Raw genomic sequence first — 53298 nt, 5'->3', positions numbered from 1 at the left:
CCTGCGGGACCACGGCAAGGTCTATGTGGCCGACCTGCCACGCCTCTCCGACGGCCAGCTCACCCATATCCATAAGGAGGCTCAGGACGTCCTCGACAGCCTCAACCGCCGTCTTCAGGAACTGGAGGCCCAGACCTTCCTGAGCGAGGCCGACCAGGACACCCGGATCCGGGCGACCACCAAGCGCGACATCACCCAGCGGTTTCTCAATTCGATCGCCCAGGAGCAGGAACTGCGGCGTTCCAACCCAGCCCTGAGGGCAGCGGCGGGCGAATCCCTGGCTCGCGCCTTCCTCGAACTGGCCCGCCATCGGCTGCCCGGCTCCACCTTCGACTCCCTGCTGCAGGAGGCCCTCAGCGCCTGCGGCCCCGGCGAGGACGGCGCCCTCAGCGGCGAAACGGCTGATCCCCAGGTGGTCCGGCTGCTACAGCGGGCCGACGCCCCCCAGCCGCGGCCAGCGGCCCTGCCGGTGGTGCTGAGTCCCGACCCGGCCGACGCGCTCAGCGCCTGAGGGCCTCAGGCACTCTGGAACGGATTGGCCGGCATGCGCGCCTCGCCGCGCAGCGCCACCCGGTCCAGATCCTGCCGCTCCTCCTCCGCAAGGCACCAGGCGGCGGCGGCCGCCGCCGCTTCGGCCTGATCGGGCCGGCGCATCCCCACCAGGGGGAGGGCTCCATGGGCCCGGCACCAGTTGATCGCCACGGCCGCCATCGGGGCCTCGTGGGCACGGGCGATCCGCTCCATGGTCTGCAGCAGGGGCTGGATGCGGGGCCCCAGTCTTCGGAACAGCAGGCCCCGCGGTCCCGCCGGAAGCGCAGCCCGGGATTCCCCTGGAGGCTGGGCCAGCAACCCCAGGGCGAGAGGGCTGTAGGCGAGGAGCTCGATGCCGAGCTCCCGGCAGACCGATGCCACGCCGTGCGCCCCGATGGCGTCGGGGGCCAGCAGGGACAGCTGCACCTGCAGGCTGGCGAGACGCAGGCCGCGGCGGGCCAGCTGGTCGTGCACCCGGCGCAGGCGGCGCGGGCCCAGGTTGGAGATCCCCAGGCTGCCCACCCGGCCCTCGGCCACCAGATCCGCCAGTCCCTCCAGCAGAGGGCCCTCCTGCCAGGGGGCGTAGCGGGCCGTGCTCCAGTGCAGCTGCACCCTGTCCAGATGGCCCCTCAGGCGCCCAAGGGACGCCTCGAAGGCCGCGTCGAACCCTCGGCGACCCAGGCGCCAGGGGAACGGGGCCAGCTTGGTGGCCACCGTCAGCCGCTGCCGCCGGGCCGGTGGCAGGGCCGCGACGAAATCGCCCAGGAGCGACTCGCTGCGTCCCCCGTAGCGGCCGGTGCCGTAGGAATCGGCCGTATCGAAGAACGTCAGACCCAGGTCCACCGCGCGGTGGAAGCAGGCGGCCAGGGTGTCGTCCTGGGCGGGGTCGTACCCCCAGAGGAACTGGTTGCCCCAGGCCCAGGTGCCGACCCCGACCCCGGGGACGACCGACGGCGGCGGATCGGGCAGGATGGCGGCAGGGTCAGCCATGGCGATCACGAAGGTGCCGGTCCGTTGCCATGATCGACCCGACTCTCCTCCCGGGGACCCGCGATGACCATTCCTCCGGGCGTCGGGCCGGGATCCGCCCCGAGCCAGTCCCCATCCGTGCCGCCTGCCGCCGCGGCCAGGACCCCAGACCCCGCCGCCGATCCGGTGCTCTGCCAGCACTGCGGCCGGACCGCCGGCAACGGAATCAGCTGCCAGGGCATCTGCGTCGCCGACTCGGGCTATTGAAGCTCCGGCCAGGCCCGTCGTCCCTGGCGGGGCTGATCCTGCTGCTGGCCCTGGGCGTGCGCTGGGCGCCCCTGGGGGCCCAGGAACGGCCCGGCGACGATTTCGGCCGCTGGGAAAGGACCCTGCGCCGCTGCAGTGTCGTCACCCCCTCGGGCGCGGGGCCGGTGCCGCCACCGGCCAGCTGCCGCCTGCTGCGGCTGGACCAGCAGATGGAGGGCCTGCTCAGTGTGCGATTCCTGCAGCCCGGTGGGGACAGCTCCTTCCTCGATCGCCAGCTCGTTTTCGCCGGGGTGCTGGCCGAAGGCTCCCCAGCCATGGCCTGTGAGCGGAGCCGCTGCGAGCCGCGCTGGCCGGTGCAGCTGCGGATCAGCGCCGTGGGGCAGGCGGGATTCGGTGACGGGGAGGCCGCGCTCGGACTGACCAGAGCTGAGCTGGCCAGCGGACAGTGCCTGCTTGACGATCGCGCCTTTCGCTGCGAAGCCACCGGCCCGGACGGGCGGCAGTGGCGGGTGGACGCCGCCCCCTGAGCGGGCCGGGAGCGGGAGGGCGAGGGGCGACGGGGAAGCGCGGATGACGATCGGCAACGAAGGCCACAGACAGGACCACCACTCTTCAGATTCTCTTTATGATTGATCCGTTCGGCAGATGGTCATGCCCCCATCCACGTCCCTGCTGGCCCTGGTGGGCGTTGTGGGCTTCGCCATCATCTCGTTGCTCATGGGCGTTCTCCCCTGAGCAGGAACGACGGACCGATCGAATGCCGCCGCTAGGGTGCCGACGATCCGCCCGCCGGCATGTCGACCAAGGACGCCTTCACCCGCATCTACCAACGTGACACCTGGGGGGGAGGGTCGGGACAGGGATCCAGACCGGAGTTCAACGGCGAATACATCGCCACCCTGCAGCGCTTCCTGCAACTCAACGACATCAGCAGCGTCGTTGATTTCGGATGTGGCGACTGGCAGTTCTCCCGCCTGATCCACTGGGGGGACATCACCTACACAGGGGTCGACATCGTCGATTCGGTGGTGGCCGCCAACCATGAGCGCCATGCCAGCGACACGGTTCACTTCCAGCTGTTCGACGACCTCGACAGCCTCCCCCCGGCCGATCTGATCCTGGTCAAGGACGTGCTGCAGCATCTCCCCAACCAACTGGTGCGCGACTATCTGGACCATTTCAAGAGCAAGTACCGCTGGCTGATCGTCACCAACGATGATCTGCCCCAGTCCAGGCTCAACCAGGAGATCGATGCCGGGGCGTGGCGTCCCCTGCGCCTGGATCTTCCGCCCTTCAGCGAACACTGTTCCACCCTGGCCCAATGGGTGGTACTGACGGAGTCCTCCATGAGTCTGCACAGGAAGCGAACCGATCTCATCCTCGGGGAGGGGCCGCGCCGGCCACTCAGCCGGGAGGAAGATCAGACGGGTTGAAGACAGCGGCGGGCCCCGGATGGCAGCGGCCCGTTCACCAGGACGCGTTCACCAGTTGCCGACCCGCTTGAGCGCGGTGTAGTACTCGATGACGGCATCCTCAAGAATGGCCCTGGGTGTGGAAGGAAGCTGAATTCTTTCGCGATAGGCCTGGATCTTTTCAATCATCTCCAGACATTCCTCGCTGAGCAGCGCCACGAACGGATCCGGCTCTTCCGGGGAGTTGGCTGCCACCGCAGTCCTCTTCGGCATGTCCGGTGCAGTCTGCCACCGATGGGCGGTCACCGTGCCGAAGCCCCCGCTGTACAGGGGAGCGGCCGAGAGACCCCCGGTTGTTGCAGAGGCGGCACCCAGATTCGAACTGGGGATAAAGGATTTGCAATCCTCTGCCTTACCACTTGGCCATGCCGCCTGCCGGGGAGCAAACTCCCCGCAGCGGATCGTATCAGCCATGGCATGTCCTCCCCCCGTCTGCTGGTTCTGAGCAACGGCCATGGGGAGGATCTGATCGCCCTGCGGCTGATCGAGGCCCTCAGGCGGCAGGCCCCCGGCCTGGAGGTGGCGGTGCTGCCGCTGGTGGGGGTCGGCCAGGCCTACGCCGGCGCCGAGGCGGCCGGCGAGCTGCGGCGGGTCGGCCCGCGGCAGCCGCTGCCCAGCGGCGGCTTCAGCAACCAGAGCCTGACGGGACTTCTGAGGGACCTGGCGGCCGGGCTGCCGCTGCTCAGCTGGCAGCAGTGGCGGATCGTGCGCCGCTGGGGCCGGCAAGGTCTGCCGATCCTGGCGGTGGGCGACCTGCTGCCCCTGCTGCTGGCCTGGGCCGGGGGCGGCCCCTACGGCTTCCTCGGCACCCCGAAGAGCGACCACGCCTGGGCCTCGCCGGCTCCGGCCGGCTGGGGCCGCTCCCCCCTGGCCGATGGCTACCACCGGGCCAAGGGCAGCGAATGGGATCCCTGGGAGTGGGCCCTGATGGGCCACCGCCGCTGCCATCTGGTGGCGGTGCGCGATCGCCTCACCGCCCGGGGGCTGCGGCGCCATGGAGTGCGGGCCGTCGCCGCGGGCAATCCGATGATGGATGGCTTCGCCCCCGCCCCGCCGTTTCCCGACTGGCTGCAGGGTCGGCGCCGCCTGCTGCTGCTCCCCGGCAGCCGGCTGCCTGAAGCCACCGGCAACCTGCGCGCCCTGCTGGCGGCCCTGCCGCCGGCCGAAGGGTCCCCAGCGATCAGCGTGCTGCTGGCCACCGGCTCCCGTCCCGATGCCGCCGAACTGGCCGCCCCCCTGACGGCGGCGGGCTTCATCCCCGGCAGGCCGCCGGAGGGCTCGGGGGCTGCGGCCCTCTGGCGGCGTGGCCCCCTGGAGCTGCTGGTGGGTCCGGGCCGGTTCGCGGCCTGGGCGCCGCTGGCGGAACTGGGACTGGCCACCGCCGGCACCGCCACCGAACAGCTGGTGGGGCTGGGGGTGCCGGCCCTGTCGCTGCCCGGGCCGGGGCCCCAGTTCAAAGCCGGCTTCGCCCGCCGCCAGAGCCGCCTGCTGGGGGGAGCGGTGCAGCCGTGCCACGGGCCAGCCGAGCTGCGGGTCCGGCTGCTCGCCCTGCTCGACGACGACGGCGAGCGGGAGCGGCTGGGCCGGATCGGCCGCCGTCGCATGGGAGGGGCCGGTGGCAGTGCCCGGCTGGCGGCCCTGATCCAGGAGCGCCTGCTGCCGGGGTAGGGGGATGATGGGGCCGACTGCCCCCTTGTCCCCCGCCCCGATGCCCGGCATCCCCGACCGCAGCTTCAACGCCGCCTGCGGTCATCTGGCCACGAAGCTGGGCATCAGCCTGGCGGCAGCCCGCCGGCGGGTGGAGATCCTGGCGGCCAAGGAAGGGCTCCGGGACACGGCCGCCAAGCTTGCCCTGGCGCAGCGGCTGCTGGAGGAAACCAGGGCCAGCGGCCTCGACCGGGGTCAGCTTTTCGACGGCCAGCTGCGCTCGGTCGGGGAGGACGACCTGTTCATGATCGAGGACTGAGCGCCACCACAGACGGGCCGCCCAGCGCGTCCGGGCTCAGTGCTCGAACACCTGGTTGAACCGCTGCCGGTCGAGGGCGGAGAAGACGGGCACGCAGGCGAAGCAGCGGCGGGCCAGCTCCCAGCGCTCCTCTCGCCGCAGCATCACCTCCAGCCGGTCCCGGGCGGCCAGCAGCCAGCGCACGTCACCGGCGGCATAGGCCAGCTGGGTGTCGCTGAGCTCCTCCACCCGGCCCCAGTCGGAACTCTGGGCCTGCTTGTCGAGCTCCACCCCCACCAGCTCGTTGACCACGTCCTTGAGGCCATGGCGCGGGGCGTAGGTGCGGGCCAGGCGGCTGGCCACCTTGGTGCAGAAGACGGGGTCCACAGCGATGCCGAGGTTCTCCGCCAGAGCCGCCACGTCGAAGCGGGCGAAGTGGAACACCTTCTCGATGGCCGGGTTCTCGCACAGGGCCTTCAGCCGCGGCGCCTCCGTCTGCCCCCGGGCCACCCGGATGCAGCAGACGTTGTCATGGTCGTCGCAGATCTGCACCAGGCAGAGGCGGTCACGCCCATGGATCAGCCCCATGGCCTCGGTGTCGATCGCCAGGGCCCGGGCCTGGCCGAACAGCTCCCCCCAGGCGGCGTCGAGGTCGTGGTCGAAGACGGCGAAACGGGCCGGCGGACCGGGGCTGGCACTGCCGCTGGAAGGGGTCTGGGCCATGGGGGAGCAGGGGGTTGGCGGCCATCGTCGCCCACGGCGGCCGCTGAGCGGGCCACTCAGGCCAGAATGCGAGCCCGAAAGGCCGCGCCGCCATGCCCACCCTGGGTTCCACCCTCCTGCTCACCCTGCTGATGGCCATCGGCCTGGTCTTCTTTCTGAGGGCCGCCAGCAAGGACCGCACCACGGTGGTGGACGTGCACTCCCCGCAGCCGCCCGTGCAGGTGCTCGAGGGCCTCTCCGACTGGCTCACCGCCCGGGGCTGGCGGACCGAGGCCGGCGATCCCGAGCGCCAGCTGCTGCGCTTCCGCGGCCAGGTGCGCTCCAGCCTGCCCCTCGCCCTGCTGCTCTCGCTGCTGGGCAGCGTCGGGGCCGCCTGCCTGGGCCTGGTGCTGCGCCAGGTGCTGCCCTCCCTCGGCTGGTGGCCCCTGCTGCTGGCCCTGGTGGGGCCCCTGGCCGGGGTGATCTACCGACGCCGGGCCGCCCGGCCCGAAAGCCTGGAGCTGCGGCTGATCAGCGGCGACAGCGACGGCGGCAGCACCCTGCGCCTGCGGGCCCACCGGGACGAACTGATCGCCATCGAGCGGGAACTCGGCCCCGGGCTCCAGCTGGCCAGCGACGGCTCCCTGCTCTCCTCGCCGATCTGAACCCATGGGTTCCCCTCTCCCGACCTGGCTGCTGGGGCCCGCCCTGCTGGTCGGCAGCCTCGGCCAGCTCGCACCGCTCGCCCATGCCGCCGACGCGGCCCTGCCGGCCAGCCGGATCCAGGCGCCGGCACTGGCCGGCTTCGATCCGATCACCGGTCCCCGCAGCCGCCTGGGCCGGGACTGGATCGGCATCCGCCCCGTCGATCCGGACACCCCCATCCTGGTGCTGGCGGGCCATGCCGATTCCCAGGGGATGAACGGCGCCGGTACCAGCGGCGCCGCCGTGGCTGCGGGGGCGCCGCCGATGTTTCCCGGCATCAGCGACGAGCTCTACTGGAACATGGTCGTCGCCGAGGCGGTGGTGACCCTGGGCCGGCAGCGGGGGCTGCGCATCAGCTCCTACCGCCCCCCCTTCCGCACGATCCCTGATGGCAACCACCCCAGCACCAACTGGAGCGTGGGCCGTCAGCACGCCGCCAGCGGCGGCTACGCCCTGGAGATCCACTTCGACGCCTGGGGCCCCGACGGCATCGGATCGGGGTTGATCCCACCCCTGCACCGCCCCTTCAGCTCCCTCGACGAAAGCCTGGCCGCGGCCTTCGGCGGGTTCCCCATGGCCTTCCGCGGCGGCCTCGGTGGGCCCAGGCGCGGCATCGCCCTGTTGGAGGTGGGCAAGCTGGAGGGCCAGCTGGAGCGGTCGCTCCGCAACCCAGCCACCCGTTCCGACACGGTGCTGGCCATCGCCGAGCGGATCGTGACCGCCCTCGAGGTGGGGCTGGGCCGCAGCCCGGCCACCGCCATGCCGCTCAGCCCACCGCCTGGTGGGGTCGGCAGCGCTCCTCCAGGGAAGGGTCTTCAAGCCAGTTCTGCGGACGAGTGAACAGGTCGGTCAGCAGGGCCTCGCGGCTGCCTTCAGCGGCCGTGTACCCGTACTCCCAACGCACCAGGGGCGGCAGTGACATCAGGATCGATTCGGTGCGGCCGTTGGTCTGCAGGCCGAAGATCGTGCCCCGGTCGAAGACCAGGTTGAACTCCACGTAGCGGCCGCGGCGGTAGAGCTGGAACTGGCGCTCCCCATCGCCCCAGGGCAAGCCCTGGCGTCGCTCCACGATCGGCACGTAGCTCGGCAGGAAGGCGTGGCCGCAGGCCGAAGCCAGGGCGAAGAGCTGCTCCCAGTTCTGGTGGAGCGGCCCGACGGCCGCGCTGGCCGCCGCCGCCGGCCCCTCGGGGTCACCCCCCTTGTAGAGCACCCCGCCGGGGTCCTGGTAGTCGTAGAAGATGCCACCCACGCCGCGGGTCTCGCCCCGGTGCTTCAGGAAGAAGTACTCGTCGCACCAGGGCTTGAACACCGTGTAGTAAGCCGGATCCACCCCGTCGCAGGCTCCCTTGAGGGTGCGGTGGAAATGCCGGGCGTCCTCCAGGAACGGGTAATAGGGAGTGAGGTCGGCGCCGCCGCCGAACCACCACACCGGCCCCGCCTCGAAATAGCGGTAGTTGAGATGCACCGTGGGCACGTAGGGGTTGCGGGGGTGCAGCACCATCGAGGTGCCGGTGGCGAACCAACGGTGGCCCTCCGCCTCGGGGCGCTGGGACAGGATCGAGGGCGGCAGCCGCTCGCCCTCCACCTCGGAGAAGTTGACGCCGCCCTGCTCGAACACGCGGCCGTCCTTCATCACCCGTGAGCGGCCGCCGCCGCCCTCGGGTCGCTCCCAGCTCTGCTCCTCGAAGTCAGCCCCTCCATCGAGGCTGGCGAGACCCGCGCAGATCGAATCCTGCAGGCCCGTCAGCAGGGCCTTGGCGCGGCTGCGGGAATCGGCAGGTGGCATCTCCATGGAACGGCAGCGCGGCGGACGCGGAACATCCGCACACCTTTTCAGCCCGTCGGGGGGTCCCACAAGGGTTCGAGAGCGTCTGTCACGGGCTGGGCAAGGGGCCGCCCCTAGGATCGCCCCCAATCCGACCCTGCCGCCGCCGCATGGCCAGCGCCGACACCCTCCTCGAGGCCCTGCAGCCGCTCCGCGACGCCGGCAGTGGCCGCAGCCTGCTGGAGCTGGGCTGGATCAGCGACCTGAGGCAGCAGGGCGGCCGGGCGGTGTTCCGCCTCGCCCTGCCCGGATTCGCCAACAGCCAGCGGGAGCGCATCGCCGCCGAGGCCCGCAGCGCCCTGCTGGCCGTGGAGGGCATCAACGACGTGCAGATCGAACTGGCCCAGCCCGCCGCCGCCCCGTCATCAGGCCCGATCGGCGCCGCCGGCCACGGCCCCGGCGGGGCCCAGCTGCCGGAACGGCAGGGCATCCCCGGCGTGCGTCAGGTGATCGCCGTCAGCAGCGGCAAGGGGGGCGTGGGCAAGAGCACCGTGGCGGTGAACCTGGCCTGTGCCCTGGCGGCCTCCGGCCTGCGGGTGGGCCTGCTCGATGCCGACATCTACGGGCCCAATGCCCCCACCATGCTGGGCGTGGCCGACCGCAGCCCCCAGGTATCGGGCAGCGGCAACGACCAGGTGCTGGAGCCGATCGAGACCTGCGGCATCGTGATGGTGTCGATGGGCCTGCTGATCCAGGAGAACCAGCCGGTGGTCTGGCGCGGGCCGATGTTGAACGGAATCATCCGCCAGTTCCTCTATCAGGTGAACTGGGGCGAACGGGACGTGCTGGTGGTGGATCTCCCCCCCGGCACCGGCGACGCCCAGCTCACCCTGGCCCAGGCCGTGCCGATGGCCGGTGCGGTGATCGTCACCACCCCCCAGCTGGTGTCGCTCCAGGATGCCCGCCGCGGCCTGGCGATGTTCCTGCAGATGGGCGTGCCGGTGCTCGGGGTGGTGGAGAACATGACCGCCTTCATCCCTCCGGATCTGCCCGATCGCCGCTACGCCCTGTTCGGCAGCGGCGGCGGCCAGCGGCTGGCCGACGAGGCCGGCGTGCCCCTGCTGGCCCAGCTGCCCATGGAGATGCCCGTGCTCGAGGGCGGGGAGCGGGGCTTGCCGGTGGTGCTGTCGGCACCGGACTCGGCCAGCGCCCGCGCCTTCACCGAGCTGGCCGAGCGCCTGAGCGCCAGCTGCGCCCTCAGCCCGGCGCTCGCCTGAAGCGATGGCGGTTCTCAGCCCCCGGCGCGGTGGGTTCGCCGCCAAGGGGGCCAAGCGGCGCGGCCCCGGCTTCGATCCCCTCCTCTGGGGTATCCCCATCGCCCTGACGCTGCTGGCGGGCGTCCTGATCGCCAGCACCCAGCGCCAGCAGGCCACCACCGACTGGTACCAGCACTGGATCACCGCGGCGGTGGGCCTGGTGATGGCCCTGCTGCTGGCCCGGGTGCCTCTGGAGCGCATCGCCCGCTTCCAGTGGCCGATCTACATCCTGATGGTGGCGAGCCTGGTCGCGGTGCGGATCATCGGGGTCAGCGCCCTCGGGGCCCAGAGCTGGATCAACATCGGCGGCTTCTACGTGCAGCCGTCGGAGTTCGCCAAGGTGGCGGCGATCCTGCTGCTGGCGGGGGTGCTCTCCAAGTACCCGGTGGAGCGACCGATCGATCTGCTGCGGCCCGTGGCCATGATCAGCGTGCCGTGGCTGCTGGTGTTCGTGCAGCCCGATCTCGGCACGTCGCTGGTCTTCGGGGCGGTGCTGCTGGTGATGCTGTTCTGGTCGGGCATGCCCGCCACCTGGCTGCTGCTGCTGCTCTCGCCCCTGTTCACGGCGATCATGGCCGGCACCATGCCCTGGCTGCTGCTGGGCTGGATCCCCCTGATGGGCTGGGTCGCGTGGCGCTCCCTGCCCTGGAAGGCGGTGGGACTCTCCCTGGTGCTGGCCGTCCAGGGGCTGTTCGCCGTGGGGACACCCTGGCTCTGGGAGCACGGGCTGCGCCCGCACCAGCGGGCCCGGCTCACCCTGTTCCTCGATCCGGCCCAGGATCCCCTGGGGGGCGGCTACCACCTGCTGCAGAGCACCGTGGGCATCGGTTCCGGCCAGCTCTGGGGCACCGGCCTGATGAACGGCTCCCTCACCAAGCTGCGGTTCATCCCCGAGCAGCACACCGATTTCATCTTCAGCGCCCTGGGCGAGGAGACCGGCTTCATCGGCTCGATGCTGGTGGTGGTGGGCTTCGTGGTGCTGATCTGGCGCCTGCTGCAGATCGCGAGCCGGGCCGGCAGTGACTACGAATCGCTCGTGGTGGTGGGCATCGGCGCCATGCTGATGTTCCAGGTGGTGGTGAACGTCAACATGACCATCGGACTGGGACCGATCACCGGCATTCCGCTGCCGTTCCTGAGCTACGGCCGTTCGGCCATGCTCGTCAACTGCATCAGCCTCGGACTCTGCGCCTCCGTGGCCCGTCGCAGCCGCAGCCAGCGACGGTGGTGGTGAGCCTGGGGGACCTGCGCAGCCTGCTGGCCGCCGGTGTCCCGGCCGGGCGAGGGGATGAGGACAGCGTGCGGCGCCAATGGTGGGCCGCCCTGGCCACGGTGCAGGCGGACCTGCTCGGGGCCGCCCCTCCCCAGCCGGGGGTGTGGCTGGCGGCCCCCCTGCCGGCCCTGTACGAACCCTCCCTGCTGGAGTGGCTGGACGGCTGGGTCTGGACCCCCGCCGAGGTGGGCAACCTGATGCCCCCGGGGCTGCCGCTGCTGCCGGGGATGGCACCCCTGACAGACCCCCACGGCAGGCCCCCCCGGGGAACGGCCGGCCGGCCGGGGGGCTTCCACCGCCTCAGCCTGCGGGAGGAGGACGGCACCGATCCGCTGCTGGTGCTGATCACCCCGGTGCTGCAGGTGGCCCTGGCCCTCGACGGCCCACCGCAGGAGCGCCGGCTGGTGGTGCGCTTCGACGCCCCGACGCTGTCGGCCGCCCTGGAGCTGCTCGATCGGCGCCTGGCCCAGGACGATGCGGCCGCGGGCCTCGGCCTGCGCCGCCGCCTGCAGTTGCTGGGCCCGCTCAGCAACGATCCCGATCTGGGCACCCGCTTCTGGCCCCTGCTGGCCCAGCGTCTGGCCTCCATGGCCCCCAGCGTCACCCTTCAGCCGCTGGTGCATGGCGAGAAACGCAGCGAAGGCAGCGATGCCGTGAGCAGCGAACTGGCCCTGCTCGAGGCCCTCACCCACGAGGTGCGGACCCCGCTGGCCACGATCCGCACCCTGATCCGCTCGCTGCTGCGCCGCACCGACCTGCCGGCGGTGGTGCGGCAGCGGCTGGAGCAGATCGACGGGGAGTGCAGCGAACAGATCGACCGCTTCGGCCTCATCTTCCTGGCGGCGGAACTGCAGCGCCAGCCGGGCAGCGGCCAGCCGCTGAGCGACAGCGAACTGGCCCGCACGGACCTGAGCCGGCTGCTCTACCAGCTGGAGGAGCTCTGGCAACGGCAGCTGGAGCGCCGCGACCTGCGGCTGGTGCTTGAGATCGCCGCCGACCTGCCGCATGTGATGAGCGACCCCAGCCGGCTGGAGACCATGCTCGGCGGCCTGATGGACCGGTTCAGCCGCAGCCTGCCCAGCGGCAGCGAAGTGCGGCTGCGGCTGCTGCCGGCGGGCTCGCGGCTGAAGCTCCAGCTCAGCAGCGACGACCCCGAGAGCCGCGAGGCCGATGGGCTGGCGGCCGCCGTGCCGATGCCGGTGGGTCCGGTGCTGAGCTGGAACCCGGAGACCGGCAGCCTGCAGCTCAGCCGCCAGGCCACCCAGAGGCTCTTCCACCGCCTGGGGGGCCGGCTCACCGAACGGGGCGGCAGCAATCTGACCGTGTTCTTCCCGGCCGCCGAGCGCGGCGGCTGAGGCGGCAGCGGCCGGGTTTGTTGACGGGTGTGAAGAGTCCGCCGGGGGCGCCCGGAAGCCCAAAAACACGGTGCTAGTTTCCGCCTGAAACGGTCTGCGAGCCATGCCTGATACGGCCCTCCACGGTCAACTTCCGAAGTCCATCGGCAGCACCGGTGGCCTGCTCAACTCGGCGGAGACCGAGGAGAAGTACGCCATCACCTGGAGCAGCACCAAGGCCCAGGCGTTCGAGCTCCCCACCGGCGGCGCCGCGGAGATGCACGAAGGCGACAACCTGATGTACTTCGCCCGCAAGGAGCAGTGCCTGGCCCTCGGCACCCAGCTGCGCACCAAGTTCAAGCCCCGGATCGAGGACTACAAGATCTACCGGATCTACCCGGGCGGCGACACCGAATTCCTGCACCCCAAGGACGGCGTCTTCCCCGAGAAGGTCAACGAAGGCCGTCCCATGGTGGGCCACACCCCCCGCAGCATCGGCGCCAACCCCAACCCCGCCAGCCTCAAGTTCAGCGGCAAGGCCACCCACGAAGCCTGAGCCTGGCCGGCCAGCACCTATAACGGCGGGGCCGGGAGCCCCGTTTTTTTTGCCTGCCTGTCGCCGTGATGCCCGGTTCTGATCGCAGCGCCTTCCTCGCCCGGATCGCCGGTGGGGAGGCAGGTGCTGACTTGGCCGTCAATCTCCTGCCCCTCTGGAAGCGCTGGCCCGCCGACCTGGAGACCCCCCTGACCACCTGGCTGAAGGTGGGGGCGGGCGGCAGCCATGGCGTGCTGCTGGAATCGGTGGAGGGGGGTGAGCAGCTGGGCCGCTGGAGCTTCGTCGTCAGCGACCCGCTCTGGACCCTCACCTGCCGCGGCGAGCAGGGGGAGAGGCGTTGGCGCGATGGCCGCAGCGAACAGCTCCAGGGCAACCCCTTCACCCTGCTGCGGGAGGCACTGGCCCCCCTGCGGCCCGGCCCGGTGGAAGGCCTGCCGACCGTGGCCCAGCTGTTCGGCTTCTGGGGCTACGAGCTGATCCGCTGGATCGAGCCCAGCGTTCCTGTCCACGACGCCCCGGCCGGGGCTCCGCCGGACGGCTGCTGGATGCTGGCCGACAGCCTGCTGGTGTTCGACCAGGTGAAGCGCCAGATCACGGCGGTGGCCTACGTGGACCTTTCCGCAGGAGCCGATCCCGGCGAGGCCTATGACCGGGCCGCGGCCCGCATCGAGGCCCTCGAGGCCCGCATGCACGCCCCGTTGCCGCCGCTCGTCAAACCGCTGGCCTGGCACGAGGCGAGCGGCGCCGAGCTGGCCACCCGCAGCAACCGCGACCAGGACGAGTTTCAGGGCGCCGTGGCGACCGCGGCCGAGCACATCGCCGCCGGCGACGTGTTCCAGCTGGTGCTGAGCCAGCGGTTTGAAGCCAGGGTGGCCCACGACCCCTTCGATCTGTACCGCAGCCTGCGGATGGTCAACCCCTCGCCTTACATGGCGTTCTTCAACTTCGGCGACTGGCACCTGATCGGCTCCAGCCCCGAAGTGATGGTGAAGGCGGAGCCCTGTGCCGATGGGGTGAAGGCCTCCCTGCGGCCCATCGCCGGCACCCGCCCCCGTGGCGCGGATGACGCACAGGATGGGGCCCTGGCCGAGGAGCTGCTGGCCGATCCGAAGGAGCGGGCGGAGCACGTGATGCTGGTGGATCTGGGCCGCAACGACCTGGGGCGGGTCTGCCGGGCCGGGACGGTGCAGGTCACCGAACTGATGGTGATCGAGAAGTACTCCCACGTGATGCACATCGTCAGCGAGGTGGAGGGGCTGCTGACCGAGGATCACGACATCTGGGACCTGCTGATGGCTTCCTTCCCGGCGGGCACCGTGAGCGGCGCCCCCAAGATCCGCGCCATGCAGCTCATCCACGCCCTCGAGCCGGAGGCCCGCGGTCCCTACTCGGGCGTCTACGGGGCGGTGGATCTGGCCGGGGCCCTCAACACGGCGATCACGATCCGAACGATGGTGGTGCTCCCCCACCCCGATGGCGGCTGGCGGGTGCAGGTGCAGGCCGGTGCCGGGATCGTGGCCGACTCCCGCCCGGAGGCGGAGTACCAGGAAACCCGCAACAAGGCGCGCGGCATGCTCAAGGCCCTCGCCTGCCTGGAGCCGGCCGTGGCCGACGGGGCCGACGCGACGCCATGAGCGCCCCGCTGCTGCTGAAGGGCTTCGAAGTGGAGATGTACACCGGCCGGGCCGACGGCACGGTGGTGGGCTGCTCCGCCGATGCGGCCGGCGCACTGGCGGGGTTCATGACCGAACCGGACCACCGCAACCTCGAGTACGTCACCCCGCCCGAGGCCTCGTACACCGCCCAGCTGGAACTGCTGCTGGAACCGCGCCGTCGCCTGCGCCGCTGGCTCCAGCCCCGCCAGCTCACCCTGCTGCCCGGCAGCACCCTGAGCCTGGGGGACAGCCACCGCTTCGAGCGTTCGGACCCCGACAACCCCTACCACGCCTACATCGAGGCCACCTACGGCACCCGGGTGGTGACCGCCAGCGTCCACATCAACCTGGGCCTGACGGCGATGGACGCCCTGTTCGCGGGCCTGCGGCTGCTGCGCTGCGAAGCCTCCCTGCTGCTCGCCCTCAGCGCCAGCTCCCCCTTCCTCGACGGAGAGGTCACCGGGGCCCACTCCCAGCGCTGGCTGCAGTTCCCGATCACGCCGCCCCTGGTGCCCCTGTTCCGGGACCACCGCCACTACATCGACTGGATGGAGGAGCAGCTGGCCGCCGGGGCGATGCGCAACGTCCGCCACCTCTGGACGTCGGTGCGGCCCAACGGCGACGACCGCCCCCATGGCCTCAACCGCCTCGAGATCCGCATCTGCGATCTGATCGACGACCCGATGCTGCTGCTGGCGGTCACCGCCTTCACCGAACTGCGCCTGCAGCTGCTGCTGCAGGATCCAGCCGGCCAGGATCCCCTAGCCACCAGTCGGTTCGGGGCCGCCGAGCTGGAGGCCATCGCCGATGCCAACGACCGGGCGGCGGCCCGCTCCAGCCTCCAGGCCCGGCTGGTGCACTGGCGCACCGGCGAGACCCTAGAGGCCCGCACCTGGATCGCCGCCGAACTGGAGGCGATGGCGCCGCTGGCGGCCGAGCTGGGGCTGACGCGCTGGCTGGCGCCGCTCCACGACCTGCTCGCCGGCGGCAACCAGGCGATGCGATGGCTGGCGCGCCATGGGCGCGGGGAAAGCATCGGTGCCATCATCGGCAGCGAGGCCGTGGCTCTCGAACGGCGGGAGAGGGCCCTGGACGCATGGCTGGCGACAGAAGCAGCGCAGGTTCCTGGAGGATCATGAACAGCACCCCCGCGCCCACCGCCCCCATGCGGCTACTCCTGACCGAGCCTTCGGTCGTTCCCGCCGAGGCCTCACCCGGGGTGATCCGACTGCTCACCGAGCGGCTGGAGCTGGTGGAGGATCTCTGGCAGACAGTGCTGCGCAGTGAATGCCCACCCGAACAGGTGGAGCGGCTGCTGCGGCTCAAGGAACTGAGCGGTCCGGTGGCGCCGGGCCTCGATCCGGAGGCCCCCTCCGCCGTCGACACCGACGGCATCGTCGCCCTGATCAAGGCCATGGACCTGGCCGAGGGCATCGCCGCGGCCCGGGCCTTCTCCCTCTACTTCCAGCTGGTCAACATCCTCGAGCAGCACATCGAGGAGGACAGCTACCTCGAGAGCATCAAGCGGGCCCCCGCCCCCGCCAGCAACGACCCGTTCCTGCCGCCCCTGGCCAGCCAGAGCGATCCGGCCACCTTCCGCCAGCTGTTCGAGCGCCTGCGGGCTCTGAACGTGCCGCCGGGCCAGCTGGAGGGCCTGCTGCGGGAACTGGACATCCGGCTGGTGTTCACCGCCCACCCCACCGAGATCGTGCGCCACACCGTGCGCCACAAGCAGCGGCGGGTGGCGGCCCTGATCCAGAAGCTCCAAGTGAACGGCCAGGGCAACCCGGACGACAACGACCGGCTGCGCCAGCAGCTTGAGGAGGAGATCCGGCTGTGGTGGCGCACCGACGAACTGCACCAGTTCAAGCCGTCGGTGATCGATGAGGTCGACTACGCCCTCCACTACTTCCAGCAGGTGCTGTTCGACGCCCTGCCCCAGCTGCGCCAGCGCATCCGCGCCGCCCTGGCGGCCAGCTACCCCGATGTGCAGCCCCCCCGCGACGCCTTCTGCACCTTCGGCTCCTGGGTGGGATCCGACCGGGACGGCAACCCCTCGGTCACCCCGGACGTGACCTGGCGCACGGCCTGCTTCCAGCGGCAGCTGATGCTGGCCCGCTACATCCAGGCGGTGTCGGTCCTGCGTGACCAGCTCAGCATCTCCATGCAGTGGAGCCAGGTGAGCCCCGCCCTGCTGGAATCCCTGGAGATGGACCGGCTGCGCTTTCCGGAGATCTACGAGGAACGCGCCGCCCGCTACCGGCTCGAGCCCTACCGGCTGAAGCTGAGCTACACCCTCGAGCGGCTGCGCCTCACCCAGCAGCGCAACCAGCAGCTGGCCGAGGCGGGCTGGGAATCCCCCTGCGATGGCTCCTCCGGCTACGAGGCCGGACTGAGCAGCCTGATGGAGCCCGCCCCCCCCCAGGAGCTGCACTACGCCTCGGTGGAAGAATTCCGCACCGACCTGGAGCTGATCAAGGAAAGCCTCGATGCCACCGGCCTGAGCTGCGAGGCCCTGCAGGACCTGCTCAGCCAGGTGCACATCTTCGCGTTCTCCCTGGCCAGCCTGGACATCCGCCAGGAGAGCACCCGCCACAGCGACGCCATCGACGAGCTCAGCCGCTACCTGCTGCTGCCGGTGCCCTACGGCGAGATGGACGAGGAGCAGCGGGTGGAGTGGCTGCTGAGCGAACTCAAGACCCGCCGGCCCCTGCTGCCGCCGGCGGCCCGCTGGAGCGCCTCCACCGCCGAGACCTTCGCCGTGTTCCGGATGCTGCAGCGGCTGCAGCAGGAGTTCGGCCGGCGCATCTGCCGTACCTACGTGATCTCCATGAGTCACACGGTGTCGGACCTGCTGGAGGTGGTGCTGCTGGCCAAGGAGGCGGGGCTGGTGGATCCGATGGCCCAGAAGTCGGCCCTGCTGGTGATCCCCCTGTTCGAAACGGTCGAGGACCTGCAGGGGGCCCCGGCCGTGATGGGACGCCTGTTCGCCGATCCCTTCTACCGTCAGCTGCTGATCAGCAACAGCGACGGCGAGCAGCCCCTCCAGGAGGTGATGCTGGGCTACTCCGACAGCAACAAGGATTCCGGCTTCCTCTCCAGCAACTGGGAAATCCACCGGGCCCAGATCGCCCTGCAGTCGCTGGCCGATGCCCACGATGTCGCCCTGCGCATCTTCCATGGCCGCGGCGGCTCGGTGGGCCGGGGCGGCGGCCCCGCCTACCAGGCGATCCTGGCCCAGCCCAGCGGCACCCTCAAGGGGCGCATCAAGATCACCGAGCAGGGGGAAGTGCTGGCCTCCAAGTACTCCCTGCCGGAACTGGCCCTCTACAACCTGGAGACCGTCACCACCGCCGTGCTCCAGAACAGCATGGTCAGCACCCCGGTGGACGACACCCCCACCTGGAACGTGCTGATGGAGCGGCTGGCGGCCCGCTCCCGCGACCACTACCGGGCCCTGGTGCACGACAACCCCGACCTGGTGGCCTTCTTCCAGCAGGTGACACCGATCGAGGAAATCAGCAAGCTGCAGATCTCCAGCCGGCCGGCACGGCGCAAGAGCGGCGCCAAGGATCTCTCCAGCCTGCGGGCCATCCCCTGGGTGTTCGGCTGGACCCAGAGCCGCTTCCTGCTGCCCAGCTGGTACGGCGTGGGGACGGCCCTGCAGGCCGAGCTCGATGCCGACGGCGAGCAGATGGAGCTGCTGCAGCTGCTCTACCAGCGCTGGCCCTTCTTCCGCATGCTGATCTCCAAGGTGGAGATGACCCTCTCCAAGGTCGACCTGGAGCTGGCCGGCCATTACGTGACCGCCCTGGGACGCCCCCAGAACCGGGAGGTGTTCGCGCAGATCTTCGAGGCGATCGCCAGCGAGTTCGCCCTCACCCATTCCCTGGTGCTGCGCATCAGCAACCACAGCCGGCTCCTCGACGGCGACCCCGCCCTGCAGCTGTCGGTCGACCTGCGCAACCGCACGATCATCCCCCTCGGTTACCTGCAGGTGGCGCTGCTGCGCCGGCTGCGAGAGCAGAAACGGCAACCGCCGATGAGCGAAGGGCCCGGCGACGGCTCTGGAGGCGGCGGCGATGGCCGCACCTACAGCCGCAGCGAGCTTCTGCGCGGCGCCCTGCTCACCATCAACGGCATCGCCGCCGGCATGCGCAACACGGGCTGATTCCCTGGACTCTCTGTTGATCCCCTTCCGCAGCCAGCCGCCGACTCCACGCCTGCGGGAGGGCTACGCCCTGCTGCAGCAGCACGACCCCGACCCGGCCGGCCTCAACCACCTGCTGGTGGCCTGCGGGGATGGCCCCCGCAGCCCGGAGCGCTGGCAGCGGGTGCTGGCCCGCAGCACCTGGCATCTGGTGGTGCTCAACCCCAGCGGCCAGCTGGTGGGCTTCGTGCGCGCCACCAGTGACCAGGCCCTCAATGCCAACCTCTGGGACCTGGTGGCCGATCCGGCCGACCCCTGGCGGGATGAGGTCATCGGCGCCCTGGTGCAGACCGCTCTGGCCCGCCTGCGGCGGGAACTGAGCGGCTGCAGCATCTCCCTGTCCGCACCGCCCGAAGCGGTGACGGCTCTCACCCGGGCCGGGTTCGTGGTCGATCCCGGAGGAATCCGGGCGATGGGTCTCGACCTGCGGAGCGGCCGAGAGGATTGACTGGGCTGACGAGCATGGAGGGACTCGAACCCCCGACATTCAGAACCGGAATCTGACGCTCTATCCAACTGAGCTACATGCCCTGCCACGGTGCTTCCAGCCCCCTGGGGGACCTTGGCCGCCGATGGGGGTACCTTAGCGGCTGACCGCCCCAGAACCATCCGGCTGCACCGCCTGGACCTCCGGCATTTCCGCAACATCGACGGCCTGCAGCTGACGCTGGAGGCGCCCCGACTGCTCGTCATCGGCAGCAACGGCCAGGGCAAGTCGAACCTGCTGGAGGGGGTGGAACTGCTCACCAGCCTGCGCTCCCACCGCTGCAGCGTCGACCGGGATCTGATCGGCCACGGCCACCCCTGGAGCCGGCTGGGGGCCCTCACCGATGAGGCGGACAGCCTGCAGCTGGAGCTGCGGCGCAGCGGCGGACGCCAGGCCTTCCGCAACGGCAAGCGGCTGGAGCGGCAGCTCGACCTGATCGGCCCCCTGCGCTGCGTTGGCTTCAGCGCCCTCGACCTCGACCTGGTGCGGGGAGAGCCCGCCCTGCGGCGCCAGTGGCTGGACCGGGTGGTGCTGCAGCTGGAGCCGGTCTACGGCGCCCTGCTGAGCCGCTATGGGCGGCTGCTGCGGCAGCGCAGCCAGCTGCTGCGCCGCGGCCTGGGCGCCGGAACGCGACAGGAGCTGCTGGAGGCCTTCGATCAGCAGATGGCCCTGGTCGGCGCCCGCCTGCACCGCCGCCGCCAGCGGGCCCTGCGGCGCCTGGAGCCGCTGGCGGCGGCCTGGCAGCAGCGCATCGGCGGGGCCGGCGAACCGCTCCGGCTCGACTACATCAGCGGCACCGTGCTGGCCGAGGCCAGCGACGAGGAGGGCCCCTGGCGCCAGGCCCTGGAGGAGCAGCTGCGTCAGCAGCGGCCCGAGGAGGAGCGGCTGGGCCAGTGCCAGGTGGGTCCACACCGGGACGAGGTGGCCCTGCTGATCGGCGGCCAGGCCGCGCGGCGCTACGGCTCCGCCGGCCAGCAGCGCACCCTGGTGCTGGCCCTGAAGCTGGGGGAACTGGAGCTGGTGGGCCAGGTGGTGGGTCAGCCGCCGCTGCTGCTGCTCGACGACGTGCTGGCCGAACTCGACCCGGGGCGCCAGCAGTTGCTGCTCGAGGCGGTGGGGGACGGCCACCAGTGCCTGGTGAGCGCCACCCACCTGGAGGCCTTCAGCACGGGCTGGCGGGCCCGCAGCCAGGTGGTGGAACTGCGCAGCGGTGCGCTGGTGGCCTGAGGCCCGAACTCCCTGCTGCCGCAGGCAGCCTGGCGAACCTCGGTTCCGCGCTCCGGCACGTATGGTGAGGCCTGTTTGACAGGATTCGATGAACCAGACCCTTTCCAGCCTGCATCCCAACCCGGGATGGAAGCCAGCCGCCTCCCCGACCCACCCGATTGCACGCCCCGTCTCCGCCCCTGGCGACATCACCGACGCGGTAGGGAAACACTGCATCCTCGAGCTCTACGACTGCGACTGCGCACGGCTCGATGACGAAGCTTTCCTCAGGGACACCATCACGACAGCAGCCAGACGTGCCGGTGCGACCCTGCTCAACCTGATCACCCACCGCTTCGAACCCCAGGGCGTCACGGGGCTGGCCCTGCTGGCGGAATCCCACATCTCCATTCACACCTGGCCCGAATCGGGCTATGCAGCCGTGGACGTGTTCACCTGCGGTGACCACACCATGCCAGAGAGGGCCTGCCAGGTGCTGTGGGAGGAGCTGGGGGCCGGCCGCCACAAGCTCACCAGCTTCCGCCGCGAGACGCCCGAGGCCCTGGTCGACAGTCAGAGGGAGCCCCACCTCGCCAGCGCCTGAGCGCCGGTGAGCCACCACCAGCCGCCGGGGACCCTCTCCCCGGTGGTTTTTCTGCATGCCTTCAATGCGGCTCCGATGCCAGGGCGCGGTTGAGCTTGCCGCTCACCAGCCCCTCGAGGTCGAGGGCCACGGCGCTGAATCCCATCGCCCTGAACGCCCCCACCAGCTCGGGGCGCAGCTCACCCTGGGCCAGTCGCTCCAGCGCCGCCGTCAATCCGGCCGCGGGAATCTCGATGCGGGCGGTCTCGCCCTGGCTGCGCACCCGCAGCTCGGGAAAGCCGCGCTGGCGCAACCAGTCCTCGGCGGCGGCCACCCGGGCCAGGCGCGTGGCGCTGATCGGTTCGCCGTAGGGAAAGCGGGAGGCGAGACAGGGCTGGGACGGCTTGTCCCACCAGGGCAGGCCGAGGGCCCGGGAGAGCTGGCGCACCCCCGCCTTGTCGATGCCGGCCTCCGCCAGCGGTGAGCGCACCCCGAACTCCCGGGCAGCGCGGATCCCGGGCCGGTGATCGCCCAGGTCGTCGCGGTTGACGCCATCCAGGACCTGGGCGCCCCGGGCGGCGGCGGCGATCGGGGCCAGCAGCCGATGCAGCTCCCGCTTGCAGGCGTAGCAGCGATCCTCGGGGTTGCTGGTGTAGGCGGGGTCGGCCAGCTCCGCGGTGGGCACCTCCCGGTGGCGCAGGCCCAGCCAGCGGGCCTGGTCGCTGGCCTCCCGGCGCAGATGGGGCGCCAGGGCCGGTGAGACGCCCGTGACCGCCAGGGCCCGCTCCCCCAGCCGGTCGCCGGCCAGGGCGGCCACCAGGGCGCTGTCGACACCGCCGGAGTAGGCCACCACCACCTGGGGAAAGGCGTCGAGCTGGCGGCAGAGGGCCTCCAGGCCCCGCTCCAGCGGGGCCGGCAGGGCTTCGAGCAGGCTGAGGCGGCGGATGGCGGGCATGGCGTCGATCCTGGCAAGGCTCGATAGCATCCGGGCCAGGTCCGCCAGCCGATGCACCCCCCCGCCGCCCGCCGATGACCCCCGCCGCCCGCAGCACCCAGACCCCGCAGCGCGGCACCGGGCGAGGCATCGGCATCCGCACCGCCGCCGGCAGCGATGAGCGCGCCCATGGGCAGCTGCACGTCTACGACGGGGAGGGGAAGGGCAAGAGCCAGGCGGCCCTGGGGGTGGTGCTGCGCACCATCGGGCTGGGCATCTGCGAGCAGAAGCGCACCCGCGTGCTGCTGCTGCGATTCCTCAAGGGGCCCGGCCGCGCCTACGACGAGGACAGTGCCATCGAGGCCCTGCAGCAGGGCTTCCCCCATCTGATCGACCAGGTGCGCACCGGCCGCGGCGACCACTTCAGCGCCGAGGAGGCCACCCGCTTCGACCACCAGGAGGCCCAGCGGGGCTGGGACATCGCCAAGGGGGCGATCGCCAGCAACCTCTATTCGGTGGTGGTGCTCGACGAACTCAACCCCGTGCTCGACCTGGGCCTGCTCGACACCGAGGAGGTGGTGCGCACCCTGGCCACCAAGCCGGCGGGGATGGAGATCATCTGCACGGGCCGGGGGGCCCCGCGCCAGCTGGTGCAGCTGGCCGATCTGCACTCGGAGATGCGGGCCCACAGCGGCCCCCAGCAGGGTCTGGAGGGTCTGGAGATCTACACCGGGGAAGGCAAGGGGAAATCCACCAGCGCCCTGGGCAAGGGGCTGCAGGCCATCGGCCGGGGCATCAGCCAGGACAAGAGCCACCGGGTGCTGATCCTGCAGTGGCTCAAGGGCGGGGCGGGCTACACCGAGGACGCGGCGATCGCCGCCCTGCGGGAGAGCTACCCCCATCTGGTGGATCACCTGCGCTCGGGCCGCGACGCCATCGTCTGGCGCGGCCAGCAGCAGCCGATCGACTACGTGGAGGCGGAACGGGCCTGGGAGATCGCCCGGGCCGCGATCGCCAGCGGCCTCTACAAGACCGTGATCCTCGACGAACTCAACCCCACCGTGGATCTGGAGCTGCTGCCGGTGGAGCCGATCGTCCAGACCCTGCTGCGCAAGCCCACCGAGACCGAGGTGATCATCACCGGCCGCTGCAAGAGCCGTCCCGCCTACTTCGACCTCGCCAGCGTCCACTCGGAGATGGTGTGCCACAAGCACTACGCCGAACGGGGCGTCGATCTCAAGCGCGGCGTCGACTACTGAACCTGCCGGTCAGGGGTTCCTGGGCCCATCGACCCGGTCGAGACCCAGCACATCGTCCTCCAGCATCACCACCTCTTCCGAGGCGATGAAGCGCCCCAGCAACAGGCCCACCAGCAAGGCCACATAGAGGGTGCTGGCGACACTGAGCAGGATCACGAAGCGCTCCCCCACCGCATTCGCCGGCAACACGTCGCCATAGCCGACACCGGCGATGGTGACGAAGCTGAAGTAGGTGAGCCGGTCGAGCAGCAACTGGTGGCTGGCCGACGCCCCGAGGTTGAAGCTGCCGGGCACGAGCACCTGGGTGGCGGTGGCCAGCACGCCGCCGGTGAGCCCCAGGTGCAGATAGCCGGCCGCGGCCCCGGCCATCACCTGGCCATTGACGCGGGGCACCCGGGCCAGCAGGCCCACAAGACGCATCGAGGTGGCCAGGAAGAACAGGCTCAGGAGCACCATCTCCGCGACCCGGAACAGACCGCCGTGCCAGGTCCCGGTGAGCACCGGCAACCAGAGTCCGAGACCGCCCACCACCCCGATCCAGCGGAAGCCCTCCTGGCGCAGCCGGGCGTAGGACACCACACCGATCACGGGCAGGGTGAGGATCGACTGCAGGATCAGCAGATTGAAAACCAGTGCCAGAAGGACCTGACCCGGCAATCCCCGCGTGGCCGTGATGGGCATCACCAGGATCGGCAGCAGGGCCGTCAGCAGGAGCGGCAGGAACCGCTTCTCCAGGCCGATCAGGCGCCGGGCTTCCTGGCGACGGCGCTCCCGCCACCGCTGCCTGGCCAGGGAGGAGGACTCAGTAGCGCGGAACGTCAGGATCCACCTCCTGGCTCCAGGCGTCGATGCCGCCCTCCACGTTGACCCCCTCGATGCCGTGGCGGCCGAGGGCGATCAGAGCCTTGGCGGAACGTCCCCCCAGCTTGCAGTGGACGTAGAGGCGCTTGCCACTGGCCAGTCGCCGCACCTCCTCGATGGCCTCGCCGCTTTCAATGCGGTCGAGGGGCACCAGCAGGGCGCCGGGGATCACCGCGATCTCCGCTTCCGGGGGATTGCGCACATCGAGCAGGAGCAGGTCGTCCTGGGGGCCATCGAGCAGCGTCTTCAGCTCGCCCACGCTGATGCTGGCCACGCTGCCCGCCTCCTCCTGGCCGGGGGCCGAGCCACCCACACCGCAGAACTCCTGATAGTCGATCAGCCCCTCGATCACGGGACGCTCCGGATTGGGGCGCAGCTTCAGCTCCCGGAAGCTCATCTTGAGGGCATCGAACAGCAGCAGGCGGCCGCTGAGGCTGGTGCCGATGCCGGTGATCAGTTTGACCGCCTCGGTGGCCTGGATCACGCCGATGATCCCTGGCAGCACCCCCACCACACCGCCTTCAGCGCAGGAGGGGACCATCCCCGGCGGCGGCGGTTCGGGGAAGAGGTCCCGGTAGTTGGGGCCACCCTGGTAGTTGAACACCGTGGCCTGACCCTCGAAACGGAAGATGGAGCCGTAGACGTTCGGCTTGTTCAGCAGGACGCAGGCGTCGTTGACCAGGTAGCGGGTGGGAAAGTTGTCGGTGCCGTCGCAGACGATGTCGTAGGGGGTGATGATCTCGAGGGCGTTCTCACTGGTGAGCGCCGTTTCGTAGAGATCCACCTGGCAATGGGGGTTGATCTCGTGGATCCGGGCTTTGGCGGATTCGATCTTGGGCTTGCCCACCCAGCTGGTGCCGTGGATCACCTGGCGCTGCAGGTTGCTGTGGTCCACCACGTCGAAGTCGACGATGCCCAGGCGGCCGACACCGGCGGCGGCCAGATACAGGAGCAGGGGCGAGCCGAGGCCGCCGGTGCCGACGCAGAGCACCGAGGCTGCCTTGAGCCGCTTCTGCCCCTCCATGCCGATCTCCGGCAGGATCAGGTGGCGGGAGAAGCGCACCACCTCATCGGGGCTCAGCTGGACGGCGCTGGTGTCGGGAGGAAGCATGGCAGCGAAGGCCCACGTCGCTCGAATCGTCCATTCTCCACGCCAGCGGCCGGGGAGGCCCGTGCTCCGGCAGCCACCAGCAGGCCAGTGAACGCGGCTCACCCCCTGTGTCCGCCGACCTGGCGGGGCCCTCGTCCTGCCCCAGGATCAGCATCAGGGTGGGGGCAAAGGCCAGCGAAAGATCCAGCGCCGAGGGCACGGGCATCGAAAGCGGGTGGCTGTGGGCCGAGCCCAGGACCGTGAGCCCCCGGGCCCTCGCCCATTTCTGCGCCTGCAGCTGCTCGCGGGGATCGAGGGCAAAGCGGCGGCGGCGCTCCGGCGACGGCTCCCAGACGTTGAGACAGGGCCAGACCTGTTCGACGCGCCAGGGGTCGCGCCGACCCAGCAGCAGGGCGCAGCCCTCCTCGGGGGCGACCGCGAGCAGGACGGCCTCCAGCACCGTCAGCGCCTGCCGACCGAGGCCCAGCTCCTCTGGCGTCTGATGGTTCACACCGGTACGTTATGCATCATTCCGTCAGGAGACCTCTCCTTCCATGATCGACAGCACGACCGAGGTGAAGGAGACCATGCAGGACGACACCACCACCACCAGCGCCGCCGACGTGGATTTCAGCGAGCGCTACAGCGACGTGATCGGCAAGGTCAACGAAACCCTCGACAAGGTCGACTGGAGCCAGGTGGGCCGGATCGGCAAGGCCTCCGGCGTGCTGCTGGCCGTGATCGTGGCCCAGATCCTGATCAAGGGTGTGCTCGACACCATCAATCTGCTGCCGATCGTCCCGGGCCTGCTGGAACTGCTCGGCCTGGTGGTGGTGGGCAACTGGAGCTGGCAGAACCTGACCACCGGAGAGAAGCGCTCCGCCGTCATGGCGAAGCTCCAGTCCCTGCGCAAGGAATACCTCAGCTGAGCGGCTGGACCCTCAGCAACTCCGGGGGCGTGGCGACGTCCCCGGGCACCGTTTCACCCCCACCCCTCCCCCTCGCCCAGGTCCAGCAGGGCATCGAGGCAGGCCTGGCTCTGACCCACGTAGCTGCCGCCGAAGAGGTTGGCGTGGTTAAGCAGGTGGTACAGGTTGTAGAGCTCGCGCCGCGACCTGTGCCCTGACGGCAGAGGCCAGGTGTTCTGGTACCCCTCGAAGAACGCCTCAGGGAAGCCGCCGAACAGGCGCGCCATCGCCAGGTCCACCTCCCGATCGCCCCGGTGGACCGCCGGATCGAAGATCACCCCCTGGCCATCACGGGTGATGGCGGCGTTACCGCTCCAGAGATCACCGTGGACCAGGCAGGGCGCAGGGCGGTGCGCGCCCAGCCACTGGCCTGTGTGCTCCAGCAGCGGGGCCGCCCGCCGCAGGGGGTGGCCACCGCTGGCCAGATGCTCCAGCTGGGGGGCCAGCCGTCGTTCCACGAAGAACCGGGCCCAGTCCTCCTCCCAGCCATTGCGCTGCGGGAAGGAGCCGATGACGTTGTCCCGGGGCCAGCCGAAGGCCTCCCCGGGCCGATCCTCCGCCACGCAGGTGCGGGTGAGGCTGTGGCGGTGCAGTTCAGCCAGCGCTGCACCCAGGCGGCGCCACAGTGGCCCATGGGCTGCGGAACGTCCCTGCGCCAGATCGAGCCAGGGGAGCACCAGCACAGCCGATGATCCGGCCAAGCCACAGGCCAGGGGCACAGGCACCCGTGGGCCCGCCTCCCCCGCTGCCGCCGCCAGGGCCCGCAACCCCTCGGCCTCGGCCTCCAGGATCGGCAGGGAAGCGGCCCCGTTGGTCTTGGCGAACAGCCGGCGGCCATCGGCCAGATCCAGACGCCAGGCGCTGTGGATACAGCCGCCGCCGACCGGGGCACGGCCCACCAGCTCCGTTCCGAGCCGTTCGGCCAGCCAGGCGGCAAAGGAATCAGGGAGAGGCATGGGGCCATGCGATGACTCGCGCCAGCCTGTCCCAACGGACCGATCGCGACCGACAGGGGGAGCCAAAAAAAACGTCCCTGCCTGGCGGCAAGGACGGAACGGCGAAGGGAGGCAAGGACCTCAGGCCACCGCAGCTGGCTTTCTGATCCGTGCCCTGAGCTTGCGGCTGAAGCCGAAGGCGGCTGCGGCGCCCAGGACCGGGAGAGGTCCGGGTACGGAGTCCGGCGGTGCCTGCCTCGCCCTCTGGATGAAGGAGTTGTTGACAACGGAGACGACCGTTTGACCCTCGGCAAAGAACACGTCCTCGATGTTGAGCATCGAAACGCCGGGCGCAAACAAATAGGTGGCTGGAGGAACGCCGTTGATGGCCACCAGTGATGTGGAACCGCCGCCCCAATTGACGTTCTTCGTCACTGTGCACCCACCCAGCTCGGGGAAGGCGCAACCGGCACCCAGGCCTACGGCCTGGAACTCAAAGGCCAGAGGATCGGCAATCGCAATGGTGTAGGCGATGGACCCGTACTGTGTCGGCGGACTGATCGTTGTTCCAAAATCGTAAATCAGACCTGCCGCATCAAAGCGAATCTCCGTATCCGCACCAACGCCACTGCAGATGATGTTGGAGATGATCTTGTCGCCGACCGACAGGTCGGAGGCGATCCCGCAGGTGGTGATGGCAGCGGCCTTGGCGGGAGTGGCTGACAGGGCGGCAGCGAAGACCGTGCCAACAGCGGCTGCGAGCAGCAACCTGGCTGGAGCGGCGTTGAACAGAGCACCATTAAAGGTGCCACATACAGAAGAATGTCGCATCATCGTCATGATTCCGGGGTACAGGGCGTCGAGCGAACGCTATAGGCAATGCTCAAGTTGTCACAGATTCCATTCAGTCAATGCGGCAGATGACTTCGGACAAAGAACAATTGTGTTGTGCATTTCTGCAGCGGTTGAGCAACATCCATGCATCGCGTGAGCGATGCCGAGATATCAGAAGACAAGCCACAGCCATGGCGGAGGTCCACAGGACGTGCTGCCACTCTCCAGGCACCTGACCGGCTCACAGTTGAGGGGCCGCAGATCTGCTGCCGACCTGCATCCGGGACGGCCGTGCGGCGCCCACCATGGGCACAAACCCTGCGGTGGCCCGGCCGGCAATGGGGACCCACGGCCCCGAGCCCCAGCCTGCCAACATCCCTTCTGAGCCTTCGGTGCAGCCTTGAATCCCAGCGACAGGGCCCGGGCCGATGTGGTGGTGGTGGGCGCCGGCATCGCCGGCCTGACGGCGACGGCCCTGCTGGCGAAACAGGGGCTGCAGGTGGAGCTGCTCGAAGCCCATCACCAGAGTGGCGGCTGCGCCGGCACCTTCCGTCGCGGTCCCTATGTGTTCGACGTGGGGGCCACCCAGGTGGCTGGGCTGGAGCAGGGCGACGGCACCCCGGCCGGCATCCATGCCCGTCTGTTCCGCCATCTGGGGGTGGAACCGCCGGCGGCCGTGCCCCTGGATCCGGGCTGCGTGGTGGATCTGGACGACGGCCGCGAGCCGGTGTCGATCTGGCGTGATCCGCAGCGCTGGCGGCGGGAACGGTTGCGGCAATTCCCCGGCAGTGAACGATTCTGGGCCCTCTGCGACGCCCTTCACCGGGCCAACTGGGCCTTCGCATCGCGGGATCCGGTGCTGCCGCCGCGTTCCTGGTGGGACCTGGGCCAACTGCTGGGGGCCCTGGGGGCAGGGAATCTGGCCAGTGGCCTGCTCACCACCTCCACCATCGCCGACCTGCTGTGGCTGACCGGCTGCGGCACGGACAGGCGGCTGCGGCGCTTCCTCGATCTTCAGCTGAGGCTCTACTCCCAGGAACCGGCGGATCGCACCGCCGCCCTCTACGGGGCCACCGTGCTGGCGATGGTGCAGGAACCACTTGGTCTCTGGCACCTGGAGGGATCGATGCAGGCCCTCAGCGAAGCCCTGGAGAACGCCATCGCGGGGCACGGCGGTCGGCTGCGGCTGCGGCACCGGGTGGAGCGGCTGCAGCCGCCGGAGCAGACCGGGGGCGACTGGCGGATCACGGGCCGGCGCGCCGGGGGACCTCCCGGGGACAGGCGCCACCGGGGGGAGGCGTTCCATCTGAGCGCCCCTGAGGTGGTCATCAGCCTGCCCCCCCAGACCCTGCCGGCTTTGCTGGGGGATGACCTGCCCAGCGGTTTTCGCCGACGGCTCGCGGCCCTGGGCGAACCCAGCGGCGCCCTGGTGTTCTACGGAGCCGTCGAGCGGGACAGGCTGCCGCCGGGGTGCCCCAGCCACCTGCAGCTGGAGGCCGATGACCCCGGCTCCCTGTTCGTTTCGGTCAGCCAGGAGGGGGATGGCCGGGCGCCCGCCGGCCGCGCCACGGTGATCGCCAGCGTGTTCACCCCGGCCCGTCCCTGGTTCGGCGGCGAGGAGGCCGCCTATCAGGCCCATAAGCAGCGGGCGATGGCCGCCATCCAGAGCGGCCTGGAGCGACTGCTGGGGGTGGGAACCGCCGACTGGCTGCACGGCGAGCTGGCCACCCCCCGGGGCTTCGCCGGCTGGACCGGCAGGCCCTGGGGCTACGTGGGGGGCCTGGGGCAGCACCCCAGTCGCTTCGGGCCCTTCGGCCTGGCCAGCCGCACCCCCCTGGCGGGGCTGTGGCTGTGCGGCGATGCCATCCACCCCGGCGAGGGAACTGCGGGGGTGAGCCTTTCCGCCCTGATGGCCTGCCGCCAGCTGCTGGCCCGACGGGGGGTGGACCTGCGGCCCTGACCCCCCCGGTACGTCAGCTCAGTTGACGCTGACGCGGACCACCCGGCCACCGAGACGCTGCACCCGCTGCAGGGCCTCGTTCATGCGGCTGTAGGGCACCCGCATCACGTAGGAACCGCTGCGCACCACGGCGTTGTTCACCAGCCCGGTGGCGGTGATGGTGGCCACCCGGCCACTGGGGGAGCTGGTGCCACGCACGCCGGCCGACACCACCAGGGCCTCCTCCCGGTGACCGCGACCGGGATCGGTGCTCTGGCCGCTGCGGGAGATCGGACCATCGACGCTGGCACCGCCCTGGGCCAGATTCGCCTGGAAGAAGGATTCACCGCTGAAGCGGGGACGGAGGACCGTCACCGTCACGGCCCGATCCTGATGCAGGGCCCGACCGAGTTTGAAGCGGGTGCCGGCGCTGTCGCCCTTCACGGACGCCGCCGCCCCGCCGGCCAGCTGCATCAACCAGGAGAACTGCTGCCCCTGGTGGCCGGCGGAGTAGTCCCAGCCGTGAAGATAGGGCACCACGTCGGAACCGAAGCGCTCCTGGTACTCGGGGCTGTCGATGTAGGAATCGATCTCGGCGTCGTAGCCCTGCTCCTGCAGGATCGTGAAGTGGTGCAGCATTTCGGCCTTGTTATGGGGAGCCCGGCCGAGGAGATGCTTGTGGTTGAGTTCGATGAAGCGATAGGGATTGCAGTTCTCGAAGAAGCGGGAGCGGTACAGACCGCTCCTGGCAAGAGTACGCACGAATTCCTGCACGGTGAGGTAACCGTTGCGGAACAGGGATTCGGCACCGGCGAGGCGCTCGCTCTGCATCACATACTGCTGGCCCAGCACCTGCTGATACACCAGGCGGATGATGGCGTCGCGATCCTGCTGGGAGGCTTTTGACCAGTTCTCCTTGTTGCGGTCATCCGCGAAACGCTCAATACCAAGGGACGGGGCTTGGACCAGGGCCATGGTGGAAACAGGGCAAAGGGCAGAGGGAGGAGCATCGCCGCGGGCGGCCCACCTGGCGGATTCAGGCAGGAACCGGTGCGGGCGCACAGAAGGTGGTTCCCCGGAAGGCCGTGCCCGCCGACGATGTCAAGCTGCGATTCTCAGCGGATTCCCGGGAAATCAGGCCGAATCGTTACAGCGCTCAGTGCCTGGGGAAGGATCCATACATTCCTTCACCACGAAGGTTTACACCTTCAGCCCGAAAGATTGCGAAAGAAAAAGATTGCCAAAGGCAAAACCTCCTCAGGAGGCAATCCGGCCCGAATCGCTACGGCGACGTTGGAGTTGGCGCAGGGAACGCCGGTCCCGGTCACGGTTGAGGCTGGAGCGGGAAATGATCGGCAGCTGAAGGGAAGGTGCGGGGCTCGCCGCGTCCTCGCAGAGACTGGCCCAGACGGTTTCGAGCGCGGCCAGCTCATCGGCCGGAGACCAGCCCGCAGCGGAGGAGCGCCCTTCACCAGACGGGAGGGACTGGCGCCTGGGCTGTGGGAGCTCGATCGTCACCATTCTTCCCACGACCTATGAACCCTTGTACTACATCCGGCCGCAACGTCCAGAGGGGAGGCAACACAGGCTGACGAAAGAAATTGTGAAGGCAAGGCCACCGGCGCGGCGGAAAAATCCGGCCATGACTGTCCTTGCGCCCGTGGGTCACTCATCGCTGGGCAACAACACCAGGGTATGCAGCCGATCGGTGCCCAGGTCATGGGTCAGGATCCACACCTGGAGTCCCCGGCCAAGATCGAAAACGCTGCGCAGCGACCCTTGCTGACGGTAGGCAGCGATGGTGTTGTCGCGGGCGTCGCGGGCATCCACCACGCCCCAGTCGCCCCTGCGGTGTCGGGCCACCAGACGCTGCAGGGTCTCGGCATCCACCCACTCCCGCACATCCGGACTCACGTCCACCGGGCCGATGGCGAGGCGGGCAGCCATGACGAGTCGCTTCTCCTCCGTCGACCTTAGGGCGGATGGGGGAGGTCTCAGCGCAGGTGGTCGAGCTCGCCGCGGCCGTGCCGATCGGCCAGGGCGTCGTAGCCGCCGATGGGCTGGCCATCGATGAACACCTGGGGCATGGAGGCCAGGCCACTGCGCCCAGCGACGGCCGCCCGCGCCTGCTCGTCATCGGCGAGCTGCACCACATGGGGGATGCCGAGGGTGCGCAGCATGCGCAGGGCCCGGGCCGAATAGGGGCAGCCGCTGCGCACGGCGATCTCCACCCTGGGGTGGGCCGGAGCCGCGGGGGCGGTGGGCCGGGCCGCTGCAGCCGGCAGGGCCTCAGCGGCCGACGGCGGATCCTGGGGCGCTCCGGCCACCGGAAGGAAACCCACCAGCAGGTCGGCGCCCCGGAGCACCAGGCTGCCGTGCTCAAGGTGTCCGCCCCACACCTGGCAGTCACCGTCGGAGAGGCTCAGGTGCAGGTGCACCCCCTGGGGCGCCACGGTGCCCTGCAGGGTGATGATCTCCAGGTGGCCCTGCAGCACGGTGGGTTCCTCCAGGCCCGGGCACTGGAAGGCCGCCTGGGAAAGGTCACCCACCACGCCGAGCACGAACCCGGAGGCGCCGGCTTCGATCGCCAGCTGCTCGAGGCTGGCGCGCAGGTCACTGCCCGGGCCGAGATGCAGCGGCAGGGGGTGCATGGCGGGATGGGGCGTGGCAGGGGGTCAAGGTAAGTCCTGGGCTTCCGGCGCCTCGGCCACCAGGCGGCAGCGCAGCAGGGCCAGGGCCTCATCGGGCAAGCCCAGGAAGCGGTCCAGCCAGGGGTCACCGCTGGGGGCGATGGTGGCCACGCCCACCAGCAGCGCCCGGCCGTCACCGTCGAGGGGCTCGCCGCTCGCCGTGTGGCGGCGGCCCTGCACCGGGCCGGTGCCGAGCGTGGTGACGACGATCAGGTCGGGGGCGCGGTAGAGGCTGCCGATGGCGAAGCGGAAGCGGGCGGCGAACTCCAGCGCCATCGCCCCGGTGGCGCCGTCGAGGCGACCCTCGAGTCGCTCGGGGTGGATCGTGATCCCCAGGCCGGGGGGCAACGGCAGACCGAGGAAGCGGGTGGTGCGCCAGTCAAGCGGCGGGATGCTCAGGCCGTCGGGAGCAAAGTGGAGGGTGCCGGTGCCGATGCCGGTGCCTGCGGGATCCGCCGCAGCGGACGCGCCCACCCCGCCACCGCCGCGGGCGTCGTAGCGGAAGCGGGGATAGGCCCCGATCGCCAGGCCGCAGCCCGCCAGGGTCTGGAGCGACAGCTCAGCCATCGAGCTGGATCTCCGCCTGGGTGGGGTAGGGGATCTGGATCCCTTCGGCGGCGAACAGGGCCAGCAGGGCCCGGTTGAGGCGGGCCACCTCATCCTTGAACGCCGGATAGGTGGGCTGGGAGGAGCGGTAGTCGTAGGTGAAGTCGTAGCTGAAGTCGCTGATGGCCATCAGGCGACAGGCCCGGAAGGCCGCAAGGGGTTCGTGCTCGAACAGCGAAGCGATCAGGTCCGGGATGCGCTGCAGCTGCTCCGGGCTCGTGTCGTAGGCCACGCCGATCACCATGCGGGAGCGGATGACCTGATCGAGGATCTGCCGCAATCGCAGCAGGACCGCTTCCCGCAGGGTGAGGTAATCGGTCCAGTTGGGGGCGTGGATCTGCCCGCAGCAGCGCAGCAGCAGCTCTCCATCGTCCGTCGCCTGGTCGAGGAACACCTGGGCGGCGGACAAGCCCGGCAGATCGGTGAGGTACAGGCGGCCGTAATGCACCAGGTCGTCCAGCTGGTCGGGGGTGAGCTCGACCGGCAGGGGCAGGTGCAGCTCGAAGACATGCAGCACCACATCCGGTGCCTGACCCGCGCGCAGGGAGTAGTTGACGATCGTCTCCTCATCGACGACCGAATTGGGGATGGTGATGCGGCTCTCGTGGGTCTGCAGCTCCAGGGACCGCAGGCCGATCTTGGTGACATAGCCGAGGTTGCTGCCGATGCGGCAGAACTCCCCCACCCGCAGCGGACGGTCGGTCTGGATCGACAGACCGGCGAACAGGTTGCCCAGCAGCTTCGAGGCACCGAGGCCGATGGCCAGGCCGGGCACGGCGGAAAAGGCCAGCACGGTGGAGGCCGGCAAGCCCAGCAGGATCAGCAGCCGGTACATCAGGGAGATGCCGATGACGGCGCCCAGCACTCGGCAGACGGGCATCACCAGATTGCTGACCCGGCTCAGCTGCAGGGCGTTGCGCCGGCCACGCAGGATCGTGATCCACTCCGCCAGGCTGCGGCCGAGGGCCTCCATCAGAAAGAAGCTGAACAACCCGGCCCAGCAGAAGTAGAGCGTGTAGAGCAGGTACATCAGCACCTGCAGCGGCAGGCCGGTGACGTTGACGTAGTGATCAAGCAGCAGTTCCACCAGCCGGGTGACGGGCAGGGCAACGCCCGCCAGGAGCACCCGGTGCCAGGCGATGTTGTCGAGCCGCCAGATCGCCGCGGGGGTGAGGTTTCCCCTGGCGGAGCCCTCGGTCATCCGATAAGTGCCCAGCAGGGCCAGCACCAGCCGGAATTGAACGAAGGCGAACACCGCCATCACCAGCAGCCCCAGCACGATCTGGAACAGGGTCTGGTCCCAGAGATGGGCCTCCAGCACATTGCGGCGCAACCCCTCGGGAATGGCCAGGTACCACTTGGGCGGCAGGATATGGCCGGGCCTGAGGCTGAAGGTGTCGTAGATCGCCGGCGTCAGCAGGCTGGAGGGGCCCGCGGCGGGGGATCGCTGATGCTTGATCTCCTCGTAGAGGCCGGGGATCTGGGCCACCGTGAAGGCGGAGAACCGGTAGCCGCGATCACGCCCATCCTCCGGCCCGTCATCCGTCAGGGTGATGGAGGTGCCGGGGATGGTCCAGCTGGCACTGGGGTTCACCCGTGACTCGTTCAGGGCCTTCATCCCGGCCGCATCAGGAATCTCGAACGGCTTGCGGCTGTGGGTGAAGACGTAATCGAGGATCACCTTGAGCTTGAGGGCATATTCATCGGCGAAATCCGCCCGGATGCTCTGGGGAATCTCCGACACGTCCAGGGCCTTCACCGCCTCCTCGAAGTAGCTGTTGATCAGCGCCAGTTCGTTGCGCACGGCTCTCGACCAGAACAGCCCGGGGGTGGCGGCCGCCTCGGCCTCGATCCGGGCGATGTCGCGGCTCACCTGGGCCATCACCACGTAGAAGTTGAGCAGGGTGGCCCGCGGGCTGTCCCCCACCACCTGGTTGAGGGGCGCATCGGTCCATTGCTGCTTGAGCTCCAGCAGCTGGCCGTGGAACGGCTGGCTCTCCAGGGGCACGTAGGTGTTCCGGCCCATCGCAGTGGGTGCGGTCTCCGGGCCGGCGGAGAAACCCGCCGGGGACAGACCCATCAGCGGCAGCAGGCAGGCGATCAGGAACGCCAGCAGCGGCCTGAGCTGGCAGGGCAGACGGGGCAGACGGATCGGACGGGGCACCCGGAAGCCGCGGCACATGCCCCGCATGATGACGGCTCAGCCCGCCGGCAGCACCTGGCGGTAGCCGTTCGCCTCGCACACCCGCAGGGGGGTGGCGAACAGGGCGCTGAGGGGGGCGTCCTGCAGCAGCGCCTCGGTGGGGCCGTCGCCCACCACCCGGCCCTCGCGCAGCAGCACGCAACGGCGGATCTCGGGCAGGACCGCCTCGATCTGGTGGGTCACCAGCAGCAGGGTGGTGCCGGACCCGGCCAGCTCGCGCAGGATCGCCAGCAGCTGGTGTTTCGCCTTCAGATCGAGGCCGTTGGTGGGTTCATCCAGCACCAGCACCTCGGGCCGGTGCACCAGGGCCCTGGCCAGCAGCAGGCGCCGGCGCTGGCCCTCGGAGAGCTGGCCATAGGGGCGCTCGGCCAGGTCGGCCAGCCCCAGCTGCACCATCAGTGCCGTCACACGTCGCCGCTGGGCCCCGGTGGCCACCTGACTGCGGCCGATGCCCACCGAACCGAAGAAACCGGAGAGCACCACATCGGCGGCGGGCACCCGGCCCCCGTAGGCGGCCTGCAGATCCTGGGACACCAGGCCGATGCGGCCCCGCAGCTCCCAGAGGTTCACCGTCGTGCTGCCGAAGAGGCGCAGGCAGGAACCGGGCTTCACCACGGGGTAGAGCTCGCGGCTGAGCAGCTTCACCAGCGAACTCTTGCCGGAGCCGTTGGGGCCCAGCACCACCGTGTGCTCACCGCGGTGCAGCCGCAGGGAGAAATCCTCGAAGACGCGGCGGGGCCCCAGCCAGACCTCGACGGCCTCCAGCTCCAGGTAGGCCGAGGGGGAGCTGCTCATGGGGGGGTGGTCATGGGGCCACGCTCAGGCCGGGGTCAGGGGCTGGGACTGGGACCGGGCCTCCATGGCGCCGTCGGCCGGGGGCCGGCCCCAGCCGAGCTTGCGTTCCAGCTTGCGGATCATCTTGCCGGCCAGATCCAGGCCGGTGGCGGTCTCGATCCCCTCGAGGCCCGGGCTGGAGTTCACCTCCAGCAGCAGGGGGCCGCGGTGGGAACGCAGGATGTCGACGCCGGCCACATCCAGGCCCAGGGCCTTGCAGGCCTTGACGGCCATCTGCTTCTCCGCCGCATCGAGCTGCACCGTCCGGGCCGTTCCCCCCTGGTGGAGGTTGGCCCGGAATTCGCCTTCGGCGGCCCGACGTTCGATGGCGGCCACCACCTTGCCGCCAACGACGAAGCAGCGCAGGTCCGTTCCGCCGGCCTCCTTGATGAACTCCTGAACCAGCAGGTTGGCGTCGAGGCTCTGGAGGGCATTGATGACGCTCTCGGCCGCCTTCTGGGTTTCGGCCAGCACCACGCCCTTGCCCTGGGCACCCTCCAGCAGCTTCACGATCAGGGGGGCGCCACCCACCATGCGGATCAGATCCACCGTGTCGAGCGGGGAATCGGCGAACCCCGTGACGGGGGTGTTGAGCCCGGCGCGCACGAATTCCTGCGAGGCGAAGAGCTTGTCGCGGGAGGCGGTGATCGCCTGGGCACTGTTGAGGGACGGCACCCCCATCGACTCGAACTGGCGGGTCACGGCGCAGCCATAGAAGGTGACGCTGGGGCGGATGCGGGGGATGACGGCATCCACGGTGCCGAGCACGTCGCCACCGCGGTAATGGACCTCCGGGTTGCGGGGATCCAGGCGGATGTAGCACTGGCGGATGTTGAGGAACTGCATGTGGTGGCCCCGTTCCTCGCCGGCCTCGATCAGGCGACGGTTGCTGTAGAGGTCGGGATTGCTGGCCAGCAGCACGATCCGCAGGCCGTCGTCGCGCTTGCGGACATGGGCATAGAGGGCCCGGCTCTCCTCGGCGCTGAGGCTGCGCAGGTGGTGGCTGCCCTCCGGGTCCACCAGGATCCGGCCCACCATGGCCTGGCGGCCGAGCAGCATCCGGTAGCCCATGGCATCACGGTTGGCGAGCGTGAGTTCCACCTCCCAGCTCTGCTCACCGAGCACCAGGCGCTCCCGGATCACGTAGCGGTTCTCCGAGACACCGCTGGTGTTGCGCACCTCCCGCCGGGCCACCACGGGGGCCTCATGGCGCACCACCACGGCCCGGTCGCCCTGGAGGGGATGGACCTCGAAGCTCACCCAGGGGCGCCCGTCGCGCTCGAAGGGAACGATATTGGTGGCGTGCAGGGCGGAGGTGGCCGCCCCGGAATCCACCCGGGCCTTGATCGCCGGCAGCCCGGCGTCCGGGAAGCTGCACCACTCCTCGCTGCCCACGATGATCTTGCCGTCGACGCTGTCCATGGATCCGGATCAAGTGGCGTGGGCGAGCCCACGAACCGCCATGCTCGCCGGACTGCTTGCCCTTGTCATCAGGACATGGGGCGGCGGTGTTCAGCGGTTGTCGACGGGATCAGGTGAGAGCTGGCGGAGCAATTGTTCGAACTTCTCCCGCTTGTTGAGGGTGGTGCCGTAATCGCCGAACAGAATATTGAGCGGCGGCATCGTTCTGGATCCCGTGACACAGGCATGGCGGTGCTGGAACACGAAGCGCGGCCAATGCGTGACCACAGGCGAAGAAGGGTCCAGATTGTGCTTGGCCGCCATGTGCTCGACGCTCTTTCTGACCCAGTCACTGGACCAGCGCAGCTGGAAGAACGCCAGGTCGGAGGGAAGCAACTGCTCGGGGGAAGGGGGGATGTAACTCACCCGGCTGGCTGGCTCAAAAAACATGGAACCTCCGGTGCTGGAGACGGTGATCGAAAAATCCGTCTCTTCGGCCATGCTCAGCAACTTCTCGTCGAGGGGGCCGTTCTGGGCGAAGAAATCGGCCCGAACCAGAACACAGTGGAACTCATTCAGTTCGGTGGGACCCGCCACCAGGGGCTTGTTCACCTTGGCCAGGGGCAGATGGTTCCAGGGGCGCCGCTCGGTCAGCCAGCGGCGGCCCTGCTCCATCGACTTCCAGACGAGCTCACCACCAGCATGATGAACGACGCTGAAGGCTTCGTCTTCGAACGTCAGCGGGCAGACAGCGGTGCAGCCGTGCTGGTCAGCGCAGGCGACCAGCGCCTGTAGCCAGCCGCGGCTGACGATGACATCGTTATCAACGAAGACAAGATACTTTGTCTTGACGAAGGGAAGTGCCAGGTTGCGGGCGGTGTTTGGTGAGAGATAGTGCTCGGTGCGAATCAGCTGGAAATTCCTTTCTTCGGCTTGAGCCTGAAGTGCCCTGCCCAGGTCGGGGGGAGAGTTGCCATCGATGTAAATCAGCTCGAATGGAACGTCCGTGTTCTCAACGATCGAATCCAGTGATCTCAGTGCGTAACCGAATCGTTCGCGAGGTACGACCACCACCGTGACGTTGCTCTGAACCATGGTTTCGGAACGCTCTTGACAACTTTTACACCAATTGGCTGGGAGTTGTCGGTTCAGGCAGGCTGGGGGCTGTGTGCGGGCGATGGTCATGGCGGAGGCTCCGTATCTGGTGGTGCTGGCCCTGCTGGAGCAGGAGGGGAAGCGGGCCCTGCCCCTGAACGGCAAGTCGTTGGCCGCGGCGGCGGCCGAAGCGGCGGAACCCGGCGACGACGGCCGCACCCTGGTGCTGGAACTGCTGCTGCGCCTGTGGCAGCGCAGTGAGGAAGGCGCCCTGCGGCGGGCGGCCGGGGACGGCAGCCTGGTGCTGGTGGAGCTGCCGCTGGAGGCCCTGCAGGAGCAGCTGCCGCGGCTGAAGGCGCGCTGGGTCGGCGGCGGTGCCACCGCCGATTTCCATTCCGGGCTGGCCGCCCTGGCGATCCGGGGCTGGCGTGTGGCGATCGCCCGTTATGAGCCGGTGCGCTTCAGCGCCTGGCCCTGAGGCGCGCCCTGCGGCGGAGCCGGAGCTGGTGGGGGAACAGGTGCAGCGCAAAGCTCGTCCATGAGGCGGAAATAGGACACGGCATCCCGGCGGGCCATGACCCGGGCTTCCGCTTCCCGCTGCCAGCGGCCGTCGCCGTAGAGCCGGGCAAGGTCACGCTGGTCGCGCCGGCTCAGGCCCCGGCGCAGCTCCTCCTCGCCCAGATGGGACCGTCCCCGCAGACAGCGGGACTGGACCGCGTGCCAGCCCTCGTGCAGCAGGGTGTCGTTCAGGTTGCCCCGGGGGCAGACCACGATCCGCCGGCTCTCACGCAGATAAAGCCCGTAGAGACCGCGCTCGGCGCAGCGGGGATGGCTGCCGAGCACGCGGAAGCCACGCTGCTCGAAGGCCTCCACCAGCTGCTGGTAGGGCCAGTTGTCCGCGCGGGCCGGGGGCATGACCAGCGCCAGCACCAGGCTCGCGGCGGCGGGCTTCAGCCAGGCCATGGAGGCGGAGACGGGCACGGGAGGGGCTTGAACGTAAGGCGGCGACACAGCAGTCTGGTGAGCTGTCCTAAGGCGCTCGGGCCATGACCACCACCACCGCCCCGCCGCCCGACGACAGGCTGGCCGGGCTTCAGCGGGAGTTCGAGCACGACGCCAGCTTCAACCTGGTGTTCGTGGTGCTCACCGTCGGCGCCACCTTGCTCGCCACCCTGGGCCTGCTGGCCAACAGCCCCGCGGTGGTGATCGGCGCCATGGTCGTGGCTCCCTGGATCATGCCGCTGCAGGCGATGGCCTTCGAGATCCTGCGGGGGCAGCTGCCGATGTTCCTGCGGGCCCTGCGCACCCTGCTGGTGGGGGTGGTGATCTGCGTGCTGCTGGCGATGGCGGTGGGCCATCTGGTGGCGTTCCCCAGCTTCGGCAGCGAGGTGATGAACCGCACCAGCCCCAACCTGCTGGATCTGGGGGTGGCCCTGGTGGCCGGGGCGGTCGCGATGTTCGTCAAGCTCCGAAAGGATGCGATCTCGGCCCTGGCCGGCCTGGCGATCGCCGTGGCCTTGGTGCCACCCATGTGTGTGGTGGGGATCCTGCTGGCCTCCGCCAACTGGTCCCAGGCCTACGGGGCGCTGCTGCTGTTCACCACCAACCTGCTGGGGATCATGGTGGGGGCGATGGCGGCCCTGGGGACCCTCGAGAGGGTGTACCGGCGCCGGTTGTTCAACAGCCGGATCGGCCTCACCAGCGTGGCTCTCACCGCCCTGCTGGTGATTCCCCTGGGCAGCAGCTTCTTCCGCCTGGTGAACGAGACCCGGCAAGAGAACAAGGCCCAGCAGCTGGAGGCGGCCATCGAGCAGCGGCTGCGCAGCAGCACGATCACCCTCGGCGGTGATCCCGCCATCGACATGGTGGGCCTCAGCATCGACTGGCAGCAGAACCCGCCGCTGATCCGGGCCCGGGTGCGGGTGACTGATCCGGAACTCCCCACGCCCAAGCAGGTCGCCGCTGTGCAGGAGTTCATCAACCGAAACCAGGCGCCCCTGCGCTTCCGGCTCGTGATGCAACGCACCGCGGTGGACCTGATCGGCCCGGAAACAGCCCCCAATCCCCCCGCCTTTGGGGTGCTGCCGGTGCCGCCCCCGCCCCTGCCGCCCCTGCCGCGGGAAGCGGAGGAGGAGGCAGAGGAACAGGTCGCCGAGTAGGGGAACACCAGGGCTGCCCAGCGTCGTCTCCCAGCAGGACCATAATGTTTTCATAATGACAATCTTCAGGACATCGCCTAGGAGTGGAAGCTGTCAGGAGGCTCTCCCATGCATCGCCGAATGCTTTCGATCTCGCTGTGCAGCAGGTCTGTTCGCCTTGCCGCACCAGCCTCCATCGCCCTGATTGGTCTGGTGGCCACAGCCTGCGGTGGTGGTGGCGGTGGCACCAAATCCTTGCCCTCCATCAGTGGCGCGGGAGCCACCTTCCCGGCCGCGGCCTACCAACGCTGGGGCGGTGATTATGCCTCGGAAACCGGTAACAAGATGAATTACCAATCGGTGGGTTCTGGCGCCGGTGTGCGCCAGTTCCTGGCCGGGTCGGTTGATTTCGGTGCGACTGACGAGCAGCTCTCCGATGAGGATTTCAACAAGGGTGCCGCTGGCCAGCGAGGCGCCGTTCAGATCCCCATGCTCGGCGGCACCGTGACCCCGGCCTACAACAATGCCGACTGTCCCGATCTGAAGCTCACGCAGGCCCAGCTCGCCGACATCTTCCTCGGCAAGATCACCAACTGGAAGCAGCTCGGCTGTCCTGACAGGCCCATCACGGTGGCCCACCGCTCGGACGGGTCCGGCACCACCTACGCGTTCACCAACTCCCTTGCCTGCTTCTCCCCGGAGTGGAAAGAGAAAGTTGGCAAGGGCAAGTCCGTGCAATGGCCCGTTGGCGTGGGTGGCAAGGGCAATGAAGGGGTGGCCGGGGTGATCAGCAACACCCCTGGGGCTCTTGGCTACCTGAACCAGGCCTACGTGCAAGGCACCATCAAACCCGCAGCGCTCCAGAACAAAGCGGGCAACTTCGTGCTTGCCAATGGTGAGAGCGGTGCTGCCGCCTTGAACGGCGTCACGCTTGATGAGCGACTGGGTGGGGAAGACTGCAACCCGGCCGGTGCGGACAGCTTCCCGATCGTTGCCTTCACCTGGATCCTGGCCTATCAGAGCGGACAGGGGAAAGAGAAGGCGGAGGCCGTGCGCACGTTCCTGACCTGGGCCCTGCAGGAGGGACCCCAATCCACAGCCGCCGAGCTGGGCTACGTGCCGATCAAGGGCGATGTGCTGAAACGGGCCCTGGCCGAGATCGAAAAGATCAAGGAGTGATGCCCATCCACGCCCCGCAAGGCTGCTGAAGAGCAGAAGGGGGGCTTCGCCCCCCTTTTTTCTGCACCCAGGCCAGGGGAAGGCCGGGGCTTGTCAGGGCGTGGGTTGCCGCCTCAGGGACCGGCCGCCAGTGGTTTCCAGGCCGCGATCAGCAGCTCCGCCGCCAGGGCGATCCGCAGGGGCGTAGGAGGATGGCCATCGATCCCGGGAACCGGGTGGGGACGCAGCGATGAAGTTCAAGGACTACTACGCCTGCTTGGGGATCGAGCGCGACGCCAGCGCCGAGGAGATCAAGAAGGCCTACCGCAAGCTGGCGCGCCAGTACCACCCTGATGTGGCCAAGGAGGAGGGCGCCGAGGAGCGGTTCAAGGAGATCAGCGAGGCCTACCAGACCCTCTCCGATCCGGAGAAACGTCAGGCCTACGACGATCTCGGCCGCCACCGAGCCGGCGAGGACATCACCCCCTCACCGGAATGGGACAGCCGCTTCTGGCGGGGTGGAGGGCCGCAGGAGGTGGACCTGGCCGACCTGTTCGAGCAGATGGGTTTCGGTGGTGGCGGCGGCGCCGGCGATCCCCGGCGACAGGGGGCAGGCTTCCCGATCCGCGGCCAGGACGTGGAGGTGGCCACCGAGCTGAGCCTGGAGCAGGCCGCCCACGGCACGGAGGTGTCGTTCTCGCTCAGCGTGCCGGTGCTGGGGGCCGATGGCCGCATCCAGAAGCAGAGCCGCAGCGGCCGGATCCGGGTGCCCCGCGGCGTGGTGGAAGGGGAGCGGCTGCGGGTGCCGGGCAAGGGCGGCGACGGCATCGCCGGCGGTGCCCCCGGCGATCTCTATCTGGAGGTGCGGCTGGCGCCCCATCCCCGCTTCAAGGCCGTGGGCCACGACCTCTACCTGGAGCTGCCGATCGCCCCCTGGGAGGCGGCCCTGGGGGCCGAGATCAAGGTGCCCAGCCTCGATGGGCCGGTGGCGGTGAGCCTGAAGCCGGGGATGCGCAGCGGCCAGAAGCTGCGCCTGGCCGGCAAGGGCCTGCCCCACCGGCGCGACGGGGCGGGCGATCTCTACGGTGTGATTCAGATCGTGCTGCCCGAAAAGATCGGCGAACGGGAGCAGGCGCTGTACCGCGACCTCGCCGAAGCCTCCGCCTTCCACCCCCGCCACCACCTCGAAGGACCTTCCACCGATGGCTGACGACCTGCTGATCCCCGACGACGACGAGGGGTGCACCGTGGCCCTCGAGGAGTTGCTGGCCGCCTCGGGGCTGGTCCACGACGAGGTGATCGAACTGGTGCAGTTCGGGGTGTTCCGCTGCGCCCAGCACGCGCCCGTGTGGACCTTCCACGTCCACACGGTGCGCCTGGCCCGCCGCGCCGCCCGCCTGCGCGACGACTTCGGCCTCAACGTCTCCGGGATGGCCCTGGCCCTCACCTACCTGGAGCGGATCGAGGCCCTCGAAGGGCGGCTACGGGAGCTGGAATCGCAGTTGCCGCGGTGAGGGTTCAGCTGGCGTAGTCGTCGTCGATCTCGCCACAGCGCTTCAGAACGGTGGTGATCACGGCCGGAGCAATGCGGAAATCGCTGCGATGCAGTTCTCCAAACACGGCCCGGGCTGAAGGGATCAGGCCCCGCAGACGGGCCATGCCAATCACTGCAGCGGTGCCCGCAACCTTCAGGCCAAGTTCCTGGGCCACCGCCCGGCCGGCCCGTTCGTCGATCAACAGCAGCACCGGTCCTGGCCTGGAGAGGGCCAGGCGGATGCTGGCCGCTTCGCCTTCGTCAAGGTCGGGCAACTCCGGACCCTGCTGGGGGTCCGGCGTGATCGTCAGCCAGCCGGCCTTGATCGCAGCGGTGATCAGCGCCTCCTGGGCGGTGAATCTGCCGGTGAGCACCTCATCGGCCACGGTGGCGGGGAGCAGCACGGTTCCGAACAGCTCCCGCAACCAGCCGATCCCGTTGACCTGGGCCAAGCCGATCAGGGGGCTGGCGTCGCTGATGACGATTGCAGCCACTGCTCCAGGGTGTCGAGATCTGCGCGGGTTTCGGCTTCCGTCAGACGGATCGCCGCGATGCCGAGTCGCGAGAGATGGACGATGAAGGTGGCGGTGTCCATGTCGGCCACGCGGGCGGCCCTGGCCAGGGAGAGCTCGCCTTCGCGGAAGAGGGCCGTGGCCAGGGCTGGCCTCACTCCCGGCGCCTGCAGGAGACCTTGCTGGTCGAGGCCCATCAGCAGCGCGTCGGGATGGTCGCGGTTCAGCACCACGACCATGTCGGTCTTGGCCTGGCGCAGGGCCTCAGACGGATTGTTCTTGAGGCCGCTGACGCTCACGGCACGCATGGCCATCGCTGCAGGGAAGAACGGATAGGACGATGTTATGGCCTTTTGCCGGGGGCTTGAGCTAAGGGCCGATTGTTGCGCCCAGCTACAACCCCACCTTGCGGCGGCCCCAGGCCATACCCGCCGCATAGCCGATCGCCGGCAGCAGCAGCCCGAGGTTCAGGGGGATCTGCACCAGCAGAACGATGCCCACCAGCCAGGGGACCAGCAGCAGGCAGCCGAAGGCCAGCTGGCTGAAGCGGGAGCGGCGCGCCAGGCGGCCCGAGCCCTGCACCAGACGGGGCACGCCCTTGCCCAGGCCGTAGCCCAGAAGCACGGTGACAACGGTGAGCAGGATCGCGCCCATGGTTGGAAGGAAGGCTCTCGGATTCTGGTGCCAGGGGGGGTCGCGGGCGTTACTCGCAGACAGGCACGTAGGGCACCGCGATCGTTTCGATCGCGCTCTTCGTGGCAAACGCACCAAGCACCTGCTTGTCTTTCTGATTCACCGTGACGAACCGCCCGGCGAAGGTCTCGTCGTAGACCGAGGTGGCGGAGAGGCCGGCGGCGCGGGCGCGCTTGAGCAGGTCGCCCACGGTGCCGCCGGGAATGGCGACGCCGAACGACGTCCGCACACCGGCCGAGAAGGCGAAGACCCGCAACGTGCCCTGTTCGAACTGGGCCGTGCCGACGATTCCCGCCGGCGCCTTGGGCCCTTTGAGCTTGTAGACGACAGGCAGCGGCGGCCCGCCGAGCTCACAACCGGGGCCCGGATCGGAGAGCCAGCCGGTGGCGACGGCTTCGGCTCGGCCCATGCCGAGACGCAACGGGCCGATCCCGTCGAGGCGGAGCACCGGGCTGGATCCGCGACCATCGGCCCATGCCGATCCGGCCGCCAGCAGCAGGATGGCCCCACTGGCCCCAAGCCGTGCAGCGCGACGCAGCGTGTGGCCGATCCGGCGTGTCATGGTCTGACTGTATGGGCACCAGCTCCGACCCCCGCCTGATCGACGGCCCCGACGACGCGCCGGCCACCGTGCTGCTGGCCCATGGGGCCGGGGCACCGATGGACAGCCCGTTCATGGCGGCGATCGCCGGCGGAATGGCCGCGGCGGGCTGGCGGGTGGTGCGCTTCGAGTTTGGCTACATGGCCCGGATGCGCGAGACGGGCCGCCGCCAGGGGCCCGAGCGGATGCCGGTGCTGCAGGAGGCGTTCCGCCAGCAGGTGCGGCTGGAGACAGGCGAGCGCCCGGAGCGGCCGCTGTTCATCGGCGGCAAGTCGATGGGCGGGCGGGTGGCCAGCCTGCTGGTGGAGGAACTGGCCGCCAGCGACGGGGTGCGGGGCTGCCTGTGCCTGGGCTATCCCTTCCATCCGCCCGGCAAGCCGCTGCAGCTGCGCACCGAGCACCTGGCCGCCCTGCGCACGCCCACCCTGATCCTGCAGGGGGAGCGGGACACGTTCGGGCGGCGGGAGGAGGTGGATACGTACAGCCTCTCGCCGGCTGTGCAGCTGGGCTGGATCCCCAGTGGGGATCACAGCTTCAAGCCCACACGCAGTTCGGGCCTCAGCGAGGCGGAGAACTGGGCGACGGCGGTGGACTGGAGCGATCGGTTCCTGCGGGAAGTGCTGGTGGGGTGAGCCTTTCGGCCAGGGAGAACGTCCTCGCGGCTCAGCTTGTTCGGCAGATCCTGAGCTGCCGGATCGCTTGCCTTGGTCGTCGTGGTTGAGAACGGGGCTCAGCCTGCGCTGTCATCAGGGCTTACCTGACAGCAGCGTTTCGATCAAACCCATCACGCGTTCTTCCAGCTGATCGATACGCCGCAACAGTCGAGCTTCCATTTGTGCCAGAGCTTCCTCGCTGACGCCGCCACGACCAGCTCCCGATGCCGACAGTGAGCGTGCAGGGGCGGGCCAGGCGCCATTCGCAAACACGGAGCTCAGATGGTCCCAGGTTTTCTTCTTGGTGGGAGCTGGGCCCAGGGCGGCCTCCAGATGGGCATGGGCCGCTGCGGCCGTGCGGAAGCGGGCCTTGAGGGCCGCCGGATGGCATTGCTCCTTCGGCAGCAAGGGCTGGGGGGACTCACTCAATACACCGATGGCCTCCGCCGGCGCCACTTCATCCACCAGCTGACGGATCGCGGCGTTCTGGTCGCCCACGGTGCGGAACAGATCGGCGTCGCCCTTGGCCATGCGCGCCATCAGCTCGCCGAAGCGATCGCTCAGTTCCCCCATCAGCCCTCTCTTCCTCCGCGCAGCAGGCGGCGCATGCGCTCGATCAGCCGTGTGATGCTGAAGATGCTCCAGTAGCCGGCCTCATCCTTAGCGGCATCGAGTTCCTGCAGCAGCCCATCGAGGGCCTGTTGTTTGTCTTCGAAGGCCTCCAGCTCCCGGTGCATGTCCTGGGCGATGCGGAGGGCCTCCGCCTTCTCCTGGCCCAGGGCCATCAACCGGCCCTCGTAGCTGCGCAGGGTCTCCAGAAACCGTTCGCGCGCCACCGTGAGCTCCCTGGAGCGGCGTTGCAGCTGGGCCCTCGAGCGTGTGAGGAAGGCGTGGCTGTTGCGCATCGCCTGGTAGTGGTGCTCGATCTGCTCCCGGCTCAGGGTGCTGAGATCGGCGGGGAAATCCTGGGTGGAGCGGATGCCTTTGCACTCCAGTGCGGCCTGAGCGACACCAGGCGCCACCGGTATCGATTCACTTTCCGGCACCAGGAGGCTCAGCTCCCCTTGCTCGCTGTTGGTCATCGGATCAGAGACGCGACCTCCAGCACAGCACTGGAAATAGATAGTTGGGGAGCACAGGCCTTGGGCCGGTCATGAATCGATTCACAGGTCTCCGATCGCGATGCCGGAATGGACTAGGTGTGTAGTCCCACCAGGTTGTTCAGCTGACGATGGGGTGTGAGGTCGCCAGGGTCGGGGTGTCACCGCTCCTCCCAAGACCTCACAACCCATGATTGGCCTCCCACTGGCCCGTCTGGCGCCGATCAGTCGGGAACGCCTGATTCGTCGGCCTCTCGATGGGGGCGTGCAGCTCAAGACCCTTGCGGCGCAAGCCGGGATCAGACTGCGCTGCGCCTGCAAGGGGCTGGCCCGGTACCGCTCGATCACGGCCTCGCGCTCTGGAGTCGACCGTTGAATCAGCAGGACCGTGGACTGGTGGTTTTCTGGCGATCAGATCAGGGTTTGAGGCGCTGATCAATACAGAGCACGAAGGAAGTACCGCTGGCGTGCTCCAACCTCGTGGCCACGGTGCGGCAGCGCTGGCCGGTGGCCAGGCTGATGTAGGTGTCGGTGATGTGCTCATGGAGACCCGTATCCATCAGGCTGAAGAAATACTCCTTGTTGGCGTGGTCGGTGCCCCGCGTGGCGGGTGTGAACAGGCGGTTCCTCGACGGGGGGAGACCCTGGCCTAGGTGCGTGTTGCTGATCTGCAGTCCGTCGCCATCGAGCACGTAGGCGGCTTCGATCATGGTGTTGGTGCCTACCCAGTTGGCAAGGGCGCCGTCGAATATTTGGGCAGGGATGTGACGTAGGGCTTCACACCCTGCGCGGGCCAGATTGATCAGATCGAGGCCCTCCACCTGGCGGGCCTGGATGGCGGCCACGGCTTTGACCCGTTGCCGGCGGGCGGCTTCCATCAGAACGGGGTGCAGGGCCGCCAGGTGCAGGTTGGCCGCTGGCTTGGGGCGGGCAAAGTGATAGCCCTGGAAGAACTCTGCTCCGAAGGCGGCGCAGGTGTCCAGTTCTGCCTTGGTTTCCACCCCTTCAGCCAGCACCAGAGTGCCGATGGTCTTTCCAAGTAAGATCAGCGACTTCATCATTTCCTGCTTGAAAAAGTCGCGGTCGACTCCGGCGATGAGACTGCGGTCGAGCTTGATGATGTGGGGCCGCAATTCGGCGATGCGTGGCAGGTTGCTGTGGCCGGATCCCAAGTCGTCAATGGCGATCAGGAAACCCAATTCGCGATGGCGCTCCACGAAGCGTTTCAGGGTCATCGTGTCCTGAACCTTGGTTTCGTTGAGCTCGATCACGATGTCGCTGGGTTCCAGACCCGTGGCCTCGGTGGCCTCGAGCAAGGCTCCCGAGCCTTCCACTCCCTCGTCGATCAATGACGTTTCAAAGTTGAGAAACAGAAAGGGGCGTAGGGACCGGGGCAAGTTGAGATCCCGGTAGGCCTCCATGGCCCGGAGGCGGCAGCGGCGATCCAGCTCCAGCAGCTTCCCGGCCTTGCGGGCCTTGGCGAACTTCTGTCCGACACCCATGAGCGCCGGGCGCGCGAGGGCCTCCAGGCCCACCACGGAGGTTTGCTTCAGGGAGACGATGGGTTGAAAGTGTATGGCTAGCTGATTCGATGGGAGGATCGCAGAGACCTCCCTCGTGGGCTCCTTAAGTTCAGCGTGAACCATTGAGCGTGAAAGACAGCGGACTACATTTGTAGCGAGCCAGCAGCATTGAACCCTAGGGAACATCTGAAAAACGTACTAAAATCAACCCAGATCCAACACTGAGGCTCGAACGGAAGGCCGTCCCCCTCCAGCTGGGCTTTTCGGAGCACGAGCAAACTCATGCCAAAAAGAGGACGCGTCGCCAGCGCTTCTTGGATGAGATGGAGGCCACGGTTCCCAGGGAAGCCTTCCTGGCTTTGATCGAGCCCTGCTGCCGGCCTACTTGCGGATCTCTAACGGCCGCAGGTGCCATATGGCCCTGGGTGGCCTCACCCCCCAACAGCGGCTTGCTCAGCTGCAGGCATGAACAACCTGGTGGGAAAGCACACCTAGGCCGTCGGCACCCAGTTCTCCACCTGCAGGCCGCTCACCTGGGCAAACTCCCAGGTGTTGTTGGTGATCAGCATGGCCTGCAGGCTCAGGGCATGGGCCGCGATCATCGTGTCGAGGGAGCCAATGGGAGTGCCCCGGCGCTCCAGCTCCGCCCGCAGCTCGGCCGCCACCACACTGCAGAGGCCAATCTCTCCGAGCCGGTAGCGCTTGAACCGCTCCATTACCGCTGCTGGTTTGGCGTTGATGATGGTAATGCAGATGTTGGTATCGAGCAGAATCATGGGCTGATCGCCTCCCGGATCTGCTCCTCCGGCTGCTCACGCGTGATCACAAAGCCCGGCTCGAAGGCCGCCAACCCGGCCTCCAGCGTTTGCCAGGGGTCATCGATCGGCAGCAACAGCACCCCATTACCGAAATGCTTCACCACCACCTCGCTGCCGCTGAAGCGGTACGCCTTCGGCAGCCGCACCGCCTGGCTGCGGCCCGATTGGAACAGACGTGCGGTGTCCATGGCAGGCCCTGATCCGGTAGTGACCCATGGTTGCCACCACGGCTGGTGAGATGCCCCGTCATCACCCGCCGCTGCCAGGATTCAACGCAACGCCAGCACGCCGTCATGCCCCTGCCCCAGCTGACGCCGCTGTTGGTGGCCGTGGCGCTCGCCCCTTGCCCAGTACCGGTGAAGACCCAGCTGGATGGCTTCTACCGCTGGCAGGTGGCGCGGCAAGACATACGTGGTCCGATCGAGATCAGGAGCCAGCAGAGCCGCTTCACCAATGGGCTGTACCAGAAGCTCAGGCGTGCCTATGGCCTCGATCCAGCCAGCGGCCGTTTCGTTGACTTCGATCTGTTCAGCGGCACCCAGGTATCGACCTTGGGCGCCAAGGTGCTGAGCTGCACCGCCACCCCCGGCGCAGGATTGGAAGCCCTGGTGGCTGTGCAGGCAGGCCTGCGCAACCGCCCCATTGAGGCGCCGCAGCTGTTGCGCTATCAGCTGGTGCGCGGCCCCACCGGCAGCTGGAAGATTGCCGACATCGTCTATCCCCATCCGACTGGGTTCCGCCTTTCCAGCTATCTGGCTGAGCTGCTGGGAGCCAAGCCCTGACGGCTGCAGGACCCCTGCGGATCACGTCGATGGACGGCCAAGCAGGACGGCCAAGGGCTTTCGGCTAGCCTGTACCTACATTGTCGTACACACCAGACAGAGGGTCATGGACGTGCTTCCCAGCCGGGTCTTCATGAACGGAAACAGCCAGGCTGTGCGCATCCCCGCCGAGTTTCGCCTCGCCACCGACCGGGTGCAGATCACCCGCAGCCCCAACGGCGATCTGATCATTCACCCCTGCCCTGCCCAGCGGGGCCAGGCCCTGCTCGACACGCTCGCCCGCTTCGAGCCCAGCTTCGTGGCCAGCCTGGAAGCGCAGCAGGCCAGTCCGATCCCGGTGCAGGAGCGGGAGAGCCTGTGATCTATCTGCTCGACACCAACATCCTCATCTACCTGATCAAGAACCGGCCGGCCCAGGTGGCTGAGCGCATCGATCAACTCGCCGATGGGGACAGCCTGGCGATGTCGTTCATCACCTGGGCCGAACTGCTGCGCGGGGCCGAGGGCAGCCAGCGCCGCGAGGCCACCCTCCAGCAGCTCGAGGCCCTGTCCCGGCAGGTACCCGTGCTCTACCCCGATGGCCCCGCCTTCTGCCGCCACTACGCCGCGCAGGCCGCCGCCCTCAACCGCCGGGCCACCCCCATCGGCGGCAACGATCTCTGGATTGCCGCCCATGCCCTGGCCCTCGGCGCCACCCTGGTGAGCCACAACGTGCGTGAATTCGCCCGCGTCGAGGGCCTGACCCTGGTGGATTGGGCGGCCGCTGCCTGATCGACGCCGGACACCGGCGGGGCCCACCCCTGATGCCAGGACCAGACTTCACAACCCATGCTCCGGAACGATGGCGCACCCGTCAGCCGCGCAGATCGCCCGCCTGGGCCGCCAAGGGGTGGCCATGTTCTTCGTGTTCATGCTCAGCGCCGAGCTGCCCAGCCAGATCTTCCACCTCGCCCAACACCTGAGCGGGCCGGGGCCGGACGCCATCGCGGAAACCCTCGAACACCTCGGGGTGCTGGTGGTCTACCTCCTGGCCCTGGTCTGCGCCCTGTTCCTTGGCCAGCAGCAACTGTGCCGGAGGCGGCTGCTGTCGTCCTATCCGCCGGACGAGCCCGTTCCCCTCGCCATGCATGTGCTCGGCCTGGTTTGGGGTCTGGTGGCGGTGGTCCTGCTGCGCTGAGCCAGAGACATGGACCACGAACAGATCATCCGCAACCTTGACGGCGCCACCAAGGCCCAGCTGGGGTGATGATGAACCCGGAGGCTGATCAGCCGTGAGCCGCAGCGCCGTCAACACCCCACTCAGATAAGCCCCCGTATCAATCCCGATCCGATGCGGCAACCGGGTCACCTTGAAGTCATGGCGAAACGTATGCCCATGCACCACGGTGTACGGCAACCCATGGGGCCGGCTCAGAAACGGCCGCCGGATCCAGATCAGATCGTCTGTGGCCTGGTGCTCGAGGCGGATGTCGGGGCGCACGCCCGCATGGACGAACAGATAGCGGCCGCGGATTGCTGTGTACGGCAGCTGCTCGAACCAGGCCTGGCGCTCGCGGGCCAGGGGCAGGAGGTCGGGGTTGGCGCCGTTGCACAGCCACAGCTCCACGTCCTCATCCGGCGCTCTCGGTGCCATCGCCTTCAGCAGCATCTGCTCGTGGTTGCCCCGCAGCACGGTCACCGCCGCCAGCCCGTAGGCGCCGGGGTTCTCCTGCAGCTGCCACACCCGCTCCAGCACCAGACGGTCGCCATCGGCTTCGGGGGCCCGATCGATCAGGTCCCCCAGGAAGATCAGCTCGGCACCTGAATCAAAGTGCGGGGTGAGTTCCTGCTCCAGCAGGGAGGCGCAGCCGTGCACATCCCCGATCGCCACCACCTCAGGTCTGTTCATCGTCGCTCTCCCACACATTGAGGCTGGAGCGCTGCGATTCGCGGCGGAGGTTCTTGCGGCTGCGATTGGGATCGCTCTTGAGCAGGGCCAGCTTGTCGCTGAGCAGGTTGAGCTCCCGGGTGAGCCTCGGGGTGGCAGGCATCGCCGAGAGGTCGCCGAACAGCTTGCCCAGGCTGGCGCTGGCGCTGAGGACATCCCCTCGATCCAGCTCAGTGATCACGCGCCGGCGTTCCCGGTTGGCCCGCAGCAGCGCCAGCTGTTCGGCCACCGCGTCATCGGGCTCCAGCTGCTTGAGCTCCTCGCTTTCCATCACCGGCAGGTGCAGGTGCTCGATCAGGCTCTGGCGGTCGCCGCTACCGGGGGCCTCCCAGGCCAGCCGCACGCTGAGGATCTCCTGATTCGGGCTCCAGGCGGGCAGCTCCAGCTGCAGGCCCACGTTGAGCTCCTGGCCGGCGCGCAGGTTGGGGAGCTGGTGGTTGCCAGCGCCGGTGGGCGTCAGGTCGTTGAGCAGGTCGACCACCTCAGCGCCGTGTTTGCCCCGCAGGCCCAGGCTCACCCGCCGCCCGAAGGTGCTGGTCAGCCCCTGGAGCTCGGAGGCGTAGAGGTCGGCCAGCTGGCTGGGGGTTTCGATGTGGGCCAGGGTGCCGTCCCCCGCCGCGGCCATCGCCCCCATCAGGTCCTCGTCGAAGTCATCGCCCAGGCCGAAGGCACTGGTGCTGATGCCGCGCTGGGTCAGGCCCGCCACCTTGGCGGCGATCTGGTCGGTGTCGGTGAGGCCATGGTTGGCCTGGCCATCGGAGAGCAGCAGCACCCGGTTCATCGCAGCGGGATCGAGGTGCTCGGCCACCTGGGTGGCCCCGGCTCGCCAGCCATCGAACAGGGCCGTGCTGCCGCCGCTGTGGATCGTGTTGATCGCGGCGATGAACGGCTGGGGATCGGCCACGGGCCTCAAGGGCACGACGATCTGCACCTCATTGTCGAAGCTGACGATGGCGAGCCGATCACGGCCGGTGAGTTCCCCGGCCAGGAAGCGGGCGGCCTTGCGGGCATAACTGAGCTTGGTGCCGCCCATCGAGCCGGAGCGGTCGATCACCAGGGCCAGGTTGAGCGGCGGTCGCTCGCGAAGGCTGGCTGCGGCGGGCAGCGGCGGCGGGGTGATCGTGAGCAGCAGATCAAGAGTCGACGGGCGATCGGAGGCCACCGCCGGCCGCAGGGGCCGGAAGCGCAGGGTGGGACGGGTCATGGTTGGGGGTAGCGGTGGGACGGGGGAACG

At 69.1% G+C, this 53298-nt stretch carries 60 protein-coding genes, 2 tRNA genes and 1 pseudogene (1 of these 63 running past the window's edge); 30 read left to right on the top strand and 33 right to left on the bottom strand.

Annotated features, from left to right (window positions below; genetic code table 11):
* On the top strand, nucleotides 1–511 hold the 3' portion of the coding sequence (locus VB738_RS11605; protein ID WP_323305879.1) for a hypothetical protein. The gene continues 152 nt to the left of window position 1, outside the view; 511 of the gene's 663 nt are visible here — the last part of the coding sequence; its start codon lies off the left edge, out of view; the stop codon is at nucleotides 509–511.
* A gap of 5 nt (nucleotides 512–516) precedes the next feature.
* Here VB738_RS11605 and VB738_RS11600 read toward each other — a convergent pair whose 3' ends face one another.
* Entirely contained in the window at nucleotides 517–1521 is a 1005-nt protein-coding gene (locus VB738_RS11600) for an aldo/keto reductase (RefSeq protein WP_323305878.1), read from the bottom strand.
* A gap of 63 nt (nucleotides 1522–1584) precedes the next feature.
* Between VB738_RS11600 and VB738_RS11595 the strand changes: the two genes are divergently transcribed.
* From VB738_RS11595 to VB738_RS11585, 3 genes are all read left to right on the top strand, one after another.
* Complete coding sequence (locus VB738_RS11595; RefSeq protein ID WP_323305877.1) at nucleotides 1585–1767, top strand: hypothetical protein; 183 nt, start codon at nucleotides 1585–1587, stop codon at nucleotides 1765–1767.
* On the top strand, nucleotides 1764–2294 hold the full coding sequence (locus VB738_RS11590; RefSeq protein ID WP_323305876.1) for a hypothetical protein: 531 nt from the start codon (nucleotides 1764–1766) through the stop codon (nucleotides 2292–2294). The genes VB738_RS11595 and VB738_RS11590 overlap by 4 nt, the downstream gene beginning before the upstream one ends.
* Nucleotides 2295–2561: 267 nt before the next feature.
* Nucleotides 2562–3200, top strand: coding sequence for a class I SAM-dependent methyltransferase (locus VB738_RS11585; RefSeq protein ID WP_323305875.1), 639 nt, complete (start codon nucleotides 2562–2564; stop codon nucleotides 3198–3200).
* 48 nt (nucleotides 3201–3248) lie between these two features.
* Here the strand turns inward: VB738_RS11585 and VB738_RS11580 are convergent, their stop codons facing one another.
* Both VB738_RS11580 and VB738_RS11575 read right to left on the bottom strand, forming a co-directional pair.
* Nucleotides 3249–3434: a hypothetical protein gene (locus VB738_RS11580; protein ID WP_323305874.1), complete on the bottom strand. Its 186-nt coding sequence runs from the start codon at nucleotides 3432–3434 to the stop codon at nucleotides 3249–3251.
* A 107-nt stretch (nucleotides 3435–3541) separates the two neighbouring features.
* Nucleotides 3542–3612 (bottom strand) — tRNA-Cys (locus VB738_RS11575).
* Nucleotides 3613–3656: 44 nt separating this feature from the next.
* On the opposite strand from VB738_RS11575, the gene VB738_RS11570 reads away from it, so the two are divergent.
* Together VB738_RS11570 and VB738_RS11565 are read left to right on the top strand one after the other, a co-directional pair.
* Entirely contained in the window at nucleotides 3657–4907 is a 1251-nt protein-coding gene (locus tag VB738_RS11570) for a lipid-A-disaccharide synthase-related protein (RefSeq protein ID WP_323305873.1), read from the top strand.
* A gap of 25 nt (nucleotides 4908–4932) precedes the next feature.
* Nucleotides 4933–5205, top strand: a complete 273-nt coding sequence (locus VB738_RS11565) for a hypothetical protein (RefSeq protein ID WP_323305872.1) — start codon at nucleotides 4933–4935, stop codon at nucleotides 5203–5205.
* 36 nt (nucleotides 5206–5241) lie between these two features.
* Here the strand turns inward: VB738_RS11565 and VB738_RS11560 are convergent, their stop codons facing one another.
* Entirely contained in the window at nucleotides 5242–5907 is a 666-nt protein-coding gene (locus VB738_RS11560) for a ribonuclease D (RefSeq protein WP_323305871.1), read from the bottom strand.
* A gap of 92 nt (nucleotides 5908–5999) precedes the next feature.
* On the opposite strand from VB738_RS11560, the gene VB738_RS11555 reads away from it, so the two are divergent.
* A complete protein-coding gene (locus VB738_RS11555) occupies nucleotides 6000–6551 on the top strand; it encodes a cofactor assembly of complex C subunit B (RefSeq protein WP_323305870.1) in 552 nt (183 codons plus the stop codon).
* A 4-nt stretch (nucleotides 6552–6555) separates the two neighbouring features.
* Nucleotides 6556–7431: a dehydrogenase gene (locus VB738_RS11550; RefSeq protein ID WP_323305869.1), complete on the top strand. Its 876-nt coding sequence runs from the start codon at nucleotides 6556–6558 to the stop codon at nucleotides 7429–7431.
* Here the strand turns inward: VB738_RS11550 and hemF are convergent.
* Nucleotides 7358–8383: an oxygen-dependent coproporphyrinogen oxidase gene (hemF, locus tag VB738_RS11545; RefSeq protein ID WP_323305868.1), complete on the bottom strand. Its 1026-nt coding sequence runs from the start codon at nucleotides 8381–8383 to the stop codon at nucleotides 7358–7360. The two genes, VB738_RS11550 and hemF, sit on opposite strands and share 74 nt — an antisense overlap.
* A gap of 143 nt (nucleotides 8384–8526) precedes the next feature.
* Here hemF and VB738_RS11540 point away from each other — a divergent pair, with 143 nt between their 5' ends.
* From VB738_RS11540 to VB738_RS11505, 8 genes are all read left to right on the top strand, one after another.
* Nucleotides 8527–9633 (top strand): Mrp/NBP35 family ATP-binding protein, encoded by a 1107-nt coding sequence (locus VB738_RS11540; protein WP_323305867.1) that lies wholly within the window; start codon nucleotides 8527–8529, stop codon nucleotides 9631–9633.
* 4 nt (nucleotides 9634–9637) lie between these two features.
* On the top strand, nucleotides 9638–10906 hold the full coding sequence (rodA, locus tag VB738_RS11535) for a rod shape-determining protein RodA (protein WP_323305866.1): 1269 nt from the start codon (nucleotides 9638–9640) through the stop codon (nucleotides 10904–10906).
* The gene (locus VB738_RS11530) at nucleotides 10897–12300 is read left to right on the top strand and encodes a sensor histidine kinase (RefSeq protein ID WP_323305865.1); all 1404 of its coding nucleotides are present in this window, start codon (nucleotides 10897–10899) and stop codon (nucleotides 12298–12300) included. The genes rodA and VB738_RS11530 overlap by 10 nt, the downstream gene beginning before the upstream one ends.
* A 103-nt stretch (nucleotides 12301–12403) precedes the next feature.
* Nucleotides 12404–12835, top strand: a complete 432-nt coding sequence (locus VB738_RS11525) for a photosystem I reaction center subunit II PsaD (protein WP_015109263.1) — start codon at nucleotides 12404–12406, stop codon at nucleotides 12833–12835.
* 68 nt (nucleotides 12836–12903) lie between these two features.
* Nucleotides 12904–14469: an anthranilate synthase component I family protein gene (locus tag VB738_RS11520; RefSeq protein WP_323305864.1), complete on the top strand. Its 1566-nt coding sequence runs from the start codon at nucleotides 12904–12906 to the stop codon at nucleotides 14467–14469.
* Nucleotides 14466–15629 (top strand): glutamate--cysteine ligase, encoded by a 1164-nt coding sequence (gshA, locus tag VB738_RS11515; RefSeq protein WP_323305863.1) that lies wholly within the window; start codon nucleotides 14466–14468, stop codon nucleotides 15627–15629. Before VB738_RS11520 ends, gshA begins: the two co-directional genes overlap by 4 nt.
* Before the next feature lie 26 nt (nucleotides 15630–15655).
* A complete protein-coding gene (gene ppc / locus VB738_RS11510) occupies nucleotides 15656–18661 on the top strand; it encodes a phosphoenolpyruvate carboxylase (protein ID WP_323305890.1) in 3006 nt (1001 codons plus the stop codon).
* A 16-nt stretch (nucleotides 18662–18677) separates the two neighbouring features.
* Complete coding sequence (locus VB738_RS11505) at nucleotides 18678–19148, top strand: N-acetyltransferase (protein ID WP_323305862.1); 471 nt, start codon at nucleotides 18678–18680, stop codon at nucleotides 19146–19148.
* Between the two features lie 9 nt (nucleotides 19149–19157).
* On the opposite strand, the gene VB738_RS11500 is transcribed toward VB738_RS11505, so the two are convergent.
* Nucleotides 19158–19231, bottom strand: a tRNA-Arg gene (locus VB738_RS11500).
* A 91-nt stretch (nucleotides 19232–19322) separates the two neighbouring features.
* On the opposite strand from VB738_RS11500, the gene recF reads away from it, so the two are divergent.
* Nucleotides 19323–20414: a DNA replication/repair protein RecF gene (recF, locus tag VB738_RS11495; protein WP_323305889.1), complete on the top strand. Its 1092-nt coding sequence runs from the start codon at nucleotides 19323–19325 to the stop codon at nucleotides 20412–20414.
* A gap of 88 nt (nucleotides 20415–20502) precedes the next feature.
* Nucleotides 20503–20997, top strand: coding sequence for an adenosylmethionine decarboxylase (speD, locus tag VB738_RS11490; RefSeq protein WP_323305861.1), 495 nt, complete (start codon nucleotides 20503–20505; stop codon nucleotides 20995–20997).
* Between the two features lie 61 nt (nucleotides 20998–21058).
* Here speD and larE read toward each other — a convergent pair whose 3' ends face one another.
* Complete coding sequence (larE, locus tag VB738_RS11485; protein WP_323305860.1) at nucleotides 21059–21931, bottom strand: ATP-dependent sacrificial sulfur transferase LarE; 873 nt, start codon at nucleotides 21929–21931, stop codon at nucleotides 21059–21061.
* Between the two features lie 74 nt (nucleotides 21932–22005).
* Here larE and VB738_RS11480 point away from each other — a divergent pair, with 74 nt between their 5' ends.
* Nucleotides 22006–23169, top strand: coding sequence for a cob(I)yrinic acid a,c-diamide adenosyltransferase (locus VB738_RS11480; protein WP_106221869.1), 1164 nt, complete (start codon nucleotides 22006–22008; stop codon nucleotides 23167–23169).
* 9 nt (nucleotides 23170–23178) lie between these two features.
* Here the strand turns inward: VB738_RS11480 and VB738_RS11475 are convergent, their stop codons facing one another.
* The 3 genes from VB738_RS11475 to VB738_RS11465 all read right to left on the bottom strand — a co-directional run bounded on the left by VB738_RS11475 (nucleotide 23179) and on the right by VB738_RS11465 (nucleotide 25631).
* Nucleotides 23179–23850 carry an ion channel gene (locus VB738_RS11475; protein ID WP_323305859.1) on the bottom strand — a complete coding sequence of 224 codons (672 nt, stop codon included), beginning with the start codon at nucleotides 23848–23850 and terminating at the stop codon, nucleotides 23179–23181.
* A gap of 121 nt (nucleotides 23851–23971) precedes the next feature.
* Nucleotides 23972–25141, bottom strand: coding sequence for a molybdopterin-synthase adenylyltransferase MoeB (gene moeB, locus VB738_RS11470; RefSeq protein WP_323305858.1), 1170 nt, complete (start codon nucleotides 25139–25141; stop codon nucleotides 23972–23974).
* On the bottom strand, nucleotides 25098–25631 hold the full coding sequence (locus VB738_RS11465) for a M67 family metallopeptidase (protein ID WP_323305857.1): 534 nt from the start codon (nucleotides 25629–25631) through the stop codon (nucleotides 25098–25100). Before VB738_RS11465 ends, moeB begins: the two co-directional genes overlap by 44 nt.
* A gap of 43 nt (nucleotides 25632–25674) precedes the next feature.
* Between VB738_RS11465 and VB738_RS11460 the strand changes: the two genes are divergently transcribed.
* Nucleotides 25675–26049 (top strand): CAAD domain-containing protein, encoded by a 375-nt coding sequence (locus VB738_RS11460; RefSeq protein WP_323305856.1) that lies wholly within the window; start codon nucleotides 25675–25677, stop codon nucleotides 26047–26049.
* A 53-nt stretch (nucleotides 26050–26102) separates the two neighbouring features.
* Here the strand turns inward: VB738_RS11460 and VB738_RS11455 are convergent, their stop codons facing one another.
* Both VB738_RS11455 and VB738_RS11450 read right to left on the bottom strand, forming a co-directional pair.
* Complete coding sequence (locus VB738_RS11455; RefSeq protein WP_323305855.1) at nucleotides 26103–27044, bottom strand: fructosamine kinase family protein; 942 nt, start codon at nucleotides 27042–27044, stop codon at nucleotides 26103–26105.
* Between the two features lie 120 nt (nucleotides 27045–27164).
* Nucleotides 27165–27863 carry a hypothetical protein gene (locus tag VB738_RS11450; protein WP_323305854.1) on the bottom strand — a complete coding sequence of 233 codons (699 nt, stop codon included), beginning with the start codon at nucleotides 27861–27863 and terminating at the stop codon, nucleotides 27165–27167.
* Between the two features lie 394 nt (nucleotides 27864–28257).
* Here VB738_RS11450 and crtD point away from each other — a divergent pair, with 394 nt between their 5' ends.
* The gene (gene crtD / locus VB738_RS11445; protein ID WP_323305853.1) at nucleotides 28258–29817 is read left to right on the top strand and encodes a C-3',4' desaturase CrtD; all 1560 of its coding nucleotides are present in this window, start codon (nucleotides 28258–28260) and stop codon (nucleotides 29815–29817) included.
* Between the two features lie 18 nt (nucleotides 29818–29835).
* Here crtD and VB738_RS11440 read toward each other — a convergent pair whose 3' ends face one another.
* From VB738_RS11440 to VB738_RS11405, 9 genes and pseudogenes are all read right to left on the bottom strand, one after another.
* A complete protein-coding gene (locus tag VB738_RS11440) occupies nucleotides 29836–30771 on the bottom strand; it encodes a phycobilisome rod-core linker polypeptide (protein ID WP_323305852.1) in 936 nt (311 codons plus the stop codon).
* Between the two features lie 690 nt (nucleotides 30772–31461).
* Nucleotides 31462–31743 carry a hypothetical protein gene (locus tag VB738_RS11435; protein WP_323305851.1) on the bottom strand — a complete coding sequence of 94 codons (282 nt, stop codon included), beginning with the start codon at nucleotides 31741–31743 and terminating at the stop codon, nucleotides 31462–31464.
* Nucleotides 31744–31790: 47 nt separating this feature from the next.
* The gene (locus tag VB738_RS11430) at nucleotides 31791–32447 is read right to left on the bottom strand and encodes a PCC domain-containing protein (protein WP_323305850.1); all 657 of its coding nucleotides are present in this window, start codon (nucleotides 32445–32447) and stop codon (nucleotides 31791–31793) included.
* 24 nt (nucleotides 32448–32471) lie between these two features.
* Entirely contained in the window at nucleotides 32472–33053 is a 582-nt protein-coding gene (locus VB738_RS11425; protein WP_323305849.1) for a hypothetical protein, read from the bottom strand.
* Nucleotides 33046–35256, bottom strand: coding sequence for a mechanosensitive ion channel family protein (locus tag VB738_RS11420; protein WP_323305848.1), 2211 nt, complete (start codon nucleotides 35254–35256; stop codon nucleotides 33046–33048). Before VB738_RS11420 ends, VB738_RS11425 begins: the two co-directional genes overlap by 8 nt.
* Before the next feature lie 36 nt (nucleotides 35257–35292).
* Nucleotides 35293–36090, bottom strand: coding sequence for an ABC transporter ATP-binding protein (locus VB738_RS11415; RefSeq protein WP_323305847.1), 798 nt, complete (start codon nucleotides 36088–36090; stop codon nucleotides 35293–35295).
* Between the two features lie 24 nt (nucleotides 36091–36114).
* A complete protein-coding gene (gene rimK / locus VB738_RS11410) occupies nucleotides 36115–37059 on the bottom strand; it encodes a 30S ribosomal protein S6--L-glutamate ligase (protein ID WP_416233179.1) in 945 nt (314 codons plus the stop codon).
* A gap of 90 nt (nucleotides 37060–37149) precedes the next feature.
* A pseudogene (locus tag VB738_RS16470) lies at nucleotides 37150–37551 on the bottom strand (ATP-dependent zinc protease); the annotation flags it as partial.
* Between the two features lie 90 nt (nucleotides 37552–37641).
* Nucleotides 37642–38715: a glycosyltransferase family 2 protein gene (locus tag VB738_RS11405; protein WP_323305845.1), complete on the bottom strand. Its 1074-nt coding sequence runs from the start codon at nucleotides 38713–38715 to the stop codon at nucleotides 37642–37644.
* Between VB738_RS11405 and VB738_RS11400 the strand changes: the two genes are divergently transcribed.
* On the top strand, nucleotides 38714–39103 hold the full coding sequence (locus tag VB738_RS11400; RefSeq protein ID WP_323305844.1) for a hypothetical protein: 390 nt from the start codon (nucleotides 38714–38716) through the stop codon (nucleotides 39101–39103). The two genes, VB738_RS11405 and VB738_RS11400, sit on opposite strands and share 2 nt — an antisense overlap.
* Here the strand turns inward: VB738_RS11400 and VB738_RS11395 are convergent.
* On the bottom strand, nucleotides 39070–39588 hold the full coding sequence (locus VB738_RS11395) for a hypothetical protein (protein WP_323305843.1): 519 nt from the start codon (nucleotides 39586–39588) through the stop codon (nucleotides 39070–39072). The two genes, VB738_RS11400 and VB738_RS11395, sit on opposite strands and share 34 nt — an antisense overlap.
* Before the next feature lie 83 nt (nucleotides 39589–39671).
* Here VB738_RS11395 and VB738_RS11390 point away from each other — a divergent pair, with 83 nt between their 5' ends.
* The 4 genes from VB738_RS11390 to VB738_RS11375 all read left to right on the top strand — a co-directional run bounded on the left by VB738_RS11390 (nucleotide 39672) and on the right by VB738_RS11375 (nucleotide 43435).
* Complete coding sequence (locus VB738_RS11390; protein WP_323305842.1) at nucleotides 39672–40784, top strand: DUF389 domain-containing protein; 1113 nt, start codon at nucleotides 39672–39674, stop codon at nucleotides 40782–40784.
* Between the two features lie 120 nt (nucleotides 40785–40904).
* Nucleotides 40905–41942, top strand: a complete 1038-nt coding sequence (gene pstS / locus VB738_RS11385; RefSeq protein WP_323305841.1) for a phosphate ABC transporter substrate-binding protein PstS — start codon at nucleotides 40905–40907, stop codon at nucleotides 41940–41942.
* A gap of 229 nt (nucleotides 41943–42171) precedes the next feature.
* Nucleotides 42172–43131 (top strand): DnaJ C-terminal domain-containing protein, encoded by a 960-nt coding sequence (locus tag VB738_RS11380; RefSeq protein WP_323305840.1) that lies wholly within the window; start codon nucleotides 42172–42174, stop codon nucleotides 43129–43131.
* Nucleotides 43124–43435, top strand: coding sequence for a chaperone modulator CbpM (locus VB738_RS11375; RefSeq protein ID WP_323305839.1), 312 nt, complete (start codon nucleotides 43124–43126; stop codon nucleotides 43433–43435). The genes VB738_RS11380 and VB738_RS11375 overlap by 8 nt, the downstream gene beginning before the upstream one ends.
* Before the next feature lie 4 nt (nucleotides 43436–43439).
* Here the strand turns inward: VB738_RS11375 and VB738_RS11370 are convergent, their stop codons facing one another.
* The 4 genes from VB738_RS11370 to VB738_RS11355 form a co-directional block, all read right to left on the bottom strand.
* On the bottom strand, nucleotides 43440–43907 hold the full coding sequence (locus VB738_RS11370; RefSeq protein WP_323305838.1) for a DUF3368 domain-containing protein: 468 nt from the start codon (nucleotides 43905–43907) through the stop codon (nucleotides 43440–43442).
* Between the two features lie 5 nt (nucleotides 43908–43912).
* Complete coding sequence (locus VB738_RS11365) at nucleotides 43913–44281, bottom strand: UPF0175 family protein (RefSeq protein WP_254958271.1); 369 nt, start codon at nucleotides 44279–44281, stop codon at nucleotides 43913–43915.
* Between the two features lie 79 nt (nucleotides 44282–44360).
* Nucleotides 44361–44621: a hypothetical protein gene (locus VB738_RS11360; protein ID WP_323305837.1), complete on the bottom strand. Its 261-nt coding sequence runs from the start codon at nucleotides 44619–44621 to the stop codon at nucleotides 44361–44363.
* A gap of 49 nt (nucleotides 44622–44670) precedes the next feature.
* Nucleotides 44671–45222, bottom strand: a complete 552-nt coding sequence (locus VB738_RS11355) for a hypothetical protein (protein ID WP_323305836.1) — start codon at nucleotides 45220–45222, stop codon at nucleotides 44671–44673.
* An 11-nt stretch (nucleotides 45223–45233) separates the two neighbouring features.
* On the opposite strand from VB738_RS11355, the gene VB738_RS11350 reads away from it, so the two are divergent.
* A complete protein-coding gene (locus VB738_RS11350; RefSeq protein WP_323305835.1) occupies nucleotides 45234–45893 on the top strand; it encodes an alpha/beta family hydrolase in 660 nt (219 codons plus the stop codon).
* A 114-nt stretch (nucleotides 45894–46007) separates the two neighbouring features.
* Here the strand turns inward: VB738_RS11350 and VB738_RS11345 are convergent, their stop codons facing one another.
* From VB738_RS11345 to VB738_RS11325, 5 genes are all read right to left on the bottom strand, one after another.
* A complete protein-coding gene (locus VB738_RS11345; RefSeq protein ID WP_323305834.1) occupies nucleotides 46008–46487 on the bottom strand; it encodes a hypothetical protein in 480 nt (159 codons plus the stop codon).
* On the bottom strand, nucleotides 46487–46996 hold the full coding sequence (locus VB738_RS11340) for a hypothetical protein (RefSeq protein WP_323305833.1): 510 nt from the start codon (nucleotides 46994–46996) through the stop codon (nucleotides 46487–46489). Before VB738_RS11340 ends, VB738_RS11345 begins: the two co-directional genes overlap by 1 nt.
* A 434-nt stretch (nucleotides 46997–47430) precedes the next feature.
* Nucleotides 47431–48723, bottom strand: a complete 1293-nt coding sequence (locus VB738_RS11335) for an EAL domain-containing protein (protein WP_323305832.1) — start codon at nucleotides 48721–48723, stop codon at nucleotides 47431–47433.
* A gap of 305 nt (nucleotides 48724–49028) precedes the next feature.
* Nucleotides 49029–49313 carry a hypothetical protein gene (locus tag VB738_RS11330; RefSeq protein WP_323305831.1) on the bottom strand — a complete coding sequence of 95 codons (285 nt, stop codon included), beginning with the start codon at nucleotides 49311–49313 and terminating at the stop codon, nucleotides 49029–49031.
* Nucleotides 49310–49543: a type II toxin-antitoxin system VapB family antitoxin gene (locus tag VB738_RS11325; protein ID WP_323305830.1), complete on the bottom strand. Its 234-nt coding sequence runs from the start codon at nucleotides 49541–49543 to the stop codon at nucleotides 49310–49312. Before VB738_RS11325 ends, VB738_RS11330 begins: the two co-directional genes overlap by 4 nt.
* A gap of 105 nt (nucleotides 49544–49648) precedes the next feature.
* Between VB738_RS11325 and VB738_RS11320 the strand changes: the two genes are divergently transcribed.
* The 3 genes from VB738_RS11320 (at nucleotide 49649) to VB738_RS11310 (ending at nucleotide 50908) form a co-directional block, all read left to right on the top strand.
* Entirely contained in the window at nucleotides 49649–50137 is a 489-nt protein-coding gene (locus VB738_RS11320) for a hypothetical protein (protein ID WP_323305829.1), read from the top strand.
* Between the two features lie 106 nt (nucleotides 50138–50243).
* Entirely contained in the window at nucleotides 50244–50498 is a 255-nt protein-coding gene (locus VB738_RS11315; protein WP_323305828.1) for an antitoxin, read from the top strand.
* Nucleotides 50495–50908: a type II toxin-antitoxin system VapC family toxin gene (locus tag VB738_RS11310; RefSeq protein ID WP_323305827.1), complete on the top strand. Its 414-nt coding sequence runs from the start codon at nucleotides 50495–50497 to the stop codon at nucleotides 50906–50908. The genes VB738_RS11315 and VB738_RS11310 overlap by 4 nt, the downstream gene beginning before the upstream one ends.
* A gap of 82 nt (nucleotides 50909–50990) precedes the next feature.
* Here VB738_RS11310 and VB738_RS11305 read toward each other — a convergent pair whose 3' ends face one another.
* Nucleotides 50991–52025 (bottom strand): metallophosphoesterase family protein, encoded by a 1035-nt coding sequence (locus VB738_RS11305; protein ID WP_323305826.1) that lies wholly within the window; start codon nucleotides 52023–52025, stop codon nucleotides 50991–50993.
* Nucleotides 52012–53268 (bottom strand): vWA domain-containing protein, encoded by a 1257-nt coding sequence (locus VB738_RS11300; protein WP_323305825.1) that lies wholly within the window; start codon nucleotides 53266–53268, stop codon nucleotides 52012–52014. The genes VB738_RS11305 and VB738_RS11300 overlap by 14 nt, the downstream gene beginning before the upstream one ends.
* Nucleotides 53269–53298: the final 30 nt, after the last annotated feature.

The sequence above is a fragment of the Cyanobium gracile UHCC 0139 genome, assembly GCF_034931325.1.
Classification (GTDB): Bacteria; Cyanobacteriota; Cyanobacteriia; order PCC-6307; family Cyanobiaceae; genus Cyanobium; species Cyanobium gracile_B.
The sequence above is the reverse complement of the archived record's forward strand: the minus strand, read 5'-3'. Positions and strand labels throughout refer to the sequence as shown.

What these genes read in the sequence shown, in the direction of transcription:
- VB738_RS11380 (WP_323305840.1), top strand. Translation starts at nt 42,172, where the DNA reads ATGAAGTTCAAGGACTACTACGCCTGCTTGGGGATCGAGCGCGACGCC.
- VB738_RS11555 (WP_323305870.1), top strand. Translation starts at nt 6,000, where the DNA reads ATGCCCACCCTGGGTTCCACCCTCCTGCTCACCCTGCTGATGGCCATC.
- moeB (WP_323305858.1), bottom strand. Translation starts at nt 25,141, where the DNA reads ATGCTTCCTCCCGACACCAGCGCCGTCCAGCTGAGCCCCGATGAGGTG.
- hemF (WP_323305868.1), bottom strand. Translation starts at nt 8,383, where the DNA reads ATGGAGATGCCACCTGCCGATTCCCGCAGCCGCGCCAAGGCCCTGCTG.
- VB738_RS11440 (WP_323305852.1), bottom strand. Translation starts at nt 30,771, where the DNA reads ATGGCCCTGGTCCAAGCCCCGTCCCTTGGTATTGAGCGTTTCGCGGAT.
- VB738_RS11450 (WP_323305854.1), bottom strand. Translation starts at nt 27,863, where the DNA reads ATGACGATGATGCGACATTCTTCTGTATGTGGCACCTTTAATGGTGCT.
- VB738_RS11430 (WP_323305850.1), bottom strand. Translation starts at nt 32,447, where the DNA reads ATGCACCCCCTGCCGCTGCATCTCGGCCCGGGCAGTGACCTGCGCGCC.
- VB738_RS11600 (WP_323305878.1), bottom strand. Translation starts at nt 1,521, where the DNA reads ATGGCTGACCCTGCCGCCATCCTGCCCGATCCGCCGCCGTCGGTCGTC.
- VB738_RS11455 (WP_323305855.1), bottom strand. Translation starts at nt 27,044, where the DNA reads ATGCCTCTCCCTGATTCCTTTGCCGCCTGGCTGGCCGAACGGCTCGGA.
- VB738_RS11355 (WP_323305836.1), bottom strand. Translation starts at nt 45,222, where the DNA reads ATGACACGCCGGATCGGCCACACGCTGCGTCGCGCTGCACGGCTTGGG.
- VB738_RS11415 (WP_323305847.1), bottom strand. Translation starts at nt 36,090, where the DNA reads ATGAGCAGCTCCCCCTCGGCCTACCTGGAGCTGGAGGCCGTCGAGGTC.
- VB738_RS11340 (WP_323305833.1), bottom strand. Translation starts at nt 46,996, where the DNA reads ATGACCAACAGCGAGCAAGGGGAGCTGAGCCTCCTGGTGCCGGAAAGT.
- VB738_RS11560 (WP_323305871.1), bottom strand. Translation starts at nt 5,907, where the DNA reads ATGGCCCAGACCCCTTCCAGCGGCAGTGCCAGCCCCGGTCCGCCGGCC.
- VB738_RS11360 (WP_323305837.1), bottom strand. Translation starts at nt 44,621, where the DNA reads ATGGGCGCGATCCTGCTCACCGTTGTCACCGTGCTTCTGGGCTACGGC.
- VB738_RS11460 (WP_323305856.1), top strand. Translation starts at nt 25,675, where the DNA reads ATGATCGACAGCACGACCGAGGTGAAGGAGACCATGCAGGACGACACC.
- VB738_RS11335 (WP_323305832.1), bottom strand. Translation starts at nt 48,723, where the DNA reads ATGTTCCCTAGGGTTCAATGCTGCTGGCTCGCTACAAATGTAGTCCGC.
- ppc (WP_323305890.1), top strand. Translation starts at nt 15,656, where the DNA reads ATGCGGCTACTCCTGACCGAGCCTTCGGTCGTTCCCGCCGAGGCCTCA.
- VB738_RS11550 (WP_323305869.1), top strand. Translation starts at nt 6,556, where the DNA reads ATGGGTTCCCCTCTCCCGACCTGGCTGCTGGGGCCCGCCCTGCTGGTC.
- VB738_RS11345 (WP_323305834.1), bottom strand. Translation starts at nt 46,487, where the DNA reads ATGGGGGAACTGAGCGATCGCTTCGGCGAGCTGATGGCGCGCATGGCC.
- VB738_RS11305 (WP_323305826.1), bottom strand. Translation starts at nt 52,025, where the DNA reads ATGAACAGACCTGAGGTGGTGGCGATCGGGGATGTGCACGGCTGCGCC.
- speD (WP_323305861.1), top strand. Translation starts at nt 20,503, where the DNA reads ATGAACCAGACCCTTTCCAGCCTGCATCCCAACCCGGGATGGAAGCCA.
- pstS (WP_323305841.1), top strand. Translation starts at nt 40,905, where the DNA reads ATGCTTTCGATCTCGCTGTGCAGCAGGTCTGTTCGCCTTGCCGCACCA.
- VB738_RS11405 (WP_323305845.1), bottom strand. Translation starts at nt 38,715, where the DNA reads ATGACCATCGCCCGCACACAGCCCCCAGCCTGCCTGAACCGACAACTC.
- VB738_RS11325 (WP_323305830.1), bottom strand. Translation starts at nt 49,543, where the DNA reads ATGGACACCGCACGTCTGTTCCAATCGGGCCGCAGCCAGGCGGTGCGG.
- VB738_RS11570 (WP_323305873.1), top strand. Translation starts at nt 3,657, where the DNA reads ATGTCCTCCCCCCGTCTGCTGGTTCTGAGCAACGGCCATGGGGAGGAT.
- VB738_RS11475 (WP_323305859.1), bottom strand. Translation starts at nt 23,850, where the DNA reads ATGCCCATCACGGCCACGCGGGGATTGCCGGGTCAGGTCCTTCTGGCA.
- VB738_RS11540 (WP_323305867.1), top strand. Translation starts at nt 8,527, where the DNA reads ATGGCCAGCGCCGACACCCTCCTCGAGGCCCTGCAGCCGCTCCGCGAC.
- VB738_RS11320 (WP_323305829.1), top strand. Translation starts at nt 49,649, where the DNA reads ATGCCCCTGCCCCAGCTGACGCCGCTGTTGGTGGCCGTGGCGCTCGCC.
- VB738_RS11480 (WP_106221869.1), top strand. Translation starts at nt 22,006, where the DNA reads ATGACCCCCGCCGCCCGCAGCACCCAGACCCCGCAGCGCGGCACCGGG.
- VB738_RS11300 (WP_323305825.1), bottom strand. Translation starts at nt 53,268, where the DNA reads ATGACCCGTCCCACCCTGCGCTTCCGGCCCCTGCGGCCGGCGGTGGCC.
- VB738_RS11395 (WP_323305843.1), bottom strand. Translation starts at nt 39,588, where the DNA reads ATGGCCTGGCTGAAGCCCGCCGCCGCGAGCCTGGTGCTGGCGCTGGTC.
- VB738_RS11365 (WP_254958271.1), bottom strand. Translation starts at nt 44,281, where the DNA reads ATGGCCATGCGTGCCGTGAGCGTCAGCGGCCTCAAGAACAATCCGTCT.
- gshA (WP_323305863.1), top strand. Translation starts at nt 14,466, where the DNA reads ATGAGCGCCCCGCTGCTGCTGAAGGGCTTCGAAGTGGAGATGTACACC.
- larE (WP_323305860.1), bottom strand. Translation starts at nt 21,931, where the DNA reads ATGCCCGCCATCCGCCGCCTCAGCCTGCTCGAAGCCCTGCCGGCCCCG.
- VB738_RS11375 (WP_323305839.1), top strand. Translation starts at nt 43,124, where the DNA reads ATGGCTGACGACCTGCTGATCCCCGACGACGACGAGGGGTGCACCGTG.
- VB738_RS11595 (WP_323305877.1), top strand. Translation starts at nt 1,585, where the DNA reads ATGACCATTCCTCCGGGCGTCGGGCCGGGATCCGCCCCGAGCCAGTCC.
- VB738_RS11350 (WP_323305835.1), top strand. Translation starts at nt 45,234, where the DNA reads ATGGGCACCAGCTCCGACCCCCGCCTGATCGACGGCCCCGACGACGCG.
- VB738_RS11400 (WP_323305844.1), top strand. Translation starts at nt 38,714, where the DNA reads ATGGCGGAGGCTCCGTATCTGGTGGTGCTGGCCCTGCTGGAGCAGGAG.
- VB738_RS11585 (WP_323305875.1), top strand. Translation starts at nt 2,562, where the DNA reads ATGTCGACCAAGGACGCCTTCACCCGCATCTACCAACGTGACACCTGG.
- VB738_RS11390 (WP_323305842.1), top strand. Translation starts at nt 39,672, where the DNA reads ATGACCACCACCACCGCCCCGCCGCCCGACGACAGGCTGGCCGGGCTT.
- VB738_RS11330 (WP_323305831.1), bottom strand. Translation starts at nt 49,313, where the DNA reads ATGATTCTGCTCGATACCAACATCTGCATTACCATCATCAACGCCAAA.
- VB738_RS11425 (WP_323305849.1), bottom strand. Translation starts at nt 33,053, where the DNA reads ATGGCTGAGCTGTCGCTCCAGACCCTGGCGGGCTGCGGCCTGGCGATC.
- VB738_RS11315 (WP_323305828.1), top strand. Translation starts at nt 50,244, where the DNA reads ATGGACGTGCTTCCCAGCCGGGTCTTCATGAACGGAAACAGCCAGGCT.
- VB738_RS11435 (WP_323305851.1), bottom strand. Translation starts at nt 31,743, where the DNA reads ATGGCTGCCCGCCTCGCCATCGGCCCGGTGGACGTGAGTCCGGATGTG.
- rodA (WP_323305866.1), top strand. Translation starts at nt 9,638, where the DNA reads ATGGCGGTTCTCAGCCCCCGGCGCGGTGGGTTCGCCGCCAAGGGGGCC.
- VB738_RS11525 (WP_015109263.1), top strand. Translation starts at nt 12,404, where the DNA reads ATGCCTGATACGGCCCTCCACGGTCAACTTCCGAAGTCCATCGGCAGC.
- VB738_RS11520 (WP_323305864.1), top strand. Translation starts at nt 12,904, where the DNA reads ATGCCCGGTTCTGATCGCAGCGCCTTCCTCGCCCGGATCGCCGGTGGG.